This is a genomic window from Micromonospora sp. NPDC050686 (assembly GCF_040654475.1).
Lineage (GTDB): Bacteria > Actinomycetota > Actinomycetes > Mycobacteriales > Micromonosporaceae > Micromonospora.
The window spans coordinates 1-55,879 of record NZ_JBFAID010000010.1; the positions used below are offsets into that span (position 1 = coordinate 1).

A 55,879-nucleotide genomic window follows, 5' to 3' on the forward strand; every position below is an offset into this window, starting at 1 on the left:
AGGACTCAAGATCCAGGAGGGACGAGTGCTCACCCACCGGCGGCTACCACCGGACGAGTCTGCCTGAGGCCGACCCGCAACACTCATTAGGAGGGGCCCCCGCTTGACGCATTGTGCATAGGCGGGGGTCCCTGTTAACAACCGTTCCGGCGGATCTTCTGTCGGGTATCCGCAGTGGACCGTCAACTGGGCGACGCTGCACTGCCGAACGTCCGACCCGATCCGTACTCTTCGGGCCCATGACTCCGGATCATGAACGTTCGCGCAGCCCCGCCGGAGCGACCCGGTTGCCGGAGTTGTTGCGGGGGCACCGGCGCACGGCCGGCCTCACCCAGGCCGAGTTGGCGGCCCGCGCCGCGGTGGGCGTACGGACCGTTCGTGATCTCGAACGAGGCCGCTCGGCCCGCCCGCAGCGGACCACCGTCGAGCTGCTCGCCGACGCGCTCGGCCTGGCCGGCGCGGCCCGGACCGACTTCCTCGCGGCCGCCCGCCGGCCCGCGCCCGCCGAGCCGCCGTCCCCGCCGGCCGCACCCCCGCCGGTCGACCGGGGTACGGCTGTCGCCCTGCCCCCGCCCATCGAGCTGATCGGCCGGGAGCGGGAGGTCGCCGAACTCGGCGCGCTGCTGACCGACGGCCGGCCGGCGCCGGTGGTGAGTCTGGTGGGGCTGGCCGGCGTCGGCAAGACCGCACTGGCCCTGGCGGTGGCGCACGCGGTCGCCGGGCACCATCCGGGCGGCGTGGCCGGGGTGCTGATCAGTGCGGGTGCGGACGCGACCGTAGTGCTGTCCGTGTCCGCGGCGGTGTTCGACGCCTCGCGGGTGTCGGACCTCGGCGCCCGGGTGGCTGACCGTCCCGCGCTGCTGCTGCTGGACGCGGTCGAGCGGTCGCCGGAGGCGGTGGCCGAGGCGGTGCACCGGCTCGCCGCCGCCGCGCCGACGCTGCGGGTGCTGGTCACCGGGCGGCACCCGGTGGGCCTGCCGGGCGAGCTGGTCTGGCCGGTCTCGCCGCTGGAGGTGCCGCCGGCGGCGGTCGACCACGCCGGTGCCGAGGCACTCGCCCGCTTCCCGGCGGTCACCCTGTTCACCGCCCGGCTCGCCCAGGTGCGCCGGGAGCCACCCGGCGTGGCCGAGCTGCCGGCCCTGGCCGCGCTGGTCCGCCGGCTCGGCGGCCTCCCGCTGGCCATCGAGCTGATGGCGGCGCGGGGTCGGGTGCTCGACCTCCCCGAGTTGCTCGACCGGTACGGCGACCGGGTCCTGGACCTGGCCGCGCCGTCGGTTGCCGCGGTGGGCGCCGGCTGGGAGGAGGTGGACCCGGGACGGGCGGAGGCGGTCCGGGTCACCGGCGCGGTGACGTTGCGCGAGGCGGTCGCCGCGAGCTACCGGTTGCTCGACGACGAGGAGCGGACGGCGCTGCGCCGGCTCTCCGCGTTCTGGAACCGTTGGTCGGTGGAGCTGGCCGAGGAACTCCTGGCCGGTCCGGGGCCGGCCGGCGACCCGCACCCGGACCCGGTGGCGCTGCTGGACCGCCTGCTCGAACTGGGCCTGATCAGTGTGCGGGGCGCCGGCCCGTTCCGGTTCCGGCTGCTGGACGCGGTACGCGACTTCGCCGCCGAGCAGGCGGCCGGGGCCGGCGAGTCGGCCGCCGTTCGCCGCCGGCACGCGGAGGTGTTCAGCCGCCTGGTGGCGCGCACCGCGCCGGAACTGGCCGGGCCGGAGCTGACCGACGCGGTGCACCGGTTGGACGAGGTGACCGGTGATCTGGGGGCGGCGCTGGCGCACGCCGCGGTCGACGACCCGGTCACCGCGTTGCGGCTGGCCACCGGCCTGTCCCGCTGGTGGCTGTTGCGGGGGCGGGACGTCTCCGGGCGGCAGTGGCTGCGCCGGCTGCTGGCCGACCCGCGTACCGCCGGAGCGGACCCACTGCTGCGGGCGTGGGCGCAGCTCGAGGCGGCCCGGTTGGCGACCGCGCACGGCGCGGCGGCGGAGGAGCTGACCGCCGCCCGCCGGGCGCTCGCGGTGTTCCGCGAGGCGGGCGACGTCACCGGCGAGTTGGCGGCCCGGGCGGTGCTCGGCGTGCTGCTGCCGGCCACCGGTGGGCAGGACGAGGCACGGGAGCAGGGGGAGGCGACGCTGGCACTGGCCGTCCGGCACGGCCGTATCCGGGACCTGGCGGTGGCGCAGCACAACCTCGCCTGGCACGACATCCGGCTGGGCGACCTGGCCGGGGCCCGGCGCCGGCTGGCGGTGCTGGATCGGTTGGCCGCCCAACTGGCGGACCGGCGGTTGCGGGGGCTGGCCCGGGCCGACCTGGCCGAGGTGGCCCGCCTCGAGGGCCGGTACGCGGATGCGGTGGAGCAGGGGCGGCGGGCCGCCACCGCGCTGGTCGGGCTGGGGGATCCGGCCGATCGGCGCCGGGTGCTGGGGACGATCGGCCTGGCGCTGGTCCGGGCCGGTCGGCCGGCGGAGGCGTCGGACGTGGTCGCCGAGCTGCGTACGGCCGCGGCGGGCCCGGAGCCCCGACCGGAGGATGCGGTCTGCGCGCTCGTCGAGGGGCACCTGGCGCTCTCCCGGGGGGACCGGGAGCTGGCGGCGGAGTGGTTTGCCGCGGCAGCCGACGCGGCGGGCGGGCAGGACCGGCGGGACCTGGTGGAGGCGCTGGTCGGGCTGACGGTCAGCACGGCGGACCCGGACGTGCGGAAGCGGCTGGACGCGGTGTGCCGGGAGAGTGGGACCTGCCTGCTGCCGCAGGAGGAGGCGTTGCTGTCCGGCCCCGGTGGGCGGTGAGGGGGTGCGGAGGTGGCGCGAGCGATCAAGCCCCCTGTAGCCCCTCGCCCGTCGCTCGCGCCGTGCACCCCCCGGTGCGTCCCCCGCTGCCGGAACACTAGCCGTCATCTTGGGAGTGATAATCCGGTTTGGTGCGGTTGCGTCCGTCGCCGGTGAAGTTCTGCCGGTCTTTCTGCCGGTGCGCGGGTCAGCCCTGGGCGGCGGCCGTATCGTCGACCGGCGCCGGGTCGGTGCTGCCGGCGGTCGCGCCCGGGTGCACCGCGTCCCGCACCCGGCGCAGGCCGTCGAGCGTGGCCCGCAGCGCGTCCGGTTCGAGCTGGCCGGTGAACCACTCCTCGATGATCCGCAGGTGGCCGGGGAGGACGGCGTCGAGGCGGTCCAGCCCGGCGCGGGTGACCGCCGCGTACGAGCTGCGCCGGTCGGACGGGCAGGCGCGGCGGCAGAGCAGTCCGTCGCGTTCCATCCGGTCCACCACCCGGGTCACCCCGCTGGTGGAGAGGGAGGTCTGCGCGGCGAGATCGGTCATCCGCAGTTGGTTGCCCGGTGAGCGGGCGAGGCGCATGAGCACCTCGAACTCGACGGGCGAGAGGTCGTGCTCGTCGTACTGGGCGGCGAACCGGGCCGACAGCCCGGCGTACGCCTCGACGAGCAGGCCGACGGCGGTGATCCGGGGGTCGTCGAACACGTTCTGGTCCACGTCGCCATCCTACCAGTCCTTGACACACGGAATATTGTTGCCGCTATAGTTGCTCCGTCAGTCGTTGGGCATCTAAACAAACTTCCCTCTGGAGGACAGCACCATGACGAGCAGCACCGAAGCGGTTACCCGCGAGTGGGACGGGCTCACCATCCCGGCGGCCGGCAGCTACCTGCTGGACGCGGCGCACAAGCGCGTCGGGTTCGTCGCCCGACACATGATGGTCAGCAAGGTACGCGGTGAGTTCGCCGACGCCACCGCCACGATCACCATCGCGGAAGACCCGCTGCAGTCCTCGGTGACCGCCACCATCCAGGCCACCAGCATCAACACCGCCCAGGCCGACCGCGACGCGCACCTGCGCAGCCCGGAGTTCCTGGACGTCGAGCAGTTCCCGACGCTGGAGTTCCGCAGCACCGGCGTGAAGTCCCACGACGGCGACGAGTTCGTCCTCTCCGGTGAGCTGACCGTCAAGGGCGTCACCCGCCCGGTCGAGCTGGAGGTCGAGTTCGAGGGCGTCGGCCGCAGCCCGTTCGGCCAGGACATCTTCGGCTTCTCCGCCAGCACCGAGATCGACCGTGAGGACTTCGGCCTCACCTGGAACGTCGCCCTGGAGACCGGCGGCGTCCTGGTCGGCAAGAAGGTCAAGATCGAGATCGAGGGCGAGGCCGTCCGCCAGGCCTGAGCCCCCGACGGCGACGACGCTCGGGCCCGCACCGCCACCGGCGGTGCGGGCCCGCCGTCGTACCCGGGGACGAGTTCGGGCGGGCCACCCGGCGTGTGCGAATTGTCACCTGTGGTGTGCTGTGCCGACCCGCCGAGCTGGGTAGAGACCGAGGCCAGGAGCGGGTACCGGCCGGCCTGGTCGTCCGGGCCCGGCGACCGGCCTCTGGCCCGGGCGCCGTTCGCGCTCTTAACGTTGATGGTTCACAATGCGCAGCGGGACGGCACCGTCTCCGCAGCGCCGGGGCGCCGGGAGGACACATGGGCAGGGACGTCTCGCAGGGCGCCTTCTCCGGGGAGGACCGGGCCCGCTACCGGCAGAAGGTCCGGCGGTGCCTGGACGTCTTCGCGCTGATGCTGGACGACTTCGGGTTCGACGCCGACCGGCCGACGACCGGCCTGGAGATCGAACTCAACCTGATGGACCCGCGGGCCGAGCCGGCGATGCGCAACGACGAGATCCTGGTCGACATCGCCGACCCGCTCTTCCAGACCGAGCTGGGCCAGTTCAACCTCGAACTGAACGCGCTGCCCCGACTGATCGAGGGCGCCGGTTTCGCCGAGTACGAACAGGACCTGCGCAGCAGCCTCACCCGGGCGGACGAGCGGGCGGCGAAGTCCGACGCCCGGATCGTCCTGGTGGGCATCCTGCCCACCCTCACCGAGCGGCACCTGGTGGCGGACAATCTCTCCACCAACGAGCGCTACCGGGTGCTCAACGACCAGATCGTCGGCGCCCGGGGCGAGGACATCGAGCTGGACATCCGGGGCGTCGAGCGGTTGCAGACGGCAACCGACTCGATCGCCCCCGAGGCCGCCTGCACCAGCCTCCAGTTCCACCTCCAGGTGTCACCGGACAGCTTCGCCGACTACTGGAACGCCTCGCAGGCGATCGCCGGGGCCCAGGTGGCGGTCGGCGCCAACTCGCCCTTCCTGTACGGCCGGCAGCTCTGGGCGGAGACCCGGATCGCCCTGTTCCAGCAGGCCACCGACACCCGCCCGGACGAGCTGAAGACCCAGGGCGTACGCCCCCGGGTCTGGTTCGGCGAGCGGTGGATCACCTCGATCTTCGACCTGTTCGAGGAGAACGTCCGCTACTTCCCGCCCCTGCTGCCGATCTGCGAGGACGAGGACCCGGTCGAGGTGCTGCACGCCGGTGGGGTGCCGAAGCTGTCCGAGTTGCGGCTGCACAACGGGACCGTCTACCGCTGGAACCGCCCCGTCTACGACATCATGGACGGTCGTCCGCACCTGCGGGTCGAGAACCGGGTGCTGCCGGCCGGGCCCACCGTGGTCGACATGCTGGCCAACGCGGCCTTCTACTTCGGGCTGGCCCGGGGGCTGGCCGAGGCCGACCGGCCGATCTGGAGCCAGCTCACCTTCAGCGCGGCCGAGGAGAACTTCCACGCCGCCGCCCGGCGCGGCATGGACGCGGTCCTGCACTGGCCCCGGCTCGGTGAGGTGCCGGTGACCAAGCTGGTGCTGGACGTGCTGCTGCCCAAGGCGGCGACCGGGCTCGACCGGTTCGGGGTGAGCCCGGCCGAACGGGACCGCCTGCTCGGCATCATCGAGCAGCGCTGCCGTACCGGCCGCAACGGGGCGGTCTGGCAGACCGAGACGGTCTGGGCGGCCGAGCGGCACCGGGGAATGGACCGGGACGCCGCCCTGCGCCACATGGCGCAGCGGTACGCCGAACTCCAGCGCGGCAACGAACCGGTGCACACCTGGCCGGTCGACTAGGTCCTGGGCCGCGGCTCAGCGGCTGCGCCGCCCCGCCCGGTTCTTCGGCGTCGCCGGCTGACCGGTGGCGCCGGTCGCCGAACCGGCGTCGTCGGCGCCCCCGACAGCGGCACCGTCCGTGGCGTCCACCGGGTTCGGAGCGCCGGCCGGGACCGCAGCGCTCGCGGGGTCGGTCGGGCTCGCCGGCCCGCCGCGCGCGTCGGTGCCACCGAACCGGGGCGGGGTGGCCCGGGGTGAGCTGCCCCGGGTGGCGTCCTCGGTACGCGATTCGCCGCCCACGGTCCCGTCCGCGCCGGCCGGCTCCGCGGTGGCGACCGCCGTGCGGCCCCGCCGCCCGGCCGGCCGGCTGGGCGCGACGGCCGGGGAGCCCACCGGCCGGTCGGCGGCCGGCGAGGGCCGGTCCACCGGCGCGAGCGGGTCGACCGTACCGCCCGCCGGCGTCGCCGACCCGCCGCCGTCGGCCGGTTCCGCCGGTGCGCCGGCGCCCACCGGTTCGTCGCCGGTGCGTTGCCGGGGAATGACCGCGGAGCCGGCGGTGGCGGACCGGTGCTCCGCCCGCTGGGCGAGCGAGGCCACCAGGACCGAACCGGCCAGGCCGGCGATCACCGCGTACGGGGCGGTGAGGTGCGCCGACACCTGCTCCCGGCCGATCGTGGTCAACCTCGGCACGGCCAGGAAGTACGCCACCGCCACCAGCAGCGGGCCGGCCGCCCCGGACACCGCGGTCCCGACCCGCCGATCGGCTCGCCGGGCGCCGCCCCGGGCGGCCAGCATGCCGATCGCCAGTGCCGCGACCATCGCGAGCAGCGCCCCCGGCCAGTAGAAGTACTCCCGGATCCAGAAGTCGGCCCGGTCCGCGCTGAACTGCCAGATACCGAGTTGCGCGGTGGTCAGGCCGCGACCGGCGAGCACCCCGTCCACCACGGATGCCACCGCGAGCAGCCAGAGCCAGCCTGCCGTGGCGAGCACGTTCGTGGCGGCGGCGCGGGTGTGCAGCAGCCACGCCGCGGTCAGCAGGCCGACCAGCACGCCGAGTCCGGCATAGCCGGCGGCGATGGTCTGCGGGGAGGAGGAGTCGGCCACCGAGGCGTCCCGCGCCGGCACCGCCACCAGCAGCACGGTGATCAGCGAGCCCAGCGCGCCGGCCGTGGCCAGCGTCCAGTGCCGGAGTGTGCCGCCGGTCGCCCGGTCGGCACCGTCGTCGGTGGACAGTCGTTGGCCGCAGACCGCGCCGGCGATCACCGAGCTGGCCGCGATCCAGGTCGCCCAGATCAGGCTGGCGACCCAGGCCGCCTCCCGCGCGCCGGCGTCCTGCGGCGGCGACCAGTTGATGATGCCCAGGCCGTAGCCGAAGCCCAGTTGCGCCGCGCCCGCGCCGGCCGCCACCCCGATCGACGTGGCGACCGCTCCCGTCCAGCCCTGTCTGGCCATGCGGGGCAGCGTAGCGGCCCGGCACCGGCGCGGCGAGTCGTGGCGGTCGACTGTCACGCCCGGTGAGGAGGCCGGACCGGTCCCGCTACGTCGGCCGGGACGGGATCGCCTCGGGGCGTGCGGGCAGGTCGCCGCGCGCTGATCCCTGCCGATACGGATCGGGACGGCTACGTTGGATCAACGGGCGCCCGCCCCGGTGGGAAAGGACGTGCGATGAGCGACCGCCGTGACCAGCCATCCGCCGGGGACGCCGACGACAGCACCCGGCCGCTGCCCCGGCCGGGCGGCGAGCGGGCCTCCGCCGACGACACCCGGTTGCTGCCCGGCGGCGCGGAGGCCGGGGAACCGCTCGACCGGACCCGGGCGCTGCCGCCCGTCGAGGGGCGCTCGACCGGGCAGGCGCCGGCCGGGGCGGCGGCGTCTCCCGGGAGCACCGCGCCGCTGCCACCGGAACCGGCCGTCTGGTCCGGCCGGGCCGAGGTGCCGGTGACCCGGCCGGGGGATTACCGCGAGCCGGCCACCGAGTGGTACGCCCCGGAACCCGGCGGGCGGCGCTGGTGGACGCCGATCCTGGTGGGCATCCTCGCCCTGCTGCTGCTCGCCCTGATCGGGGCGGGGGTGTGGCTGCTGCTGCGGGGGCAGCAGGCCGGCCCGGAACGGTCCCCCGCCCCGCTGCCCACCGCCGCGCCGACGACCGCGGCCCCGACGGCGACCGCGCCGAGTACCCGGCCGGCGAGCACCCCGCCGAGCACCGCCACGTCCAGCGCCACCGACCGGATACTGGTGCCGCCCATGGTCGGGCTGCCGCAGGAGACCGCCGAGCGGCTGCTCGACCGGATCGGCCTGGAGCACCGGACGCGGACCCGGGAGTCGGACCGCCCGCCGGGCACGGTGCTCGAGACCGACCCGGAGGCGGGTGAGCGGGTGCCGGCCGACAGCGAGGTGACGCTGGTGGTGGCCGAGCCGCGGCCGCAGCCGGCGACCACCGCCCCCACCACCGGCGCACCGGCGTCACCGGAGGCCACCGCCACCCGGTGACCAGTCACCGGCCGGCAACCGGGCCACCGGTCACCAGGCCGCCACCGGGCCACCGGTCACCAGCCCCGGCGTCGGGTCCCCACCAGGCCCAGGCCGGCCAGCGAGATGGCCAGGCCGAGGACGCCGGACCAGAACAGGGAGCGGCGGGCCACGCCCGGATCGTCCGCCGTACCGCTCGGGTGTCCCCGCGCCTTGGTCAGCGTGCCGTCCGGCGGCCCGGCCGCCGGGACGTCGGGCGGCCGGGCCCCGTCCTCACCGGCGGCCTGCGCTTCCCACGGGCCGCCGACCCAGCCGGGGTCCGCCCCCGGCGACCCCTCCTCGCCGGGGACGGTGATCTCGGGCGCCGGTACCGGGGCGCTCAACCGGGTCGCCGACTCGGCGGGGTACCGCACCACCATCACGAGGGTGGCGACGGCGCCGACCAGAGCCAGCAGTCCGAATGCGTAGGCGATACGGGACCTGTGGTGCCGCCGCGCGGCGGGCAGGTTTGCCATGGCCATCCCAGGTTCAGGGTCCGGGACGCGCGCGGGGTGGTTGTTCGCCGGGGTGGCGTACCGATTCTATGGCGGCGGCACGCCCCCCGACCTGGTAACGGGCGGCTCAGCCCACCCGGACCGGGGTCCGGGAGACCGGCCGGCGCTGCCGTACGGTGTGCGGACGGTTCACCGGGGCGGACTGGAGCTGGCGCAGACCGGCCGCCTGGACGTAGATCGACCGTCGGTTGACCGCGTCCCCCGAAGCGTTCAACTCGTAGCCGTCGAGCCACACCCAGCCGTCGTAGGTCGGCCAGTCGTGCACCCGGATCACCCGGAACATGATCGGTTTGAGGAACTGGACACTGGCTGTTCGCGTCACGTGCAGTACGTCACCGGCGCGGGGAAGCACATGGGCTCCTGGGAAGGATCGGCCGGCGGTCGAGCCGGCAAGAGCTGGATCGGGGGAGGTCTCACTTCGGGCCCGGCGCCCGGGGTCGTGCCTCCAGCACCGGCTGGGTGGTTGGCGGTGGTCGGGCCGTACGCGCTGGTGGCGCGCCGCCACCCGACCATCACCCGGCTGCTCCCGGTGCCGCTCCCGCCGCCGCAGTCAACTGGCATGCAGCGGCGGGGTCTCTTCGCCCGGAGCAGGTCTGCTCGGTGGTGCCGTGTCTCGGGGCCGCACCGGCGCCGTCCCGTGGGGGCGGGGCGGCACTCCTCCGGCTGCCGACCGGAACGGTGAGTGACCTGAGGCATACGGACAGATTGCATCAGCGCCGTGCGACATGCAAGTTGCACGTCGACTTTTGCCGATACGTGAGCCGAGCACGCGAAACGATGCTTGAAGACGTGGACCTTGGGACGGCACACTGGATGCCGGTTTCGCCCGTCGCGGCCGGTCGATGACCGGCACCACCCCTGCCGCGAACGATCGCCCGCCGCTCGACGGTCGCGCCTTGGCGGGCGTGACCGTCCGCGCGACCGACCGGAGGTGCCCGGTGAGCGGGAGGAACCAGCGGCCCGGATCGACGGCCCGTGGGGTGGCCCGGTGAGCGAGCGGCGAAGTCCCACCATCCGTCGCCGCCGGCTCGGCGCCGAACTACGCCGGCAGCGGGAATCGGCCGGCATCACCATAGAGGTGGTCGCCGAGCAGTTGGAGTGCTCCGCCTCGAAGATCTCCCGGATCGAGACCGGCCACACCACGGCCACGCCCCGGGACGTACGGGACATGCTCCGGATCTACGGGGTGGTCGGCGCCGAGAGTGACGAGCTGGTGCAGATCGCCCGGGAGGCACGGCAGAAGGGCTGGTGGCACCCGTACAGCACGGTGCTGGTCGGGGCGTACGTCGGGCTGGAGGCGGCGGCCAGCTCGGTCCGGGCGTACGAACACCAGGTGGTGCCGGGCCTGCTGCAGACCGAGGCGTACGCGGGCGCGATGATCCGGGCCGCCCGGCCGGACTTCAGCACGGATCAAGTCGCACAACGTGTGCGGGTCCGCCTCGGTCGACAGTCGTTGTTAACGCAGGACGATCCGGTCGATCTGTGGGTGGTGCTCGATGAGGCGGTGCTGAGCCGGCCGGTGGGCGGCGACGCGGTGATGCGTGGTCAGCTCCAACGCCTGGTGGAAGCGGCCGAACTGCCGAACGTGACGCTCCAGATCCTGCCTTTCGAGGCGGGGGCGCACGCCGGCATGGACGGCACGTTCACCATTCTCAGCTTCCCCGAGCCGGGTGATCCCGATGTCGTGTACGCGGAGAACGCCACGGGCGGGCTCTTCCTCGAGAAGAGTGACGAACTACAGAAGTACAACTTCATCTTCGATCACATTCGAGCGGCAGCGATTCGCCCGGAGGAATCTGTCACACACATCGCGAAACTGGTGAAGGAGCCGTTGTGGAAATGGCGACCATGGGGCTCTCCGTGACTTTGGCGGAGGCGAGCTGGTTCAAGAGTTCGAAGAGCGGGCCGAACTGCGACAACTGCGTGGAGGTCGCGTACGTGCCCGGGGTGGTCGGGGTCCGGGACTCCAAGGACCGGCGCGGCCCTGCCCTGGTCTTCGCGCCGGGCGACTGGCATGCCTTCGTCGCCGGGGCGCGGAGCGGCGGGTTCGCCCGGGACTGACCGGGCGATCGGGTGTCGGGGGCGCGCCCCGGGGCCGGCGGCGTGGCCGGCCCCCGGGGCGTGCCTCTGTCTCGTCGGCCGGTGGCCGGGTGGTCGGTCCGGCCGGCCGTCGCCACTTCCGCCCCGTCTCGTTGTACCCCTCGGTACGGTGCCGGTCGATCCGACGCCGCGATCCACAACCGAGCGAGGCAGGCGAGACGCATGACGACGATCGGATCGGACAATCTCACCGGCGGGCCGGGCAAGCCGGAACGGTTCGGTGGCAAGTACCGCGGCGCCCGTCGGGACACCGTGCTCACCGAGGTGGTCTCCACCGAGACGGAGACCGGCGGCCGGGAGGCCGCCACCACGGATCAGGGGGCACCGCTCTCCCTGCCGTCGCTGGACCCGAACCCGCTCACCGAGCCGTCCTTCCCGCCGGGTGGCTGGCCGTTGGAGTCGCCGGACGCGCTCGCCGACCATCCGTTGCTGCGCGGGTTGCTGCTGGAGCTGCCGCCCCGGGGGAGCGTGCCGCCGCCCGGCTGGCTGGACCGCTGGTTCGAGGCGACCCGGGCGATCCTGGAGCTGCTATACGTGCAGGGGGCTGGCCGCCCGCGCTGAGGTCGACTCCGCCGGCGCCACCCGCTCGGCGAGCCGGCTGTGCCGCAGCGCGTGCCGCACTCCGATGGCGAGCGCGCCGAGCACGCCGACGGTGACCGCCGCGCCGGTCACGCCGGACCCGGTGAACAGGTCGAGGCCGCTGGCCGAGAGCACGGCCGGCACCGTGGCCAGGGCGGTGAGCTGCACCGGCAGCACGATCAGCGGATGCGCCGCGGCGGCCCGCAGGCCGTGCGGGGCGGGGGTGCCGGGTGCGCCGGCGAGGGCGCCGGCGCCGGCCCGCAGCCGGCGTACCCGGCGGACGGTGCAGACCGCGACCGCCAGCGCCGGCAGCACCGCCAGCGCCAGCCCGGGGGTGGCCCGGTCGTACGGTGTCCCGCCCGGGCTCTGCAGGCCGGCGGCGAGGACCGCCGCGGTCAGCCCGAGGCCGATCAGCGTCAGGCCGAGTAACCAACCGGTACGCTGGCGCAGGACCCGGGCCAGGTCCGGGGTCGGCAGGCGCTCCGCCACCACCCCGGCGGCCACCCAGGCGCCGGCGATCGGCAGCAGTACGGCGAGATGCTCAGGCATGAGTTCAGCCTTGCCCATCTCGATGTTCACCGAATCCGGCAGGAACCCCGGTTCTTCCCCGCCGGCCCCGTAGGGGGCCATAACGCCGGGGTGATGGAAGTTTCGGCATGTGTAACAGGGGCGACCGCTGATCTAGCCTCACCTCGATTGGTCAGCGTCGATCCATCGCTCTCCGCGGTGAAGGACGGCGCACCGGTCGGAGGGAGGTAGGGAGATGGGACTCCCACGCAGGTCCGTTCTCGTCGGAATAGCCACGTTGTCGATGATCGCGGTGGGCACGCCCGCGATGGCCGGCGAACCGGTCGGCACCATCCGGGCCGCCGGCGGCCCGAACGCGGTGGCGGACAGCTACATCGTGGTCCTCAGGGACGCCACCCTCGCGCCCGCAAAGGTGGCCGACACCGCCCGCCAGGTGACCGGCCGGCACGGCGGCGCCGTGGCCCGCACCTGGGGTGCCGCGCTGCGCGGCTTCGAGGTCCGGGTCGACGCCCGGGCCGCCGCCCGGATCGCCGCCGACCCGGCCGTGGCGTACGTCGAGCAGAACCACACCGTCTCGATCGCCGCCACCCAGACCAACCCGCCGTCCTGGGGGCTGGACCGGATCGACCAGCGCAACCTGCCGCTGAACAACTCCTACACCTACCCGAACACCGCCTCCAACGTGCGGGCGTACATCATCGACACCGGGATCCGGACCACGCACGGTGACTTCGGCGGCCGGGCGACCTGGGGCACCAACACCGCCGACAGCAACAACACCGACTGCAACGGCCACGGCACCCACGTCGCCGGCACCGTCGGCGGCTCGGCGTACGGCGTGGCCAAGGGTGTCCGGCTGGTCGCGGTGAAGGTGCTGAACTGCCAGGGCAGCGGCACCAACGCCGGGGTCATCTCCGGCGTCGACTGGGTGACCGCCAACGCGGTGAAGCCGGCCGTGGCGAACATGAGCCTCGGCGGCGGCGCGAACAGCACCCTGGACACCGCGGTCCGCAACTCGATCAACTCCGGCGTCACCTACGGCCTGGCCGCCGGCAACGACTCGGGCGCCAACGCCTGCAACACCTCGCCGGCCCGTACCGCCGAGGCGATCACCGTCGGCTCGACGACCAACACCGACGCCCGGTCGTCCTTCTCCAACATCGGCACCTGCCTGGACATCTTCGCGCCCGGCTCGTCGATCACCTCGGCCTGGAACAGCAGCGACACCGCCACCAACACGATCAGCGGCACGTCCATGGCCACCCCGCACGTGGTGGGGGCGGCGGCCCTGGTCGCCTCCGCCAACCCCTCCTGGACCCCGCAGCAGGTGCGGGACTACCTGGTGAACAATGCCACCAGCAACGTGGTCACCAACCCGGGGACCGGTTCGCCGAACAAGCTGCTCTACGTGGTCAACGACGGCACCCCGCCGCCGACCAACGACTTCTCGGTCTCGGTGTCGCCGACCGCCGGCTCCACGGTGGCGGGTGGCTCGGTGACCGCCACGGTCGCCACCGCCACCACCAACGGGTCGGCCCAGTCGGTCAGCCTCGCCGCCAGCGGCCTGCCGAGCGGCGCGAGCGCCTCGTTCAACCCGGCCACGGTCACCTCCGGCGGCTCGTCTACGATGACCGTCACCACCTCCACCAGCACGCCGGCCGGCACGTACACCGTGACGGTCACCGGCACGGCGGCGTCCGGCTCGCGGACGGCGACGTACACGCTGACCGTCACCAGCTCCGGCGGCGGCTGCACCGGGGCCGGCCAGAAGCTGGCCAACCCGGGCTTCGAGTCCGGCAACACCGGGTGGAGCGCCAGTTCCGGCGTGATCGGGCAGTGGGCTTCGTCCGGCCAGCCGACCCGCTCGGGCAGCTGGAACGCCTGGCTGAACGGCTACGGCACCTCCAGCACGAACACCCTGTCCCAGTCGGTGTCGCTGCCGGCCGGCTGCACCTCGTACGGCCTGTCCTTCTGGCTGCACATCGACACCGCCGAGACGACCACCACCACCGCGTACGACACCCTGCGGGTGCAGGTGCTCAACAGCGGCGGCACGGTGCTGGCCACCCTGGCGACCTACTCGAACCTGAACAAGAACACCGGCTACGCGCAGCGCAGCTTCGACCTGGGCGGCTACGCGGGCCAGACCGTGCAGATCCGGTTCACCGGCGTGGAGGACCTGTACCTGCAGACGTCGTTCGTCATCGACGACACGGCGTTGAACATCTCCTGAGCCAACCTTCCCACCGGCGTCCGGCGGTCACCTCCTGGTGGCCGCCGGACGTCGTCCCGGGGTCAGACCGCGAAGCTGGGCGGTCGCTCGGTCGCCGGCGGCGCCGGGGCCGCCTTCCACAGGCCGATCTTCTGAGCCATCAGCCGGCCCAGGTAGGCGGGGTTGAGGATGATGTACCGCCGCCAGAGCCGCTTCGGCTCCAGGCCGAGCCGCCACAGCCACTCCAGCCCGGCCCGCTGCATCCACGGCGGCGGGTTGCGGAGCAGGCCGGCGTGGTAGTCGAAGGCGGCGCCGACCGCCATCAGCGGCATGTCCAGCAGCGGCCGCATGGCGTACGCGAAGACCTCCTGGCGCGGGCAGCCCAGCCCGACCAGGACGAGCCGGGCCCCGCTGGTCCGGATCCGCTCGGCGATCTCGGCATCCTCGCCCGGCCGCACGCCGCGGAACTTCGACGGCTCGACCCCGGCGATCTTCAGCGCCGGGAACATCTGCTCCAGCGCCGGGATCAGCCGGGCCAGGGTCTCCTCGGTCGAGCCGTACAGGTAGACCGGCAGGCCCTCCTCGGCGAAGCGGCGCAGCACGTGCAGGGTGAGGGTCGGGCCGTAGACCCGGTCGGTCAGGCCGGCGTGGTGCAGCAGGTTGAGCGCCCAACGGACCGGCTGGCCGTCCGGGGTGACCACGTCGAAGGAGTTGAGCCGGGCGTTGTGGGCCGGGTCGAGCACCCCGGTCATCACGCCGTGCACCGCCAGCGCGGTCAGCGCCAGCGGTCGGCGGTCCCGGGCCGCGGCCACCACCTGCTCGGTCGCCGTCGCGTAGTCGGTGGCGTCGACCAGGACGCCGAGGACGTTCCGCTTGCCGCCGCCGGTCATGCCCCGGGCACCCACTTGTCGACGTTGGCCTCGTAGATCTCCCGCAGGATCATCGGCACGTCGTAGGTGATCTTCCAGTCCGGATAGTGCTCCTCGAACCGGGCCATGCTGCTCACGTACCACTGGTGATCGCCGGTCCGGTTCCGCTCGACATAGTTGACCTTCGCCTCCCGGCCGGTGATCTCCTCGGCGATCCGGAACGCCTCGATGTGCGAGGTGTTGGAGTGCCGGCCACCACCCAGGTTGTAGACCTCCGCCGAGCGCGGCGCCCGGAAGAACGCCTCGAAGGCGGTCAGCACGTCGTGCGAGTGGATCGCGTCGCGGACCATCTTGCCCTTGTAGCCGAAGAGGTTGTACGTGCGGCCCTCCATCACGCAGCGCATCAGATACGCCAGGAAGCCGTGCAGCTCGGCCGCCGAGTGCGCCGGGCCGGTCAGCGTGCCACCCCGGAAGCAGGCCGTCCGCATGTCGAAGTACCGGCCGTACTCCTGCACCATCACGTCGGCGGCCACCTTCGAAGCGCCGAAGACCGAGTGCAGCGAGGCGTCGATCGACATCTCCTCGGTGATGCCCGCGTGGAACGGATGACCGGCGGGCAGTTCGTAGCGGGTCTCCAGCTCCACCAGGGGGAGGCTGTTCGGCCGGTCGCCGTAGACCTTGTTGGTCGAGCAGTGGATGAAGGGCGCCTCGGGCGCGTGCCGCCGGGTGTTCTCCAGCAGATTCAGCGTGCCGCCCGCGTTCACGTCGAAGTCGGTGAACGGTTCCTTGGCCGCCCAGTCGTGACTGGGCTGGGCCGCGCTGTGGATCACCACGGCGATGTCCGAGCCGTACTTCTTGAAGACCTGCTCCAGGCCGTCCCGATCCCGGATGTCCACCGCGAAATGGGTGTACGCGTCGCCGAGGTCGGCGGAGAGCCGGTCCAGGCTCCACGCGGTCGAGCCGTCCGCGCCGAAGAAGTACCGGCGCATGTCGTTGTCGATGCCGACCACGTCGAGACCGAGCCCGGCGAAGTGCCGGACCGCCTCGGAGCCGATGAGACCGCCGGATCCGGTCACCAACGCGACAGTCACACGCCACTCCTGCGGATGTCGGAGGCAGGGAACCATCGGAGCATAGCGTGAGATCCGATACGCCCCGATATGCCGCAAGGGCCCCGCAACCGCTGCGGAGCCCTTGTCTCTGGTGGGGAAGGGGGGAGTTGAACCCCCACGCCCTTTCGGGCACACGGACCTGAACCGTGCGCGTCTGCCATTCCGCCACTTCCCCGTGGCCTGACCTGGATCAACTGTACCGGCTTCGGTCCCGCCGTCTCTGGCGGGGGCCCGGACATATTACGCTGTCCCAGGTCGCGCCACGACCGGTCACCGTTCGTGGCGGTCGAAAGAGTAGCACGAGGATGAGGGCGCCACCGAACAGGCCGGCGCCGGGCGGCCGAGCGGCGTGTGAGCTGCGCGCGCGCCGGCCGGATAGCATCATGTCCTCGGGACCCGAGGAGGAGCCGGTGAGCGTGCTGCAACGCTTCGAGAAGCGTCTGGAAGGCCTGGTTGAGGGGGCCTTCGCCAAGGTCTTCAAAGGGGTGGTGCACCCCGTGGAGATCCTCAACGCCATGCAGCGGGAGGCCGAGGCGCACAAGGCCATCCTGGCTGGTGGGCGCACGTTGGTGCCGAACCGCTACGTGATCGATCTCTCGCCGTACGACCACAGTCGGCTGGCGCCGTACGCCGCCGCGCTGGCCCAGGAGCTGGCCCAGTCGCAGGCGGAGTTCATCGGTGAGCAGGCCTGGACGGTCTACGGCGACGTGATCGTCGAGATCGAGCGCGGCGAAGGGCTGGACACCGGCATGTTCCGGGTCACCGCCGAGGTCTACACCGGCGGGGAAGTCGCCCCGGTCTCCGCGCCGGGCTACGACGCCGGCCCGCCGGCGTACCCCACCTACGACCAGGGGGGCGGCTACGGCCCGCCGCCCGGCCACGGTGGCGCGCGCAACGTCCGGCTGGTCTCCGGCGACGGCCGGACCTACCCACTGCAGATGGGCTCGACCGTCATCGGTCGCGGTGACCAGGCCAACCTGCGCCTGCCCGACGTGGGCATCTCGCGCCGACACGCCCGGCTGGATTTCGACGGCGGCCAGGTCGTGCTGACCGACCTGGGGTCCACCAACGGCACGATGGTCAACGGCCAGCGGGTCTCGGCCGTCGCGCTCAACCCCGGCGACATGATCCAGCTCGGTACGACGACGCTGACCTTCCGCGTGGACGGCTGAGCCGTCTTGCCGGAACTCGTCATCACCGTCGCCCGGTTCGGGTTCCTCATCCTGCTGTGGATCTTCGTGTTCACGGTGGTCGGCGTCATCCGCCGGGACCTCTTCGCGGGTGCCCGGTCGAGCCGGCTCGTGGCCGCGCCACGCGCCGTGGGCGCCCCGACCGGCCCGGCGGCCAAGCCGGCCAAGGTGAAGCGGGGCAGGGCCGCCCATCAGCTGGTGGTCACCGCCGGTCAGCTGGCCGGCACCCGGATCACGTTGGGCGAGGCGCAGATCACCATCGGTCGCGCGGAGGACTCCACCCTGGTCATCACCGACGACTACGCCTCCGCGCGGCATGCCCGGCTGGTGCCCCGGGACGGGCAGTGGTTCGTCGAGGACCTCGGCTCGACTAACGGCACGTATCTGGATCGCGCTAAGGTCACCGGACCGACCCCCGTCCCCCTCGGCGTGCCGATCCGGATCGGCCGCACTTCCCTCGAATTACGGCCATGACTCTGACCCTGCGCTATGCGGCCCACAGCGACCGCGGTCTGATCCGAGACGGTAACCAGGATTCCGTCTACGCCGGACCGCGGCTTCTCGCCGTCGCCGACGGCATGGGCGGCATGGCCGCCGGTGACGTCGCCAGCAACATCGTCATCGGTGCCATGGCACCGCTCGACGAGGACGTCCCCGGTGACGCCCTCGTCGACGCGCTGCGTTCGGCCGTGGGCACCGCCAACCAACAACTCCGCGACACCGTGGACGCCAACCCGCAGCTGGAGGGGATGGGCACCACGCTGACCGCGACGCTCTTCTCCGGCACCAAGCTGGGCATGGTCCACATCGGCGACTCGCGCGCCTACCTGCTCCGCAACGGCGAGTTCGCGCAGATCACCAAGGACGACACCTACGTCCAGATGCTGGTCGACGAGGGCCGGATCAGCGCCGAGGAGGCGAGCAGCCACCCGCAGCGGTCGCTGCTCACCCGAGCGCTGGACGGCCGCGACATCGACCCGGAGTACAGCGTCCGCCAGGTGCTGCCCGGCGACCGTTACCTGATCTGCAGCGACGGCCTCTCCGGCGTGGTCAGCGCGGACACCATCGGCGAGACGATGCGCGAATACCCGGACCCGCAGCAGTGTGTGGAACGGCTGGTCCAGCTGGCCCTGCGCGGCGGTGGACCGGACAACATCACCGTGATCATCGCGGACGCCACCGACCACGACATCGTCGAGGCGAGTCCCATCGTCGGCGGCGCCGCCGCACGCGACCGCGGCATGGCCACCTCGGCCGACGTCTCGACCCCGGCGGCCCGCGCCTCGGCGTTGCAGGCACCTCGGCCAGCGGCGCCGGAGGAGGAGCCCGCCGGCGGGCGGGACGAGGAACCGGAGCGGCCCCGCCGCCGTCCGGTGCGTACCGCCGCGATGCTGGCCGCCCTGCTGGTGATCCTCGGCGGCGGGCTCTTCGCCGGCTGGAGCTACACCCAGCGGCAGTACTACGTCGGCGCGACGGAGGACGGCTACCTCGCGGTCTTCCGCGGGGTGCCCGGCCAGATCGCCGGGCTCGACCTGTCCAACGTCGACTCGGTCAGCCCGGCCCGGCTGGACGACCTCACCCTGGCCGCGCAGGAGCAGGTCAAGCAGGGTATCCAGGCCAGGAGTGAGGCGGATGCGCTGCGCCGGCTGGCGGACCTGACCGTCGACGACCCGGCGAACCCGAACCTGAAGCCGATCTGCCCGCCCAGCCCGACGGCCACGGCGGTCACCGCTCCCCCGGCGCCGACGGTGTCGCCGGTGGCGCCGGCCCCACCGGCGAGCCCGGTGGCGCCGACCCGCACCGTCAGCGCGCCGGCGGTCACGCCCACGCCGGCACCCACCACGCCCGACGCTCCGCCGTCCGACGCCGTGCCGCCGGTCAACGACCCGGCCGGCTGCCGGTCGCCCGAGTGAGCGTCGGCACGAACTCGAGGACCGTTCCGTGACCGCAGCGGCCACCCCGGCGACCTCGCCCGCCACAGCGGGCGAGCAGCTCGGCGTACGCCTGGCCCGGTCCCGGCGCAACTCCGAGCTGTCCCTGCTGCTGCTGGCGATGGTGCTGGTGGCGGCGTACGGGGCGACCGTCGAGGCGAACGTGCTCGACACCGTCACCCCCGACTTCTGGATCCCGGCCGCCGCGCTGGCGCTGGTCTTCGTCGGCCTGCACCTGGTGATCCGATGGCTGGCGCCGTTCGCCGACCCGGCCCTGCTGCCCGCGGTGGCCCTGCTCAACGGCATCGGCGTCGGTTTCCTCCGCCGGTACGACCTGGCCCGGGCCACCCCCGCCGAGCGCGAGGACCTGGCGATCTTCGCCGGCACCGGCGGGCGCCAGCTCGCCTGGACGCTCGCCTCGGTGATCCTGGCCGCCGGGCTGCTGGCGCTGATGCGGGACCACCGCTCGGTGTCCCGGTACGCGTACACCCTGGGGCTCGCCGGCATCGTGCTGGTGATGATCCCGGCGGTGCTGCCCGGCCGGTTCTCGGAGATCAACGGTGCGAAGCTGTGGATCCGGGTCGGCGACTTCTCCATTCAGCCCGGTGAGTTCGCCAAGCTGGCCCTGCTGGCCTTCTTCGCCTACTACCTGGTGCGCAAGCGGGAGGTCCTCTCGCTGGCCAGCCGGCGGGTGCTGGGCATCGACTTCCCGCGCGGCCGGGACCTCGGGCCGGTGCTCGGGGTCTGGATGATCAGCCTCCTGGTCCTGATCTTCGAGAAGGACCTGGGCACCTCGCTGCTCTACTTCGGCATGTTCGTGGTGACGCTCTACATCGCCACCGAGCGGGTCAGCTGGCTGCTCATCGGTTTGCTGCTGTTCTTCGGCGGGGCCTACCTGGCATACCTGCTCGGCGCCACCGTCGGCGGCCCGTTCGCCAACTTCTACGACCGGGCGCAGATCTGGCTGGACCCGTTCGCCGAGCCGTACGACCGGGGCTACCAGCTGGTCCAGGGCCTGCTCACGTTGGGCACCGGCGGCCTGTTCGGGGCCGGACCCGGCGGTGGCCAGCCGACCCTGCTGCCCGAGGTGCAGACCGACTTCATCTTCGCCGGCATCGGTGAGGAGATCGGCCTGTTCGGCCTCTCCGCGCTGCTGGTCACCTACCTGCTGATCGTGGAGCGGGGCCTGCGGGCGGGGCTGGAGGTGCGTGACTCCTTCGGCAAGCTGCTCGCCGGCGGCCTGGCCTTCACCCTCGGCCTCCAGGTCTTCGTGATCATCGGTGGGATCAGCAAGCTCATTCCGCTGACCGGCCAGACCACCCCGTTCCTCTCCGCCGGTGGCTCGTCGCTGATGGCCAACTGGCTGCTCATCGCGGTGCTGCTGCGGGTCTCCGACGGTGCGCGCCGGCCGGTGAGCGCGGGTGGTGTGGCGGCCCGGCCGTCCGGCACCCCGCCGGAGCAGTTGCACGGTGCGCCCACGGAGGTGATCCGCCCGTGAACGCGCCACTGCGCCGCGTCGGCGTCGTCGTCATGATCCTGTTCGGGCTGCTCTTCGCCAACCTGAACTGGATCCAGGCCTACAAGGCGGACGAATACCGCAACAGCGACTACAACGGCCGGGTGCAGGTCGCCGAGTACAAGCGCAAGCGCGGCAACATCGAGGCCGGCGGCACCGCGTTCGCGGTCAGCAAGGAGACCGGCGGCCGGCTGCGGTTCCTGCGCACCTACCCGGGCAAGGACAAGTACGCGCACGTGCTGGGCTACAAGCCGGTCAACATCGGTGACACCGGCATCGAGCGCAGCGAGAACGACTTCCTCGCCGGGACCAGCGACCAGTTGATCGCCAACCGGGTGAAGGACATGTTCACCGGCGAGGAGACCGGCGGCGGGAACGTGCTGCTCACCCTCTCCAAGCGCGCGCAGGACGTGGCGTACAACCAGCTGCGCGGCAACGAGGTGGGCGCCAAGCGGGGCGCGGCCATCGCGGTCGACCCGCGTACCGGTGCCGTCCAGTCGCTGGTCTCCATGCCCAGCTTCGACCCGAACCCGCTGGCCAGCCACGACCGCTCGGCAGCCTCGGCGGCGTACAACGAGCTGAAGGACGACCCCCAGCGGCCGCTGGCCAACCGGGCCCTGGCGGAGACCCTGCCGCCCGGCTCGACCTTCAAGGTGGTGGTGGCCGCGGCGGCGCTGGAGAACGGGATCACCAAGGAGACGATGATCCCGGCCGGCTCGCTCTACACCCCGCCGACGTCGGGCAGCCCGATCAAGAACGCCGCCCCGTCGATCTGCCCGGAAAGCCAGGTCACCCTGAAGGAGGCGGTCCAGGAGTCGTGCAACACCGGCTTCGCCAAGCTCGGGGTGAGGCTGGGCGCCGACAAGATCAAGGAGAAGGCCCGGCAGTTCGGCTTCGAGCAGGAGGACCTCACCGTCGGCCAGCTCGGCAAGGGCGGCCACCAGGTGGCGGCGAGCCGGACCGGCACGATCTCCGACAGCAACGGCAACCCGGACCCGGCCGCGCTGGCGCAGTCCTCGATCGGCCAGCGCGACGTGCGGATGACTCCGCTGGAGGGGGCGCTGATCGCGGCGGCGGTCGCCAACGACGGCAAGCAGATGCGGCCGTACCTGGTCAAGCAGTTGCTGGCGCCAGACCGCACCACCAGCTACTACAGCGCCCAGCCGCGCGAGCTGCGCCAGCCGGTCAGCTCCCCGGTCGCCGCCGACCTGCGGGAGATGATGCAGAGCGTGGTCACCGGTGGCACCGGCCGCAAGGCCGCCATCGACGGCTACACCGTCGGCGGCAAGACCGGCACCGCCCAGTCCGGCCCGAACGACCCGGACCACGGCTGGTTCATCGGCTTCGCCCTGGATCGCAACGGCACCCCGGTCTCGGCGGTCTGCGTGATGCTGGAGAACGCCGGCAAGGGCGGCAGCACCGAGGCCGCCCGGATCGGCGGGCAGATCATGAAGGCGGCCATCGCCGACGGTGGGGGCCGCTGATGCTCAGCCCCGGCGTCCTGCTCGGCAACCGCTACCGTCTCGACGAGCGGATCGCCAGCGGCGGCATGGGCGACGTCTGGCGCGCCACCGACCAGGTGCTCGGGCGTACGGTCGCGGTGAAGACGCTGCTGCCGGCCCTGCTGGACGAGCCCGGCTTCGCCGAGCGGTTCCGCGGCGAGGCCCGGACCATGGCCACCGTCAACCACCCCGGTGTGGTGGACATCTACGACTACGGCAGCGACCAGCAGATGGCCTTCCTGGTCATGGAGTACGTGGAGGGTGACGCGCTCTCCTCGACCCTGAGCCGGGTGGGCCGGCTGACCCCGGCCCGGACCATGGCGCTGGTCGCCCAGGCCGCCGACGCGTTGCACGCCGCGCACACCAAGGGCATCGTGCACCGGGACGTGAAGCCGGGAAACCTGTTGGTCCGGCCGAACGGCACGCTGGTGCTGACCGACTTCGGCATCGCCCGCTCCGACCTGGTGGGGCAGTTGACCGCCGCGGGGTCGGTGCTCGGCACCGCCTCGTACATCTCCCCCGAGCAGGCGACGGGGGCGGTGGCGACCCCGGCGTCGGACGTGTACGCCCTGGGCGTGGTCGCCTACCAGTGCCTGGCCGGCCGCCGCCCCTTCGAGGGGGACAACCCGCTCGAAATCGCCATGAAGCACGTGCGGGAAGCTCCCCGGCCGCTGCCCGGCGACATCCCGCCGCAGGTGCGGTCGATCGTGGAGCGGGCGCTGGCCAAGGACCCGACCGGCCGCTGGCCGAGCGCCGCCGCGCTGGGTGGGGTTGCCCGCCAGGCCAAGGCCGCGCTGTCCCAGCAGACCCGCGCCGCCGGGCACGCCCGGCCGGTCTCGGCCGCGCCGTCCTCGCCGGCCGCGCCGCAGGCCCGGGCGCAGGTGCCGCCGCCCCGGCAGCAGCACCGGCCGGCCGCGCCGGTGTCGCCGGCCCAGCCCCGCCCGCCGGCCACCGCCGTACCGCCGGCGCAGCCCCGCCCACCGGTCGTGACGCGGCCCGCCCCACCGCGTCCGCCGGCATCGCAGCCGGCGTACCCGCGGGGTGCGGCGACCGTGCCGCCGCCGGCGCCGGCCCGTCCCGACCGGGCCCTCGGGTACGCCCGGCAGCCCGTCCCGGCCCCGGCCGCGCGCCGGTCCGGCTCGGGACGGGTGGTGCTCGTCATCCTCGTGGCCACGCTGGTCCTACTTTGCTCCGGCGTGGTTTCCTACAAGCTGCGCAACAGTGCGCTGCCCGGCCTGTCCGGTCCACCCGCTGGGTCGACCGTGCTGTCCGGCGCGCGGAACGACGACGGAGCCGACGATCCGTTTCGGACGTCGTACCGTCGGGTGGAACGGACCCGGCCGGGTGGCGGCGAGACGACGAGCGAAGGACGACACACGCGATGACAGCGCAGGCCCGCCTGCTCGGTGGCCGGTACCAGGTCGGCGAGTTGCTCGGCTACGGCGGCATGGCGGAGGTGCACCGGGGTCGTGACCTCCGGCTGGGCCGGGACGTCGCGATCAAGATGCTCCGCGCCGACCTCGCCCGGGACGCCACCTTCCAGATGCGGTTCCGCCGCGAGGCGCAGAACGCCGCGTCGCTGAACCACCCCGCGATCGTCGCCGTGTACGACACCGGCGAGGAGACCGGCCCCACCGGTGAGACGCTGCCGTTCATCGTGATGGAGTTCGTCAACGGGCGGACCCTCAAGGAGGTCCTCGGTGCCGAGGGCCGGCTGCAGCCGCGCCGGGCGCTGGAGATCTGCGCCGACATGTGCGCGGCGCTGGAGTTCAGCCACCGGCACGGCATCATCCACCGGGACATCAAGCCGGGCAACGTGATGCTCACCCAGACCGGCCAGGTCAAGGTGATGGACTTCGGCATCGCCCGGGCGCTGGCCAGCGGTGCCACCACGATGACCCAGACCAGCGCGGTCATCGGCACCGCACAGTATCTTTCGCCCGAGCAGGCCCGCGGCGAGGCGGTCGACGCCCGCTCCGACGTGTACGCGGCCGGCTGCGTGCTGTTCGAGCTGCTCTGCGGGCACCCGCCGTTCGTCGGCGACAGCCCGGTCAGCGTCGCGTACCAGCACGTGCGGGAGGCCCCGCCGACGCCGAGCGACATCAACCCGGACGTCAACCCGGCGGTCGACGCGATCGTGCTGAAGGCGCTGTCGAAGAACGCGCTGAACCGCTACCAGAGCGCCGGCGAGATGCGGGCGGACCTGCTCCGCGCCGCCGCCGGCCGGCCGGTGATGGCCACCCCGGTCATGCCGCACCAGGACGAGACCACCCAACTCGCGCCGGCCGGCGCGGCGGCCGGTTACCCGGCCGGTGCGGCGACCCGGCAGATCCCGGCCCGGGTGGGCGACCCGCGCAAGCGGCAGTCGTCCTCCTGGGTGATCGCGGTCTTCGCCGCGCTGGGCGTGCTCGCGGTGATCGCGCTTGTCGCCGCGCTGCTCTGGCCGAAGGGCGACGACAAGCCCGAGCTGGCCACCGTGCCCAAGGTGGTCGGCAAGCCGCAGGCAGCGGCCGTAGCGGAGATCGAGGCCGTCAAGCTGACCCCGAAGATCAGCGAGGACCCGGTCCGCAACACCCAGTGCCAGAAGGGCGCGGTGGTCAGCCAGGAGCCGACCGGCGGGCAGCTCGAACCCGGCCGGGACGTGACCCTCAAGATCTGCGGCGGCCCGGCCGAGGTCCGCGTCCCGCCGCTCAAGGGCTCCACCTGGGAGAACGCCGAGCAGCAGCTCAAGGCCCTGGGTCTGACGCCGAAGCGGAGGGACGTGAGCAGCGCCGAGCGGGAGGGGCAGGTCGTCGACGTGTCGCCGGAGGCCGGCAGCACGGTGACCGAGGGCCGCGAGGTGACCGTCGAGGTGTCCAAGGGCAACATCGTGAAGGTGCCCGACGTCGTGGGCCTGACCGAGGAGCAGGCGAAGCGCCGGCTGCGCGAGGCCGGCTTCACCAACATCGACGTGGAGCTCGGCAAGAACGTCCCGGCGGACCAGGCCGGCAAGGTGACCGAACAGAGCCCGGACGCGAACGACCGCAAGACGGTGAACACCCGGATCACCATCACGGTGTCCCAGCCGGAGCCGACCACCGAACCCACCGCGACCGACGAGCCCACCGGCACCCCGGATCCGACCCCGACCGAGACGGGCGGTGGCGGCGGCTTCCCGCTGCCGACCACCGCACCGGCCCGGATGCCCGAATAGCGGCGGGTGCGGCCCGCCGCCGGGCGGTGCCCCACCAGGCGCAGGCGGCGTGGCGGCGGACTCAGGTGGGGGCGAAGGCGGACCGCCGGCGGGCATCAACCTCGGCGGCCAGCGCCGGGGCGCGCTCCAGCGCCTCCGGGTGACCGCACGCGGCGAGCCAGTTCGCCAGCATCAGGTGGCCGCCCTCGGTGAGCACCGACTCCGGGTGGAACTGCACGCCCTCGATGGGCAGCGTCCGGTGCCGCATCGCCATCACCACGCCGGAGCCGGTCCAGCCGGTCACCTCGATCTCGTCGGGCAGCGTCTCGGGCAGTACGGCCAGGGAGTGGTACCGGGTGGCGGTGAACGGGTCGGGCAGTCCGGCGAGCACGCCCACCGACTCGTGCCGCACCTCGGAGGTCTTGCCGTGCAGCAGCTCCGGTGCCCGGGTGACGGTCCCCCCGAACGCCTCTCCGATCGCCTGGTGACCGAGGCAGACGCCGAAGATGGGCACGCTGCCGCCGTACTCCCGGATCACGTCGAGGCAGATCCCGGCGCGGTCCGGGCTGCCCGGCCCGGGCGAGAGCAGCACGCCGGCCGCACCGACCCGGCCAACCTCGGCCAGGTCGATCTCGTCGTTGCGGCGGACCTCGCACTCGGCGCCGAGCTGCCCGAGGTACTGCACGATGTTGAAGACGAACGAGTCGTAGTTGTCGATCACCAGGACGCGCATCGACTCACCTGCGGGGAGAGGGGGGCGGGGTGTTGTTCTGGTCGGTGTCGTACGGCAGGTCGTGCCCGTCGTCCGGGTCGCCGGTCTCGGTGGTCACCCCGGAGTCACCACCGCCATCCGGTACGCCCGAGTCCTGGGTGACCTGCACGTCGTCGAACGGCAGCAGGGGCTCCGCCCACGGGAAGACCACGAACCAGAGCAGGGCCAACGCGGCCGCGGCGAGCAGCACCGAGCCGGCCAGCTTGCCGGCGAGCCCGAAGGGCAGTTTGCGCCAGATCCAGCCGTACATGGTCAGCTCCCCAGCTCAGGCGGTCGCCCGGCCGACTTGGGCACGTCGTGGTCCAGCTTCGCGTGGACGATCAGCCGCTGGTAGTTGTCGAACTTCGGGTTGCAGGTGGTCAGGGTGAGCAGCTTCTCCTTGGGCTTGGTGCCGGGTTCCATCGGCACCGGCGCCACCACCGCGACCTGATCCGGCCGGACGATCCTGGTCTTGTAGACCTTGTAGACGTACCAGCTGTCCTTGCTCTCGACGACGATGTCGTCGCCCGGGTTCAGCTCGTCCAGCCGCCAGAAGGTGGCCCGGTTGCGGTGCCCGGCGACCGAGAAGTTGCCCAGTTCGCCCGGCATCGCGCTCTTCGGGTAGTGGCCCGGGGCGTACCGGATGTCCTTCTGCTCGACGCCCTCCACCACCACCCAGTGCTTGTCGAGACTGGGGATGTAGAGCCCGGCGATCGGCTTGCCCTGCACCGCCGGGGCGGGCTTCGGCGTGGGCCCGCGGCTGGGGGCGACGGTCGGGTCGCCGCTCGGCCCCCAGGCCTCGGCGAGTTCGCTGCTCAGATCCTGCTGGTGGGCGTCGACGATGACCGACTTGCCCCAGATCTCGTACCCCGCGAAGAGCAGCACCACCAGGCCGAAGGTGATCAGCAGCTCTCCGGTGACCCGGACCCCGGTCCGCAGCCGGGACGCGAACGACGGGCGGGTCAGCTCCGAGTAGACGCTCTTGTAGCCCTCGCCGGTCTGCTGCGCGCGGAGTTGGACCACCTGCTCGCCGCGCCGGGGGCGGGGCGGCTCGGCGTGCGGGTCGCCGCCGGTCGGGTCGTCCCGGGCCGGCGGGCGGGGCACCGCGCCCATCAGCGCGGTGGAGTCCAGCCCCGGCGTGCCCGCCGGAGGGCGCGCGGTCACCGCCGGGATCACCGCGGTGGCGCCCGGGTCGGCCGGCTCGGGGCGGCCGTCGCTCCACGGAAGCCCGCCCGGCGCGGGTGGGCGGAGGGCGGGGTCGGGGTGGCCGGCGGACGGCGCGCCGGCCGGGGCGCGGCGCGAGTCGATCTTGGGGAGGAAGGCGGTCGGCGCGTCGGCCGGCTCGGCTGGGCCGCCCGGGGAGCCGGCAGCGCGGCCGGGTACGCCGCTCGGGGCGGCGGACGCGGTGCGGTCGGACCAGCCGTCAACGGCGGGTGCGGCCGTCCCGGGCACCGCCGCGGCTGCTGTCCCGTTCGCGGGCCCTCCGTTCGCGGGCGCGGCGGTCGGTTCCGGCGGGCGGTGGGCCGTCCAGGGCTGGCCCCCGGACCGGTCCGGTCGCGGGTCGGTGTGCTCGCGCCCGGTCCCAGGGCGCTGCCAGGCGGCGTGGCGCGAGTCGTCGGCCGGCGAGCCGGCGCGGGGCGGCCCCCCGACGGCCGGTCCGGCATGGGGTGGCCCACCGGTGGCCGGCCCGGCGTGCGGTGGCCCACTGGCGGTCGGCCTGGCGGGGGCGGGCCCGGCGGAAGGCGCGTGCCGTGACGCGTCCGGTGCCGGGGCGGGCCGGTGCTCCGGCTCGCCCGGCCAGGCCGGGGGCGCCGGCGGGCGGCCGGGTGACGGGCCGGCGGCGGGGGTGGGGCCGGGTCGCCCCGGGCGGCGGTCGCCACCCGGGGAGCGGTCCGGTCCGGGCACGGGGGCGGCCGGGCGGGGCGTGAGCTTCCGGTCCGGCCAGGGCAGTTCGACCCGGGGCGGGTCGGCCGGCGGGGCGGGTCGGTCGATCTTGGGGATGAAGGCCGTCGGATCGTCGCTCGGGTCGCGGTGTCGACCGTCGCGCCGCTCGTCCGGGCCCTGGTTCACCGGGGCACCTTGGCCGAGCGGAGCGCGGTGGAGTCCTCGAACGCCGGCACGGTGACCGTGGACACGTCTTCCTTGTAGCCCAGGTGGTAGGCGTCAACCGCGTCCATGAACCAACGGACTCCCTTGGAGCTGGCGAGGGACTGCTGCAGGGCAGCGGGATCGCCGATTGCTACGATCTTGAACGGTGGCGAGTACACCCGGCCGTGCAGCAGCAGGGTGTTACCGACGCAGCGTACCGCGCTGGTGCTGAGCACGCGGACGTTCATGATTGACATGGCCTCCGCGCCACCCGCCCAGAGCGCGTTGACCACCGCCTGGACGTCACCCTGGTGGATGACCAGGTCGTCGTAGCTCACCCCTTTGGGTAGGGGCTGCCCGCCCAGCGGCGGCGCGTCGTTCAGCTCGATCGTGATCCCCGGGCCGGTGAGCGCGGTGAAGCCGGCGGCCTGCTCGCTCGCCTTCGCCCGGTCCTGCTGCGTCCGGATCGGCACGTCGGTGTCCGCCAGGACGGCGGTCTCGCTCTCCACCTCCGCGCGCAGCCGCGCGGCCCGGCGCTCGTTCCCCTCGACCTGGGTGCGTCGCTCCTCGATGAGCTGGTTGAGCTCCGGCCGGCGGTCCTCGCGCAGGGCGGTCCCCCCGGCGGTGGTGGCGGTCGTGGTGAAGAGCAACCCGGCGGCGGCGGCGATCAACGGGACGCCGACGGACCAACCGGGGCGGCGCTGGCGCCTTCGCCGGGGCAGCAGGCCGGCGACCGCCCGTCGGAGGACCTTCTGCCAGGAGGCGGCGCCGGACGTGTACTCCACCGGGGCGTTCCTTCCGCGTCGTCTGATGTCGGTCTGCCACGTCGCGGACCGGTGCGTCGGCCCGCGACAGTTCCGCCCTTTTCGGTCACTCCGTGCACTGGCCTGACCCCATTCGTGGCCTGAGCGGGCCTTCGGGACTACGCTAGCTGTCGAACATTATTGGCCATGGACCGTCGCCCCCGCGCCCGGTTGTCAGGCCGGACGAGGTCGTCACCCCTCTGGAGAGCGTCGTGCCCAAGTCTCAGGTCCGCAAGAAGAAGGTGTACACCCCGCCGACGGACGTTCGTCCCACGGCGACGGCGGCGACGCGCAAGCCTAGCCCGGTCTGGCTGCCCGCCACCGCGGTCGCGCTGATCGTCGCCGGCATCGGCTGGCTGGTGGTGTACTACCTCTCCGAGCAGGAGTACCCGGTGATGTCGTGGGGTTACTGGAACCTCGCGGTCGGGTTCGGAGCGATGGTCGCCTCGCTGATCCTGCTTTCCCGCTGGCGCTGATCCGCTGACCGGCCGCTCCGGCGGCCCTCGCGTCGCGCCGTACCCGTGCCGTCGCGGCCCGGTCCCGACCCGGGGCCGGGCCGCGGGCCGTGCCTCCGCTCGGACCACCCACCCCGGTGCGACGGTGGACGAGGTCACGCCACGCCGCCCCAGCCCGGCGCGCCGGGCCCGGTGCCCCTAAGGTGTGCGCAGGGCGGCGTGGCCGGTGCGAGAAGACTCACGTTACTGCTGGGTAACCTTCCGCGTAGGCTGCACTGACAGGCAGCAGACCGGGAGGCCAACTCGATGGGCAGCGTCCAGATCGTCACCACGATCCTCGCGGCCGCCATCACCGCGGTGGCGGTGGGGCTTGCGGTACGCGCGGTCATGAAGATGACGGCCGTGATCAGGCTCGGGCAGCCGGCGCCGGAGCGGTTCGGCGAGAAAAGCGCCCGGACGAGGACCATGCTGGTGGAGACCGCCGGTCACACCCGCATGCTCAAGTGGAGCCTGGTCGGCGCCGCGCACTGGTTCGTGATGGTCGCGTTCATCGTGCTGTCCCTGCTGGTGCTCGAGGCGTACTTCGAGGTGGTCAGCACCGGCGGCGGGCTGCCGGTGATCGGGCACTGGACGATCTTCGGCCTGGTCACCGAGTGGATCGGCATTCTCGGCTTCGTCGGCATCCTGGTGCTGATGGCGATCCGGCTGCGCAACCGGCCGACCCGGCCCGGTGGCCGCTCCCGGTTCACCGGCTCGACCATGTGGCAGGGCTACTTCGTCGAGTGGGTCGTGCTGCTGGTCCTGATCTTCGGCTTCCTGATCCGTGGCTTCAAGGTCGCCACCGGGCACTTCGAGTACCCGGCCTGGGCCGCCCCGGTCAGCCACGCCGTCGGCAACGCGCTGCCCGCCTGGGAGGCCGGCGTCAGCGTGGCCGCGCTCATCAAGATCGTAATCTCGATGACCTGGCTCATCGTGATCTCGCTGAACGTCACCATGGGCGTCGCCTGGCACCGCTTCCTGGCGTTCCCCAACATCTTCTTCAAGCGGGAGCCGGCGAAGCCGGCCGGCTCCGGCCTCGGCCCGCTGCGCCCGATGACGAGCCAGGGCAAGCCGCTCGACTTCGAGGAGGCCGACCCGGAAAAGGACCAGTTCGGGGTCGCCCAGGTGGAGCAGTTCACCTGGAAGGGCCTGCTGGACTTCAGCACCTGCACCGAGTGCGGTCGCTGCCAGTCGCAGTGCCCGGCCTGGAACACCGGCAAGCCGCTGTCGCCGAAGCTGCTGGTGCTGAGCCTGCGCGACCACGCGTACGCCAAGGCGCCCTACCTGCTGGCCGGCGGCGGCAAGGACCTGACCGGCGAGGAGAAGGCCACCCAGGAGCAGTTGGCCGGCGTGGACGTGCTGGCCATGGCCGAGGCCGAGAAGCCGCTGATCGGCACCGCCGAGGAAGGCGGCGTGATCGACCCGGACGTGCTCTGGTCCTGCACCACCTGCGGCGCCTGCGTCGAGCAGTGCCCGGTGGACATCGAGCACGTGGACCACATCGTCGACATGCGCCGCTACCAGGTGCTGATCGAGTCGAGCTTCCCGTCCGAGGCCGGCGTGATGCTGCGCAACCTGGAAAACAAGGGCAACCCGTGGGGCGCCCCGCCGAACACCCGCGAGGACTGGACCAAGGGCCTGGAATTCGAGGTGCCGCGGGTCGGCGAGGTGGACGACTTCGAGTACCTGTTCTGGGTCGGTTGCGCCGGCGCCTTCGAGGACCGGGCCAAGAAGACCACCCGCGCGGTAGCCACCCTGCTGCACGAGGCCGGCGTGAAGTTCGCCATCCTCGGCGAGGGCGAGACCTGCTCCGGTGACCCGGCCCGGCGGATCGGCAACGAGTTCGTCTTCCAGATGCTCGCCCAGCAGAACGTGGAGACCCTCAACGAGGCGTTCGAGGGCCGGGAGAAGGCCAAGCGCAAGATCGTGGCCACCTGCCCGCACTGCTTCAACACGCTGGGCAACGAGTACGGCCAGCTCGGCGGCGAGTTCGAGGTGGTGCACCACACCCAGCTCCTGGCACACCTGGTCAGCACCGGCAAGCTCACCCCGGTGCAGCCGGTCGACGGTGGCGTCACCTACCACGACCCCTGCTACCTGGGCCGGCACAACCGGGTCTTTGCCCCGCCGCGCGAGGTGCTGGGCAGCGCCATCGGAGGCGGAGCCGGAGATGGCCGGGGTGGCGCAGCCATCGGTTCCGGCGCAGGCCGCGACAGCGGCCTCATCGAGATGCCGCGCAACAGCGAGCGCTCCTTCTGCTGCGGCGCCGGCGGTGCCCGGATGTGGATGGAGGAGAAGATCGGCAAGCGGATCAACGTGGACCGGGTCGAGGAGGCCATGGCCACCGGGGCGAAGACGGTCGCCGTCGGCTGCCCGTTCTGCTCGACGATGCTGAACGACGGGGTCAACGGCAAGGGCGCCGGTGAGCAGGTCGAGGTCGTCGACGTGGCGAGCGTGCTGCTCCGCTCGGTCCGACCCGCGGGGGCCCCGGGCGACGAGAAGGAGAGCGAGCCGGTCGCCGGCTGAGGCCGTACCCCCGAGACAGCGCAACCGACGACGGCGGCGGCACCCGGCAGGTGCCGCCGCCGTCCTCGCGTCGGGTCATCCAGCAGGAACAGTTCCCCGGCGAGGGGTTTGGCGTCCCATCGGCCCACGGCAGTCCGAGCAAGTATTCATTTCCATCGCTGGCCAATAAATGAATACCGTTTGTGTGCAAGTCGTTGCGTAACGCTGACACCGTAATATCTCGTCTTGATTCCGACCGTCCCCTTCCCTAATGTTGGGCACCGACCGCTGCGGTAGTCGGCCTCGATCCCCACCCGCGCGAGGCGCCCGGCGGAGTTCGTCAAAAGGAGTCGGTGCCGGTGGCGACCATGCCCCCTCATCGTCACGCGCCCGTCCGCCCCGGCGGTCCCGGTCGCGCGCGACGTGTCACACACCGTCTATTCGTGCTGCTCGCGGCGGTGCTGGTCGGCGCCGGGGCGCTGACCGCGCCCGCATACGCCGAGCCCTCGGTGGACGAGATCGAGGCCGCGATCGACAAGCAGTGGGAGCAGCTCGAACCGACCATCGAGAAGTACAACGAGGTTCGGTCCAAGCTGCGGGTCAACCGCAAGAAGTCGGCGGACCTGGCGAAGAAGATCCAGCCGCTGGCGCTGGAATCCGAGCTGGCGATGGGTCGGGTCGGCCAGCTGGCCTCCCGGCACTACATGTCCGGCCCGGCGACGGACATCGGCGCCCTGCTGGTGGACACCCGGCCTGGTCAGCTCGCCGAGCAGCTCACCATGCTCGACCGGCTCGCCGCCCACGAGCGCAAGCAGATCGAGGGCGTGCTCGCCGTCCGCGACAAGTACAACGCGCAGAAGCAGAAGCTGGACACGCTGATCGCGTCGCAGGTCGAGCAGGAGGCCGAGCTGGCCGCCCGCAAGAAGAAGATCGACGCCGAGATCAAGCGGCTCAAGGCGTCGATGCCGAAGACCACGGTCAGCGTCTCGGGCTGCCCCACCATCAACGGGGTGGTCTCCGCGGCGGCCCGCACCGCGATCCGAGTGGCCTGCCAACAGGTCGGCGACCCGTACGTCTGGGGGGCCACCGGCCCGAACTCCTTCGACTGCTCGGGCCTGACCCAGTACGCGTACAAGGCGGCGGGCATCCGCCTGACCCACTTCACCGGGGCGCAGTGGAACGAGGGCCGTTCGGTGTCCCGCTCCGAGGCCCGCCCGGGCGATCTGGTCTTCTTCTACAGTGACCTGCACCACGTCGGGCTCTATCTGGGCAACGGCACCATGGTGCACGCGCCACGCACCGGGAAACCGGTCCAGGTCAGCAGCATCAACAACCAGCCGATCGCCGGCTTCCGCCGGGTCACCTGAGTAGTCCGCGACATCCGAAGGGCCCCGACGCGTTGTCGGGGCCCTTCGTCGTTGCCGCGTTCTACTGCGGCGCGCCGACCGCGGCCGGCAGGATCTGCACGTCGGCCAGGTCGGCGTACATCACCCGGTGGCCGAACTGGAGCTGGACGTACCGGTTGGCGCCCCGGACCACGGTCCGGTCGCCGGGTGCCGAGCCGTCGAACGAGACCGCCCGGTAGTACTCGCCCGGCAGCACCCCGCCGAGCGCGTACCGCTGGCCGGCCGCGAACGTGTACTGCAACGGCGTGACGGCCTGGTACGGGATGGTGGCGGGGTACGCCGCCCGCTCCGGGTAGGCCCGCCCGTACACCGGGATGGTGGCCTTCCCCGGCCGGGGGGTGACCACGAAGCCGTTCGCCCACTTCGCCGTCGGCGCCGAGGCCGGGTTGTGGAACCAGGCCTGCTGGCCGAGATACCAGATCGCCGTCCAGTCACCCTGGATCCCCGCGAGGGCGTACGTCTGGCCGGCCGAGGCGCGGGCGCCGTGGTCGGAGACGTACATGGTGTTCGGGGTGCCGTCCGGGCGCAGCCCGAGGTCGTTGACCAGCGGCGCGTCCGCCCTCGGCGCGGTGCGCAGGAGGACCGAGGAGGAGCCGCGCAGCGGGCACGGCTCGGCCGGCGGCGGCGGATCCGGGACGCCCGGGGGCTGCTGGTTGCAGCCGGTGAACGCCGGCCGGTTGGTGGCGTGGTCCGGGTCGATGGTGACCAGGCCGGTGCGCGGTGTGCCGGTGCCCTGGAACGGCGCCTTCATCAGGTCGAAGTAGTGCGACCAGTCCCAGTACGGGCCCGGGTCCCAGTGCATGTCGGCGACGTTGCCGGGAAGGATGCCGGGGACGTTGTCGTGGCCGAGGATGTGCTGGCGGTCCAGCGGGATCTGGAACCGCAGCGCCAGGTGCCGGACTAGCTTGGCCGAGCTCCGGTACATCGCCTCGGTGTACCAGGTGCCGTGGCCGGCGAAGCCCTCGTGCTCGATGCCGATGGACTTGGCGTTGACGTACCAGTTGCCGGCCTGCCAGCCGACGTCCTTGGCCTTGATGTGCTGGGCGACGTAGCCGTCCACCGAGCGCAGCGTGTAGTGCCAGCCCAGGTAGTCGGCCCGCTTGACCAGCCCGACGCTGGGACCGAAGTAGCCCTCGGTGTCGTGGATGATGATGTATTCGATCTTCTGCTGGGCCGGCCGGTTGCCGAGGTCGTGGTTGCCGTAGTCGATGTTGCCGTTCTTGTCGACGTACTCGGCGTACGGGGCGGGGATCCACTCGCAGGCGAGCCGGACCGGGCACTCCAGCCCGTCCGGCCGCTCGGCGCGGCGCAGGCCGAGCCGGTGCAGCCCGGACTGGTCCGGCGCCACCGCCGTGGCGGCGAGGGTCACCCGCTGGCCGTCGTCGGTGGTCCGGCTGGCACCCTGACCTAGCTGGTCGTACACCTCGTCGGCGAAGGCCGCCGCCGCGTCCTCGGTGTCCGCGCCGGAGTACCGGGCCACCGCGCCGTACCAGGCCGCCGGGTCGCTGCCGGCCCCGACCGGCCCGCCCAGTTCCTGCTGGTACGAGGCGAGCAGCGCCGCGCCGCCCCGGATGTTCGCGGCGGCATCGGTCCGCAGCGTCTGCACCGGGATGCCGGTGAGCGTGGCGGCGGCGTCGACGGTCTGCAGGGCGGCCCGGGGCAGCACGTCGCCGGCGGGTGCGGCGGCGACGGCCGGATCCAGGGTGAGCGGGCGGGACTCGTCGCCACGCGGGTCCTCGTCGGAGTCGACGTGCGCGCTGGACGGGGTCGAGGCGACCTGCTCGGCGTCGGTCAGGTGCATCGGCCCGTAGCCGCCGCTGGTGCTGGGCATGCCCGCGTTGGTGTCCCAGCGGGACTCCAGGTAGGAGACGCCGAGCAGGACGCTGCGCGGCACGCCGTACTCGTCGGCCGCGGCGGCGTACTGCTGCTGCCGGTCGGCGGGGTCGGCGCGGGACGGCTCGGCGGCGACCGGGCCGGTGGTGGCGAACGCGGTGGCCGTCGCGACGGCGGCGGCCAGCAGTATCCGTCTGCCCGACGGCGGGGGTGTGCGGTGCATCGAACCTCCAGACAGGGATGGGGGTCACTGCGTTTCCACCCTCACTCCCGGCGCGGCCTGCGGTCAATAGCTTTCCGCAAGGTATTCGGATACGAAAAAAACCTTCACCGTCCCACGGTCGCGGTGGCCGATTCGGGTACGGAGTGTCACGGCCGGGTGAGTTGCGTCGCGGTGACGGCGATCCCTACTCTGGTGAATCGTCGACCGGTAGGTGCACCACCCAACCCGGGAGGTGACGGTCGGACACCGCCGAGTCGCCTCCGGGCGAGCCGGGGACCCAGGTACGCCGGGGTGAATCCGCAGCCACTGCGGTAGGGCGACCCCTTCCCGCCCGAACCCGTCAGCTAACCCGGTAGGCGGTCGACGTGAAGGAGTACGGAGCCCCGGTGGCACGCCATGCCCCGCGGCCGCTGTCGGTCCGGCCGGTTCCCGGCCAGCCGACGGGCGCGCCGCGTACACACTGGTCCCGCTTCACCACCGCAGTCGCCGCCCTGGTCGGCGTCGCCGCAGTCCTGACCGGTGGCGCCACGGCGGCCCACGCCGAGCCCTCCGTGACCGAGATCGAAGGCCGGATCGACCGGGACTGGAACCGGCTCGAACCGATCATCGAACAGCACAACGCCACCCGCGTCGGCCTGGCCGGCAAGCGCCGTCAGGCGCAGGCGCTCGGCAAGCGGATCGAACCCCTCCAGCTCCAGGTCGATCTGGCGATGGACCAGGTCAGCGGGCTGGCCGCCGAGGCGTACAAGGGCGACAACGTCGCCACCGTCAACGCGCTGCTGGGCAGCCGATCACCGAGCGAACTGGTCGACGGCCTGGAACTGCTCGACCGGTTCGCCGACCGGCAGCAGCGGCAGATCCGCGGCGTGGCGGAGCTGCGGGACAGGCTGGCCGCGCAGAAACGGTCGCTGGACGAGCTGATCGTCCAGCTGAGCCGCACCGAAGCCCAGCTCGCCGCGAAGAAGCGGCAGATCAACGCCGAGATCGACCGGCTGCAGAAGCTGCGCCTGCAGGTGTACGGCAACGGCGGCGGCGGCCCGCTGCGTCCCGCCCCCTGCCCGGCCGCCTGGCCCGGCGGCGACGCCGGCGCCGTGGTGAAGTTCGCCTGCGCGCAGATCGGCAAGCCGTACGTCTGGGGCGCCGAGGGGCCCAACTCGTACGACTGCTCGGGGCTGATGCTCGCCGCGTGGGCGAAGGCCGGCGTGTCCCTGCCGCACAACGCCCGCCAGCAGCGCCGGGTCACCGCCCGGGTCAGTCGCGCCGACCTGCGCCCCGGTGACCTGGTCTTCTACTACGCCGACCTGCACCACGTGGGAATGTACGTCGGCGGCGGCTGGGTGGTGCACGCCTCCCAGGCCGGCATGCCGATCAAGATGAAGCGCGTCGACGACGGCCCCGTCAACAGCTTCGGCCGGGTGTAAGGCGGGGCCCCTGCTTAACGCATTCGGTATAGGAAGGGGCGCCGCTTGACACCTCGCCGAGGCGAGTGAGCGGGTCAGCGGGTGGGCCAGGTGCGCCACTGCTGCCAGGAGCGGCTCGGTGTGGGGCCGCGTTGGCCCTGGTAGCGCGAGCCGTACACCTCCGAGCCGTACGGGTGCTCGGCCGGTGACGAGAGCCGGAAGATGCACAGCTGGCCGATCTTCATGCCGGGCCAGAGAGTGATCGGCAGGTTGGCCACGTTGGAGAGTTCCAGCGTGACGTGGCCGGAGAAGCCGGGGTCGATGAACCCGGCGGTGGAGTGGGTGAGCAGGCCGAGCCGGCCCAGGCTCGACTTGCCCTCCAGCCGGCCGGCGAGCTGGTCGCCGAGGGTGACCACCTCCAGCGTGGAGGCGAGCACGAACTCGCCCGGGTGCAGCACGTACGGCTCGCCGTCCGGCACCTCCACCGCGGAGGTCAGGTCGTCCTGCCGCATCGACGGGTCGATGTGGGTGTACAGGTGGTTGTTGAAGACCCGGAAGAGCCGGTCCAGGCGTACGTCGATGCTGGACGGTTGCACCAGTGTGGGCTCGAACGGATCCAGCGCGAGCGTGCCCGCCTTGATCTCGCTGACCAGGTCGCGGTCGGAGAGCAGCATCGCACCACCATAGCGATCGGTGCCGGCGACCTGCGTGTCGGACTGCGCGTTAGCACATCTGTTCGATAGAATGTCGGCATGGCTTCCTGGTCCGAATTCGCCACTGACGAGCCCCGCCTCGCCGACGGGATCCGCCGTCTCTTTCAGCAGTACGGGTCGGGCTTCGGCTACCTGGCCACCGTCCGCGCCGACGGCGGGCCCCGCGTCCACCCGGTCGCCCCGGTCATCACCGACGAGGGGCTGTTCTGCTTCGTCATCAACTCGCCGAAGCGGCGTGACCTCGAACGCGACGGCCGCTACGCACTGCACTCGTTCCCGCCCGAGGAGACCGACGACGAGGCGTACGTGGCGGGTCGGGCCCGCTCGGTGACCGATCCGGGCCGGGTGGCCCGGGTGGCGCTGGCCGGCCGGGCCGCCGCCCAGGTGGACTGGCGGCTCTTCGAGTTCACCGTCGACGTCGCGATGCTCACCCGGCGGGACCAGGCTGCGTCGGCGGCCGGCCGTCCCGCGGTCCAGGTGTGGCTCGACCCGTACGCCACGGTCGGTCAACCGGCCTACCGCCCGGTCGTGACGGAGGGTCGCCGCGGTGGGCGGCACGGGTTCGACACCCGCCGGTCGGCGGCCTGACCCGGCGTACGTGAAAAGGTGCCGGCTCCGTCGACGGAGCCGGCACCTTTCCTGGCGCTCGGGGGGTTACGCCGCGCGGTAGGCGTTCCACGCGGTCAGCATGCGGTCCGCCTGACCGGGGGTGAACTGGTACATGCACGAGTCGTAGGTGTAGTCCATGAAGTTGGTGATCGGGTCCAGGCCGGGGGCGGAGCAGGTGTCCCGCCCGGTCGGGCACTGGTACGCCGGCGACGACTCCGCCGGGGTGTCACTGACGCTGTCGCCGGAGCCGGAGCAGCCGCCCTGGAAGGTGTGGTAGAGGTTCAGCCAGTGGCCGATCTCGTGGGTGCCGGTGTCGCCCTGGTTGTAGTTGGTCGCGGTGCCGCCCGGCAGCGACTCGTTCAGCACGACCACGCCGTCCATGCTGTCGAGGGTGCGCTTCGGGAAGGTGGCCCAGCCGAGCAGGTTGTTGCTCAACTGGCCCAGGTACATGTTGAGGGTGTTCTTGCCGCCGGTGCGGAGGCTGGTCTTCATCTGCCGCTCGGCCGAGGAGCCCTGCGTGATCTGGTACCACGACGAGTTGGTGACGCGGTTGACCTTCTGGAGCTGGAAGCTGAACGCGGTGGTCGCGCCGCCGGTGGCGCCGCTGTACGCCTGGTTCAGCACGCTGATCTGCGAGGTGATCATCGAGTCGGGAATGTTGCCGCCGGCCCGGGTGCTGTCTCGCTGGATCACGTGCACCACGACCGGGACGGTCACGGTGGCGAGTGGGGCGACGGCGTTCGCGCCGGTGCGGGTGTTGGCCCGCTCGCGCAGCGCGGCGGCGAGGTCGGCCTCGCGGTCACGGAGCTGCGCGGCGGTCAGCTCGTTGGGGTCGAGCTTGGCCGAACCGCCCTTCTTGACCCGGGCGTCGGCGTGGCCCGAGTGCTCGCCCGCGGGCTCCGCGCACGCGTTGTCGGGAGCGGCCGAGAAGGCCGAAGCAGCGGGGACGACGCCCACCGCGGCGGTGCTGAGCAGCAGCGCCAGGGTCGTCGTCGCGACACCGGCGGCACGCCGGGTCAACAGGTTGGGACGCAGTCCCATGGGCCCACCTCTTTCTGGCGGCGCGACCGGGGGTGTGTCACGCCGTGGCCGAAACGTGGGGGAGACGTTACAACCGATCGAACGATTTGAGAATGGCTATATGTTGCCGGGAGGGAAACTTTTCGGCGGCGCGGACCGGCCGTCGGGTTCAAGATCGGGGTCGACGTGTCGGGGGTGCCTGGGTGCACGGGGGTGACGACCTCAGGTACAGTGGTGCCGCCTGCGGGTGTAGTTCAATGGCAGAACATCAGCTTCCCAAGCTGACAGTGCGGGTTCGATTCCCGTCACCCGCTCCAGCGCGAGGCCCCAGCTCAGGACAGGTTTCCTGGCTGGGGCCTCATTCGTTGCTACCGCTTCTTGCGCTGGCCGTGCCCGTTACGTGCCCGATCCCTGCTCTGCTTGATCTGCGAGCTGAGCGCGTCAGCGATGTGCTCGTCGCGCTCCCGGGCGGTGTGCTGGTAGATCATCGCGGCGCGGGTCGAGGCGTGGCCCATTCGGGCCATCAGGTCGGCCAGGCTCGCGCCGGTCCGCGACGCCAGGGGGTTGCCGGTGTGCCGCAGGTCGTGGAAGTGGAAGCCGGGCAGGCCGGCCGCAGCCGCAGACTCGCGCCACTTGCAGGCGGTCTGGAAGTTGGAGCGGCGCAGGATGGCACCCTTCGCGCCGGTGAAGACGAGCGCCTCCTGGCCCTCGTCGACGAAGTCGTCCAGGTGGGCGCGGATGTCGCGGCGGATCGCGTCGGGAATGGTGACGGTTCGGATATCGGCATCGGTCTTGGGTGGCCCGAAGGTGAGGCTTCCGTCTGAGCGCTCGACCAAGGTCGCGCGGACGGTGAGGGTCCGACAGCGGGGGTCGAAGTCGCGGCGGCGAAGGGCGGCCAGCTCGCCGTAGCGGAGGCTCGCGAAGGCGGCGAGCAGGATCAGGGCACGGAAGCGGCCGGGCACAACGTCGGCGAGATGGAAGACCTGGGCCACTGTGGCAGTAGGTCGCTCAGCCGCGCGCTCAAGGCCAGCACCCTTGATCCGGCAAGGATTGCGCCGGATGAGTTCATCATCAACGGCGGTGTTGAGGGCAGCGCGCAGCAGACGGTACGCCTTGGCGACCATCGTCAGGCTGACGCCTTCCGCCAGGAGGTCGGCTCGCCATGCACGGACGATGCCGGGAGTGATGTCGCTTAACGCGCGATCACGCAACGTGGGTTCGATGTACTTACGGTGCAGCCAGCGGTAGAGATCGAGGGTCCTCGGGCGCAGCCCGGGACGGTGATCGATCCACTCGGCCAGGTACGAGCCGAGAGCGATTCGGCCGAGGTCAGGGTCACGCCAGGACCCTTTGAGGATGTCGGCCTCAACGGCGGCAAGCCAGCGCTCAGCGTCGGTCTTGCGGATGAAGGTGTGCGGTGCCGGCCGGTCAGTGCCGTCCGGGCCAGGGTAGCGGGCCTGATACCTGCCGGAAGGCAGCTTGCGGATACGGCCGAAGCGGCGCTTGTCAGCCATAGACGTGTTCTCCCTTCCGGTAGCGCAGGACAGGCCGGATGGCGTCAATGCGGCCTTGACAGATGTAGTCGGTGAGGTCGTCGGGGTGGAACCGGACGTACTTGCCGACTTTGTAGAAGCGGATGCGGCGTTCAGCGACGATGCGGCGCACGAAGCGGACTCCGGTGCCGAGGCGCTGGGCGGCTTGTTCGACGGTGAGCATGTCGACATCGCGGGGTTCGTTCAGAGCGGTGCTCCTCTCGTGAAGACGGTCAGGTCGGGTGTCAGGCGGCAGCGGTCATCTCCTCTCGTGCGATCTCGTGCCTCTCGCGGGCCATGGCGGCGGAGGTGTTGGCCAGGAGGGCGTCTCCGGTGGTGCGCCAGCCGGAGCCGGCGTAGGACAGCAGGCCGACGACAAGGGTGGTGTCGTCGTCGGGTTGGTCGGCCCATTCGTGGCCGGCTTCGGTGCGTCGCCAGATGACGCGGGCGTCGCGGAGGATGCGGAAGGTGACGGAGTAGCGGCGGCTTTTGGTGAGGAAGTGGCCGCCGAAGCCGAGCATGTGCGCCCAGCGTCGAAGCTGTTGCCAGTCGCGGTGGCCGCCGAGGGTCCAGCAGGCGTCGATGAGCCGTTCCGGGTGGGTGCCGTGCTCGTTCGCATAGAGGTCGATGACTTCGCCGTTGAGGCGGCGGGAGACGTGCCCGGTGGTTTCGGTGCTCTTGGTGGCGTACTTGGCCAGGTAGCCGGCGACCTTCCCGTCGGTGATGTCGCCGTCGGCGTTGACCGGCCGCACGTCGAGGCCCTTGCCGGGGTCGCCCCAGGTGATGTGCCAGCCGGCGGGCTGGACGGGGTGGGTGCGGGTGGTGAAGCCAACGGTGGCGGCGTGGGTGACGGCGGCGACCAGGTCGTCGACGCCGAGGGCGGCCGGCGGCGGGATCACGGCGTTCGGGTCGTCCGGGTCGACGCCGTCGAGGCGGATGACGGCGTGGTAGTGCACGACGCCCCGGCGCTGCATCTCGGCGACCTTGCCGAAGGACACCTTGACAGGCGGCACCCGGCGGACCCTGCCCGACTCGGTGACCTGGTGCACCCAGGGCAGGCCGAGGGCACGTGCGCGGGCGTGGACGTGGCGGGTGATCGCGATGGTCGTGCGGCGCCACAACTCCGGCGCGGAGTGGTTCCACACCACCTGCCCGTCATAGTCGTAGCAGTCCAGACAAAGCGGCGTGCCGAGCACAGGATCGTCGTCGGCGTGCCGGTGGTGGCAGCGCATGTCGACGCCGTGCGGGCACGGCTGCGGGTCGCGGCGGGGCCGGCAGGGGATCGGCCGGCCGTGCTGGTCGGTGCGTTGGGTGTGCACCGGGCCGAACGACGAGGCGGTGAACGTGCCGAACACCGCCGGATGCTGCGCCACCGTGGCGGGGATGCCCTTGCCGCCGGCGAGGCCAGCGCGGACGAGTTGGTAGGCGTCACGCTGGTAGGTGCGGGCGCAGGACGGGCAGACGGCATGGCGGCGGTTGCCGCACGGCTTATAGATCTCCCCGTCCGGCAGGTCCGCCGTCGAAACCGAGCCCAGGAGCCGGCCGGTGGCCCGGTCGAGGGTGGCGACCTCGCCCGAGAGGCGGATGGGGTGGGAGCAGCCCGCGGCTGCCTTCACGTGGTCGAGCCAGTCGAACACCTGGGGGTCGCAGGCCCGGTGGAAGGCGGACTCGTCACGGCCGACGAACGCGCCGGGCGAGCCCGCGTCGGGGGTAGGCCGGTGCCCCGGACCAGCAGTGATGTGCTGGCCCGGGACAACGGTGGTGACGTCAGCGGCCACGGGTGCGGACCGCCTTCATCGGTAGGTGGGAGATGGGGCCTGTGCCGAACGAGTTCGGGCTGTCGAAGATCCGGCCCAGCAGGGAGGCCACGTGCGCGGGCAGGTCGGCCCGGTGGTGCTCCCAAAGGTAGATGTCGCGGATGAGTTGGTAGGTCTTCGGCAGCTCGATCCCGTCGCGGTCGGCGAGGATCTTCATGCGGCCGATGAGCTGGACGGGTTCCCAGCCCCGGGCAAGCCGGGGTTGACGCCAGCGGTACGAGGGGGCAGCGGTGGTGGTGGTCCATGGGGCCACCTCGATCAGCGCCGCCAGATCGACACCCAGGACGCGGGCGAGGTCCCGCAGGACCGACAGTCGATCCACGGGGATGCGGTCGTGTTCGACCTTGGCCAGCCAGGTTTCCGACCGGCCAACCAGGTTGGCGCAGACGACTTGCGACAAGCCGCGACGGCGGCGCAGCCGCGCGACGGTTGCCCCGAAGGTGGTGGGGCGGTTGCCGGTTACCGGGCGGACGAGGGTAGTGGTCATCAGGCCACCGCCCCGGCCGGGTAGTTGGTGTCGACCGTCGCCCAGTTGGGCAGGCCGAACAGATGGCCCAGCAGCTTCTCGTAAAACGGGGACACGGTGACGATGCCGCTCTCCCAGCGGCACAGGTTGCGTTTGAAGGTGGGCCATTCCGGCAGTCGCACGCCCTCAGCGGCGGCGACCTCGTTCAGCCGGCGGAACACCTCCAACTGCGACCAGCCACGAGACTGGCGCAGCTTCTTCCACGGCCAGACCACAGGTGCAGGAGCGGTAGGGGTGGTGGCGTTCGTGCACAGCACGGACAGGACATCCAGCAGCGCGGTGCGATCGAGCACCGCAGGCAGGTTCAGCGCCTTCCCAGGGGCCAGCGCGTCCCGAAGCGTCGCCAGAGCGGACAGCAGGCGAGCATCAGACAGCGCCGAAGAATTGCCCGAGGCGCGATGAGCAGGGTGAACGGTAGGCTGGACAGGCATCGTTGTTCCTTTCGCAGAGGGCCGATGCACCGGGCCTCGACGGGCCGCAATCCCGTCGGGGCCTTTCTCTCTTTGCGCTCCCCGTATCCCCTGTAAAGGGGGGTTGCGCATCGATGTCTGGTGACCTTACGCAAGCCCCCTTGCGGCGGTCAAGCCCCGTTCTGGGGTAAGGTGCGTCAGACTTAGCGCACCAGCCGGGAGGGGCCGTGGAGATCGCTCCGCAGGGCTTGGCCGAGATCCAGGACCCGGGAGAACGGGCACGCAGAGCCAGTGACCTGATCGACGAGCATCAGGCGGCGGTCAACGAGCTGTCCCGGCTGCGCCGGGAGGCGCTGGACGAGATGGTGTCGCAGGGCATGACCCACGCGCAGATCGCTCAGGTCGTCGGCATGACCCGCGCCCGAGTCGGTCAACTCCTGTCGTCGGGTCCTCGGCCCGAAAGGGCGATGCTCGGCACCGGCCCGCTCACCGTGGCGGTGGGTGGCAAGTTCGAGGCGGACAAGAAGGACCCGTACGCGGTCGTCTCCGCCGAGATGCTGGCCGCCTACGAGAAGGTGTCCAACCTCGCCCGTGGGCTCGGCTTGAAGACCGCGTACGAGGTGGTGCCACCACCCGGCATGGTCGACCTGAACCGCACCAACCTGATCGTCGTCGGCAGCCCTCGCATCCTGCCGTTCGTCGGGCAGGTGCTCGCCTCTGACCCGAAGCTGGGTTTCGGCAAGGACGACGGCGGCCTGCATCTGGTAAACCACCAGACCGGCGAGGAGTTCCATTCGCCGTCGGATACCGGTGAGCCGGTCGACTACGGGTACCTCGGCCGGCTTCCCCGGCCCGACGGTCGAGGCAGCTTCCTGTACCTCGCCGGCATCCACGCGATGGGCACCATCGGCGTCGCCCAGTACCTCGAAGACCACTTGGACGAGCTGTACCGCGAGGTGAAGAACCGTCGGTTCTCCCTGCTGGTGTCCTGCACCTACGACCCGGCAACGCGCGCGATCAAGAAGGTGGACGCCCTGACGCCGATCTATCGCAGCGAGGGCGTGGCCTGATGCGCGTCTCGACCGCCTCCGAGGCCGGCAACCCCAATTCGTCCAACGAGGATTGGGCTATGGCCAGCGAGAGCCTGATCGTGGTTCTCGACGGTGCCACCGCCCGCACCGGTACCGGATGTGTCCACGGCATCGCCTGGTACGCCGCCAAGCTCGGCTCGTCCCTCGCCGGACTGGCCGCCGACCGCGACTCCGAGCTGGCCAACGCGCTCATGTACGGCATTCGGTTCACCGCCGACCAGCACCGCGACACCTGCGACCTCAGCCATCCCGGCACACCGTCGGCGGCAACGGCCATGCTGCGGCTCAAAGACAGGGCGCTGGAGTACCTGGTGCTTGGCGACGTCACGGTACTCATCGACACCGCCGACGGCATCCAGGTCATCACCGACGACCGGGTGGACAAGACCGCCCGCGCCGAACGCGAGGAGGCCGACCGTCATCCGTTCGGGTCGGCTGAGAAGCAGGCGGCGCTCCTGCGGATGAAGCACGCCGAGTTGGCCGCCCGTAACCAGCCCGGCGGCTACTGGGTGGCAGCCGCGGACCCGTTCGCCGCCCAGCACGCCATCACCGGTGAAGTCCCGCTCGACAGCGTCCGACGAGTCGCCGTGCTCACCGACGGAGCCGCCCGCCTGGTAGCCCTGTTCGGCCTGCTCGACTGGCCCGACGTGCTCAACGTCCTAGAGCAGAACGGCCCTACCGAGCTGATCCGCCGGGTACGCGCCATCGAGGCCGCCGACCCGTCCTGCATGAAGTGGGCACGCAACAAGCGCAGCGACGACGCGACTGCGGTCTATGCGGCCTAATTGATCTCTGGCATGCTACCCCGGTGAGTAGAACCGGCCTGAGTCGTCCCAGCACCTACGGGGTCTGGTTTGGCGCTGCGCTCGTCGTCATCGGCGCCGTTGGCTACACCTGGCCTCGATTGAGTTCAGGATCGGTTCGGGCAGGTTTCGACGTCCTTACCGGTCACTGGCATGTCTCCCTGGTCGTTGTTGGCATCCTAGGGATGATCTTCTCCTTAGGAAAGCAAATAGCTTCAGGTCTTAAGAGGCTCTTGCGGCCTGCCCTCTCATTGCTGCGGCTTTTGGTTCGCTCTATTCAGGCCAGGTCCGTATCTCTGATGCTCGGGGTGCTGATTGTTGTCGTGATCGGTCTGGCTGTTGACAAGACACATCGGTTCGAGTTCTATAAGTCACTTGTTTGGCCCGCGATTGTTCTTACTATCGTGCTTATCTTCCGCTCATCCCTAACGAATTTGATTGATCAGATCGATCAAGGCGAAGGTTGGGGACTCCGGTTTTCACGCAGGATCGGTGAGGCGCGCCGGAGGTCGGAGGAGTTCTCATCCTTCGATCGCCCTGAGAGCCAGCCAAGTGCGAACGATGCGGAGACTGATGGACGCGCCGAGCCCTCATCCGAGGAGCAAACTAGCCCGCAGGGGAATAATGTAGGCCCGGGCGATGACGAGGCGACCTATGACCCTCTTTTCGGAGCGGATGCAGATGACTTACATCCTGCACTAGTCGTTATTTCGCGCTGGGAAGCAATTCGCCGGGAAGCGCAATCAATTGCAGAGGAGTTTCCGGAGGTATTTGGCCCTAAGAATACGCGTTCTTACGCGAATCCTTCTTTCGTCGCCAGGAGATTAGCTAAGGCAAACCTAGTGTCTAGGGATCTGCCTGAGGTTCTCGATGCGCTGCGTGCATTTCGCAATAGTGTGGCCCACGCCAATCGTCTCGACATAGAGCACGAACTGGCGTTGGATTATGACGCCAGCGCACGGAACATCGTGGCTGCCCTTCAACAGGCTAAGAAGCGTCTCATTGCTCAGACGCCAGGCTGAATCATGCCGGACTTGTCCTTTCGATTACCTCGGCGCATGGACTGAGTCCATGACCAGGGGCCAAGCCTGACCACGTCCTTGCCGCCGCCGTCCATGGCGCGGCCGACCAATGTCGGGTCTCAGGACGTGCGTGACATATCAGTCTCGGGACGTGGGTGACACGTCCGGCTAGACGATCTTTTACGGCTCAGGCTACAGGTCCTGGCGAATGCCCTGTGGGGGCTAGATTCCGACTGTTATGGAGCCGCTTGGTCAGGTGGTGCGCCGGTCGGCGTGGGGTGGATGCCGAACTTTTCGATCATGAACCGCCAGAACAGGGCGACTCCTTCCTGCGCGGGTCTTTGTATCCGGTCGTTTCGGCCGGTGTGAGTGATGTGCTCGATGGTGATCCAGCCGTTGGTCGAGCGGACCCTGACGACGTCGACGGGTGGTGATGTGACGGGTTTCGGCGTGACGATGAGGTCGAACATTGAGGTCGTGCCGGCCAGCAGGGCTTCGGCTTCGAATGCGATGACGCTGTCGACGATGTCCAGCAATGGTTCGTAGGTGGCACTGTCGTCGAGGACGCCGTGTAGGCGTGCCGCGATCGTGGGCCATGGCTGTTCGCGGAACTCAGCAGACGACCCAGGGTGCGCATTCGTTCAGCGTGTCAGACGGCGGGGGGTTGTGGCTTCGCGGTTGGAGCCGTCGGTCGCGGAGGTTCGGGTTTGCGGACCTTGTACCGGGCGATCGGTTTGACGGTGGTGCGGGCGACCTCGGTGACGAGCTGGTCGCGGTCGTGGACGCGGAAGGTGGTGTCGGCGGCTTCGACGGTGAGGGTGCGGCCGGCGTGGGCGATACCGACGTGGATGCGTTGGCCCGCGATGACCAGGGCTCCTCGGCAGCTGACGCGGCGTTCGACCCGCACGGGTTCCGGGTTCGGTGTTGGTGGTGGTCCAGCGGGGCGGGCGTCGCGGATGCTGGCGGCCTGGGCTGGTGTCAGGGGGTTGGGCAGGCTGCGCAGCAGGACGCCGTCGGCGGTGATCTGCAGGAGGCCGCGGTCGAGTCGGACGGTGACGCGGCGGCCGGCGAAGTGGTAGCCGACGGGGTGTTGTCGGCCGGCGAGGCTGATCAGGCCGGTGGCGTTGACGAGCCGTTCGACCTCGATGGGGGCGCCGGCTAAGACGGTGCCTGTGGTGATCGGTGGTGGCCCGGCGGATTGGCCGTCGTCGGCGAGGAGTTGCCGCAGGTGGGTGGGGGTGAGCCGGGACGGGACGGTCTTGAGTCGGACGCCGCCGATGAGCACGTGAACGACGGTGGTGTCGGCCCACAGGGTGACCCGAAGTCCGGCGCGGGTGGGGCTGAGCCAGAACTGCTGCCCGCAGACGGTGAGGTTGCCTGAGGCGGGAACGAGGCGGGTGACCTCCGCGGCCAGGCCGACCTCGTCGCCGCTGGTGCCTGGCGCTGCCGTGACGGCGGGCTGCCCGTCGGATGGTGCAGGTGCCGGTGGTGCTGGCAGCGGCTGGCGGGGGGCGGGGATGGTGGCGGCCAGCGTTGACGGCAGCCGCAGCGGGATCTGCTCCTCGGCGGGCTGGGCGGTGAACCGGTCGGCCGGGAACGCCATCCCGAGGGACTGGTGGGGTCGTTCGCTGTTGTATTCCTGCCGGAACACGTCGATCGCTGCTTGAGCCTCCTCCGGGTCGGCCCAGACCTCGACGTCGTCGAGGAGTTCGCGTTGCAGGGTCTGGTGGAACCGTTCGACCTTGCCCGTGGTGGTCGGTGAGCGGGGCTTGGTCAGCCGGTGGGTGATGCCGTTCTCCCGGCAGATCCGGTCGAACATCACCTCGCCGCCACCGCGGCCGAACCGGGCGGTGAACTGCTTGCCGTTGTCCGTGAGCACCTCCTCGGGCACCCCGAACCGTTGCAGGGCCTCGGCGAAGGCGAGACACACGGCCCGGCCGGTGGCCCGACGGACCACGGCAGCGATAACGCAGAACCGGGAGTGGTCGTCGACGCCGGTGACGACCTTCGCCTCACCACCGTCAGCGAGCTGGATGCCACCGACGATGTCCATTTGCCACAGCTCCATCGGCCGGCCCCGCTCCCACCTCCGGTAGTCCTCCCGGCGCCGACGGCGGGGTGTCGGATCGACCAGGCCGTGTCGGACCAGCACCCGATGAACCGTGATCCGCGACGGGATCGGGCCGGGACAGTCACGTCGGCCGAGCTCATAGACGAGGCGACGGGCGCCCCAACGGGGATGATTCCGGCGCAGCTCACAGATCAGCGCCTCCACCTCAGGCGACGTCTGCCCCGGTGAGGAGCGCGGCCGGCTGGATCGGTCGGCCAGCCCTTCCAGGCCCTCGTCTTGATACCAGACCAGCCAGCGATGCACCGCTTGGCGGGAGACCCCGAATCGTTCGGCGACGTCCGTGACCGTGGATCCGGCAAGCACGTCCTGGACGGCTCGATACCGCTGTTCCATCACGCTCATCTCCACCAACACTCAGCGGAGTGTCACGCAGGTCCTGATACCGATGTGTCACGGAGGTCCCGAGACCCGACAGCGCGGCCGACCAAGGGCGTGAGAACTTTCTGTACGTCTTCAAGGCGGCCCGCAACGGGCCGCACGCGCCGCCGCCCGGGCGCGCGCTGGCCGCTGCCGCTGTCGCTCTGCGGCCGTCACGCCTGACGCCCGGCGGCTGGCGCGGACAGCGGGAAGCCCAGCGGGCTGCCACAGAACGACAGACCGTTGACCGGGGAACTGGTGGCCGGCAGCCGGCCGGGGCGCGGCGGCCGCCGCCGCGCCGTAGGGCGGGTCACCGCCGGCCGTGGTGGGGATGCGGCGCGGAGGATGCGGGGCCGCCCCTCCGACCTCAAGGGTGCTTCGCATCGCTGCGCGACGGCCCTGCGGGCCGCCCTTGACCTCGGAGCCTCTGCGACCCCTCGGGCCGGCGTTGCCGGCAGGCCAGGGGCCTGCCCGGGGTACACGCGCCGCATCCCCACCACGGCCTCCCAGGTGGCCTACCGTCCCGCCACCAGCACAAGGCTATTCAGCTCTTCGGCTTTGGAGTTGGAGGCTCCTTCTCCAAGAAAACCTCGTAAAGCCACTTGGTTCGCTCATAGCCTTTAGCAAGCCGCCAAGCAAGAGATCTCTCGCTCTTAGCTTGAGGTAGTTTGAAGACAAAGATCCCAGAAGGGGCGCTCGGCACAAAAACCCCCAAACGCTTGCGCCAATCATTGGCGGATTCGCCGCCGCGAACGATCCACAAATCCAGCGATTCGTGCCACCAATCCTCCGCCTCAGTGCGAATCATATGCTGGATAAGGTTGCGTTGCGTTGCGTCGATTTGTTCCGCAACGACGAGAAAGAAGTTATCGCTTTTGGTCACTCTTCTTCCTCCTGGTCTCCGGCTTCGAGTTCTCGGACCGGCTCACTTGCAACCAAGCCCTGCACTTCGTCTGTGGGTAGCGCGGACGCCGAGGCCCGAATCAGCTCGATCCTCTCGCCCGTGGTGCTACTACCCAAAACGGCCTGCCGGATGTATGCGTACTCAGTACCGCTGATCTGACCGAGCATCAACTTGGAGGGGTCAACCATTGTTAGAACAAACACCGCAACAAGTAGTAGTATCAACAAGGCTCCGCCGAACACAACGATCCATGGAATAAGATATGTAGCAGTGTCGGTGGCGGCGAGGACTCCTGTCGCACCAACTACGGCCGTCAGCGCAAGCCCGAGTACGGTGGCATAGAAGCCCAAAACGGTTCGCGGATTGACCGTTTTTCGGCCGCCGACCGCCTCGGTAATCTGCTGAAACAAGCTGACTCCTCTACCGCGCCGACGTTGGCATGGTGCGAAGCGCCTGTCCGCAGTTGGTTGATGATTGCTGCGGCCAGCTCGGGCGCTCCTAGCCGGAAACGGTACCTGTGACACCCTCACGACAGCAACGAGGCAAAAGGGCGCAAATGCCACGACGGCTGGCCGTGCCCGTAGCGCGACGGCTGGCGGTTCCTTCGGGACGAAGGGGTCAAGCTCCGCCGGCGACACGGTAGCCGACGGAGCTTGACATCAATAGGAGCGTCCGGATGGCGGCGGCTAGCGGAGCGGAATGACGTTCTTCGGGGTGGAGACCCTTTGGGGCGTTGGTGCTAGCGATCTCAGAATGACAGGGCCGAGGCCGAGCCGATCCGAAACCTGATTCATTCGAAGTGGCTCTCCGAACCTGACGGTAAGCAATCTTGCGAAGAGTGCCGGTTCTTCCGGAACCACCCTTACAGGTTCATTCTTCCGCCACCCTCGCGCCGAAAGTTGCTTAAAGAGGGACGTCTTCCTCTGCTCATCAATCAGGCCGAGGTGTGCGCCTCTCATAATCAATGCTTGGATCGAAATTCCCCACTTGGACTTCTGTAGGGCCAGGTCGCGAAGAGTGATCCCGCTGGACAGTACGTCCTGAGCGCGACTTTTCGGCATCAAGAGCGCGCCCGCGAACCGGTTAGCCTCGCCCTCAGCGTCAGCGACATTTCGTCGCCTCGTATGCAGTACGAGATGCCCGACCTCGTGGGCGAGGGTGTAGCGAAGTCGATCACCGGAGCCGCTTGAGAAGTAGCCCACGAGGGCGGGATCCGACTTGCCTGGCCAAAAGGAAACGCCGAAGTGCCCAATTGCTTCCTCCTCGGCGTTGTGCTCGCCTGGCAGGGTCAGGGGAACTACCACCACACCGGCCCGCTCACATGCACGGGTGAGGTGCCTGATCGGGCCATCGCCCCCAAGCTGTAAAGCTTCTCTTGTCTCGGCCGCTAGCTTCTCGATGTCGTCGTGGCCGATCTCGCCTTGTGCAATCGGCAAATCGGGTAGCGGTAGCCCAGTCTCAATGGCGAGGTCGAAGACGATCCGATAGGCCTCATCGAAAAGAGCCTTGACTCGCTTTGTGTCCCCCTGTTTGGCGGACGAAAGCTTTCGGAAGCGAAGGGTGCCGAGGGGTACGTCGGGCGGGGCTACCTCGAAGAATGAGCGAGGCATGCCGGTGGCAGAGGCAATGCTTTCAAGGACTTCGTCCGTTGCCTCCTTGGTGCCATTCTCTATTTGGGAGACAAGTGATTGGCTGATGTTTGCAGCCTTCGACAAGTCAACCTGAGACACGCCAAGCAGATGACGTACCGATCGGATACGCTCACCAGCTAGCGGCGTCGCCATTTCCTTCCTCCTCGATGTCGATTTCAAAGGGCAGCTCGAAGGCCGAATCGTCCGGGGTGAACTCAAGAGACATCAGGTCCTCGTCGGCCCGAGGGAGGAGGAAGTCGATGTCGCCCTTGTGATTCTGTGTGAATTTCCAGATGTCAGTCGGACGAACGACCCGAACCGAGGCTTCCCCGGTCTCTAGGTCGACATGCCACAGCGCCAGCAGGTTGCTTGCCTGCACTCCGTACAAGTCCATGTCCGGGTTGCGATAGTACGCAACCCTGGCACCGTTTGTACCCGGCGGGGGGACGGCGTGCTCGGGCGCGATGTGGAGGAGCTTGGCTCGCAGGAGGGCGCGTCGGAGCAGAACCTGGCCGTTCCGCCGCTCAGTCGCGATCTCCCAGCCGCCGAGGTCCATGCCAGACAGGATGCGCCGGATGTGGCCACGGGTCAGGTCCGTTCGCTCGCGCTGGTAGACGCTGCCCGTCATCCCCCACTCGGTGAAATGAGCGTCAGCGACCTCCGCCGCAGTCTCCACCGCCTGGTGTAGCGGGGCGCACAGCGAGCCGAAGGCGTCCTTGATGTATGCAAGATCATCAGGTGTGGCCATGGCGGTGATATTATCACCCCGGTTTTCACACCGGAAGTAGCGACTGCTGGCGGTTCGGTGAGCGTCGCGTTCGTGAGCCCGTCTCTGCAGAGGTGCAGCCGGTGCGTAACCGTCCGTAGCATCTACTGAGGACCTCCGAAGTAACCCAGGGAGCTGACATGCCGCACCAGGACTGTGAGATCTGCCAGAGCAACACCGCCACGCACGGCGGTCGGAAGGGGCGAGGCGGCGAGCTCTTGCTCTGCGAGGGTTGCGCGGAAGGCATGCGCGCGAGCGAAGGTTGGACGATCTGGAAGCTCTAATGCGCGAGTCGGCTTCGGGCGCCTGCGGACGTGCCCGATGCGTGCCCGATGCAGCGGTCAACAGCGGCCCGTAAGGGCGACCCGGGTGCGGGCAGCATGAGCCGCAAGGGTTCATCCGCGGTCCTATCCGTTCGTGGTGGCGTGGACCAACCCGATTCCCAAGCTGACAGTGCGGGTTCGATTCCCGTCACCCGCTCCAACGCGAAGGCCCTGATCAGGACGACAGTCCCGGTCAGGGCCTTCGATGTTCCAAGGTCAACGATCATGCGGCGTGCCGTTAGCGTGCCATTAGCCCTGCCCGCCGCTGGCTTCGTCCCGGTCGGCCGACCGCTTCTTGCCCTTCTTGCCGCCGGACTTCTTGCCGTGCTTGTCCTTGCCGCCGCCAGCCGCGGCCAGCTCGACCGGCTGCAACCGTCGCCAGCGTTCCGAACATCCGGTTCGGCATCCTGCCGCTCGGCGTCCCGCTCGCCACCACCCCGCAGAACTCCTTCCAGATGTACGACGACGTCGCCATCGTGGAAACCTTCGTCGGCGAGACCACCTACCGCGACGAGGAAGCAGCCACCTACACCAGAGCCATCGAACGACTCTGGGAGGAGGCTGTCACCGGCGAAGACGCCCGCCGGCTGATCGTCCGCGCCGCCGAGGAGCTCCAGAGCTAGGCACGTCTGGCGGCACGGACCGCGTTGTGATCCGACCACAGATCCGCGACACGCGTCCGCCAATTGAGGTGCGACAGATCTAGCGACCTAGCCCGTGTTCATAAGACGCGGAGCCATTGGTTGATGATGGCGATGGTGACGGTGGCTTCGAAGCGGACGGCGAGTCGTAACGGGTGAGCCGGCACGCTGGTGCGAACGCTGCCGGGTGCTTGGGGCAATAACAGGTATGACAGTGATCTGGAACGAGCCGCCCCGCGACGGTCCACCGGAGCGGCCGGCGTGCACCGACGCGGAATTGATCGCAGGCTCAGGTGACCTGCCCGAGGCGTTCGCAGTCCTGTTCGACCGGCACGCGGCCGCGTTGCACCGGTACCTCGCCCGGCGAGCCGGTGGCCTCATCGCCGAAGACCTCGTCGCGCAGGCCTTTCTCGTCGCGTTCGAGCAGCGCGCCCGGTACGACGTGCGCCGCCCCGACGCGCGCGCCTGGCTCTACGGCATCGCGACGAACCTGCTGCGGCGGCACCACCGGGACGAGGAGCGGCTGCTCCGCGCCCTCGCCCGCACTGGCGTCGACACCACGTCGGCGCATCCCTGCCCGGCCGACCAGATCGCGGACCGGCTCGACGCGAACGCGATGTCCCAGCGGCTGGCCGCCGCGATCGCCGGACTTCCGGCGGTGGAACGCGACGTCCTGCTGCTGCACGCCTGGGCCGAGCTTGACCTCGAAGAGGTCGGCCGGGCCCTGGGCATCCCGTCAGGCACGGTGCGCTCGCGGCTGCACCGGGCTCGCAAACGGCTGCGGCCCCTGGCCAGCCTCATGAGCGGAGCCGCGAACGACCACGCATTCACAAAGGAGGAACTTCGGTATGGATGACATCACGCTGGTGCGCCAACTCCGCGCAGAGGTCACCGAGCCCGACTCGGCGACGCTGCACCGCATCCGAAACAACGTTGTCGCGGGCCTCCGCGACGGAAGTTCCAGCCGGCCGGCCCGGGCCCGGCTGGGCGTCCGGCTGCTGGCCGCCTTCCGCCATCGTCGTCCCGCCGTCCGATTCGGGCTGGTGGCGGCGGCGGTCGCGGCGGTCGTCGCGAGCACGATCGTGGTGGACGCCGTGACGACGCCCGGCGGCCGCCCGGTCGTGGGCCACGCGGCTGCCGCAGCCGAACTCCGGCGGGCAGCCGCCGCGGCGATCCGGGCCAGCGACCAACCCCTGCAGCCCGGCCAGTTCTACTACCTCCGCACGGTCGCGGTGGCTGGCAACAGTATCGGCGGCGGTCCCTGCGGGGGGCTGTTCTACCTGCGCAAGGACGTCTACGAGACCTGGGTTCCGAAGGCTTGGGAGGAGCAGTGGATGCAAAGGCGGGTCGACGAGACGGAGCGGCAGTTCTTCCGGCCGTCCGACGAGGCCAGGGCGAACCAGTGCCAGCTCCATCCCCTGTCCGCCAGCACTGAGGTACGTAAGGCCCCGGCCGGTCTCTTCTACCCCGAAGGTCTCCAACGGCCGGCGAAAGAGCCGCAGGACGGCACGGGCGCGGTCGTCTACGACCTGAGCCCGGAGGAGGTCACCCGGCGCCTCGCCGCCGGCAACTGGCAGTCGCCGACCCCACAGTTCATGGCCGGCCTGCCGCGCGACCCGAAGCAGCTGCTCGAGCGCATCTACCGCGACTCGAAGGGCCAGTGGGACAGCCACGACGACGAGGCATTCCTCTTCGTCCGGGACGTCCTGCGCTCGGGCGTCGTACCGGCCGACCTGCGGGCGGCCCTGTTCAGTGCCGCCGCGCTGATCCCCGGGGTGCGCCTGGTTAGCGACTCGGTCAACCTGGAAGGGCGCCACGGCGTGGCGGTCGCCATGTCCGACGAGGGCAAGACACGTGTCGAGATGATCTTCGACCCGGAGACCGGTGACGTGATCGGCGAGCGTGAAGTGCTGCTGACTCCGAACTACATCGAGGGGGTTTCGGCGGGCACCGCAGTCGCGTACACCGCGGTGAGCCGGCAGGTCGTTGGCGCGATGGGGGCGACGGCCAAGAACTAGTTCCACCGGATGCTCGACGTGTCAAGCATCAGCCGTGACGGGACACGTCGATTGAATGCCGATTGAATGCCCGATTGAATGCCCGCACCGCCGAATTGCGCTCTATCACATCAAGGCGGCCCGCAAGCGGGCCGCGCCGGCCGCGCTCGGCCTGCTGGCGGCGCAAGCGCCGGCATCGGCCGGGCCGGCCGGCCAGGATTGAGAGTCACAGGATCGGAAGACCTCGCGGCTCCGCCCCGAACCCCGACCCTCCTCAGAGATCCGCCAGCATGTTAGTTGCGCGTGTGACTAGTCGCGCGTGAGTCCTGGCGGAAGGGCGTCTTCGTCGGTCCGGACCCGGCGAGCGTTGACCAGCGGATTGTCGTGCAGGGCGGTGATCAGTGTGGTGGTCCCGCCGATGTCGGTC

General features: G+C 70.8%; 53 protein-coding genes, 2 tRNA genes and 1 riboswitch (1 of these 56 cut by a window edge). Of the genes, 27 read left to right on the top strand and 28 right to left on the bottom strand.

Translation table 11 applies throughout. The features are described 5' to 3' along the window. Positions 1-239 precede the first annotated feature (239 nt). Entirely contained in the window at positions 240-2,783 is a 2,544-nt protein-coding gene (locus AB0H57_RS10205) for a helix-turn-helix domain-containing protein (protein WP_357504707.1), read from the top strand. 187 nt (positions 2,784-2,970) lie between these two features. Here the strand turns inward: AB0H57_RS10205 and AB0H57_RS10210 are convergent, their stop codons facing one another. Then, positions 2,971-3,480 (bottom strand): MarR family transcriptional regulator, encoded by a 510-nt coding sequence (locus AB0H57_RS10210; RefSeq protein ID WP_357504709.1) that lies wholly within the window; start codon positions 3,478-3,480, stop codon positions 2,971-2,973. 103 nt (positions 3,481-3,583) lie between these two features. On the opposite strand from AB0H57_RS10210, the gene AB0H57_RS10215 reads away from it, so the two are divergent. Both AB0H57_RS10215 and AB0H57_RS10220 read left to right on the top strand, forming a co-directional pair. Beyond that, on the top strand, positions 3,584-4,165 hold the full coding sequence (locus AB0H57_RS10215; protein WP_357504711.1) for a YceI family protein: 582 nt from the start codon (positions 3,584-3,586) through the stop codon (positions 4,163-4,165). A gap of 299 nt (positions 4,166-4,464) precedes the next feature. Beyond that, positions 4,465-5,943 (top strand): glutamate--cysteine ligase, encoded by a 1,479-nt coding sequence (locus AB0H57_RS10220; RefSeq protein ID WP_357504713.1) that lies wholly within the window; start codon positions 4,465-4,467, stop codon positions 5,941-5,943. Positions 5,944-5,958: 15 nt separating this feature from the next. Here AB0H57_RS10220 and AB0H57_RS10225 read toward each other — a convergent pair whose 3' ends face one another. After that, complete coding sequence (locus AB0H57_RS10225; protein WP_357504715.1) at positions 5,959-7,374, bottom strand: hypothetical protein; 1,416 nt, start codon at positions 7,372-7,374, stop codon at positions 5,959-5,961. A gap of 213 nt (positions 7,375-7,587) precedes the next feature. On the opposite strand from AB0H57_RS10225, the gene AB0H57_RS10230 reads away from it, so the two are divergent. Then, positions 7,588-8,412, top strand: coding sequence for a PASTA domain-containing protein (locus tag AB0H57_RS10230; protein ID WP_357504717.1), 825 nt, complete (start codon positions 7,588-7,590; stop codon positions 8,410-8,412). 56 nt (positions 8,413-8,468) lie between these two features. On the opposite strand, the gene AB0H57_RS10235 is transcribed toward AB0H57_RS10230, so the two are convergent. Continuing rightward, a complete protein-coding gene (locus tag AB0H57_RS10235) occupies positions 8,469-8,912 on the bottom strand; it encodes a hypothetical protein (protein WP_357504719.1) in 444 nt (147 codons plus the stop codon). A gap of 100 nt (positions 8,913-9,012) precedes the next feature. Further along, positions 9,013-9,297, bottom strand: coding sequence for a hypothetical protein (locus tag AB0H57_RS10240; protein ID WP_357504721.1), 285 nt, complete (start codon positions 9,295-9,297; stop codon positions 9,013-9,015). Positions 9,298-9,933: 636 nt separating this feature from the next. Between AB0H57_RS10240 and AB0H57_RS10245 the strand changes: the two genes are divergently transcribed. The 3 genes from AB0H57_RS10245 (at position 9,934) to AB0H57_RS10255 (ending at position 11,606) form a co-directional block, all read left to right on the top strand. Continuing rightward, complete coding sequence (locus AB0H57_RS10245; RefSeq protein WP_357504723.1) at positions 9,934-10,809, top strand: helix-turn-helix transcriptional regulator; 876 nt, start codon at positions 9,934-9,936, stop codon at positions 10,807-10,809. Continuing rightward, positions 10,785-11,006, top strand: coding sequence for a DUF397 domain-containing protein (locus AB0H57_RS10250; RefSeq protein ID WP_357504725.1), 222 nt, complete (start codon positions 10,785-10,787; stop codon positions 11,004-11,006). Before AB0H57_RS10245 ends, AB0H57_RS10250 begins: the two co-directional genes overlap by 25 nt. Before the next feature lie 201 nt (positions 11,007-11,207). Then, entirely contained in the window at positions 11,208-11,606 is a 399-nt protein-coding gene (locus AB0H57_RS10255) for a hypothetical protein (RefSeq protein WP_357504728.1), read from the top strand. Here AB0H57_RS10255 and AB0H57_RS10260 read toward each other — a convergent pair. Continuing rightward, a complete protein-coding gene (locus tag AB0H57_RS10260; protein ID WP_357504730.1) occupies positions 11,574-12,173 on the bottom strand; it encodes a hypothetical protein in 600 nt (199 codons plus the stop codon). The two genes, AB0H57_RS10255 and AB0H57_RS10260, sit on opposite strands and share 33 nt — an antisense overlap. Before the next feature lie 214 nt (positions 12,174-12,387). Here AB0H57_RS10260 and AB0H57_RS10265 point away from each other — a divergent pair, with 214 nt between their 5' ends. Continuing rightward, positions 12,388-14,385 carry a S8 family peptidase gene (locus AB0H57_RS10265; RefSeq protein ID WP_357504732.1) on the top strand — a complete coding sequence of 666 codons (1,998 nt, stop codon included), beginning with the start codon at positions 12,388-12,390 and terminating at the stop codon, positions 14,383-14,385. Between the two features lie 62 nt (positions 14,386-14,447). Here AB0H57_RS10265 and AB0H57_RS10270 read toward each other — a convergent pair whose 3' ends face one another. From AB0H57_RS10270 to AB0H57_RS10280, 3 genes are all read right to left on the bottom strand, one after another. Beyond that, the gene (locus tag AB0H57_RS10270; protein ID WP_357504930.1) at positions 14,448-15,254 is read right to left on the bottom strand and encodes a WecB/TagA/CpsF family glycosyltransferase; all 807 of its coding nucleotides are present in this window, start codon (positions 15,252-15,254) and stop codon (positions 14,448-14,450) included. After that, a complete protein-coding gene (locus AB0H57_RS10275) occupies positions 15,251-16,324 on the bottom strand; it encodes an NAD-dependent epimerase/dehydratase family protein (protein ID WP_357504734.1) in 1,074 nt (357 codons plus the stop codon). Before AB0H57_RS10275 ends, AB0H57_RS10270 begins: the two co-directional genes overlap by 4 nt. A gap of 110 nt (positions 16,325-16,434) precedes the next feature. Then, positions 16,435-16,520, bottom strand: a tRNA-Leu gene (locus tag AB0H57_RS10280). Between the two features lie 208 nt (positions 16,521-16,728). On the opposite strand from AB0H57_RS10280, the gene AB0H57_RS10285 reads away from it, so the two are divergent. Genes AB0H57_RS10285 through pknB form a run of 7 tightly spaced genes read left to right on the top strand, consistent with a single transcriptional unit; the run spans position 16,729 to position 25,677 of the window. Further along, a complete protein-coding gene (locus AB0H57_RS10285) occupies positions 16,729-17,517 on the top strand; it encodes a DUF3662 and FHA domain-containing protein (RefSeq protein WP_222957806.1) in 789 nt (262 codons plus the stop codon). Between the two features lie 6 nt (positions 17,518-17,523). After that, positions 17,524-18,009 (top strand): FHA domain-containing protein, encoded by a 486-nt coding sequence (locus tag AB0H57_RS10290; protein WP_357504737.1) that lies wholly within the window; start codon positions 17,524-17,526, stop codon positions 18,007-18,009. Continuing rightward, on the top strand, positions 18,006-19,448 hold the full coding sequence (locus tag AB0H57_RS10295) for a PP2C family serine/threonine-protein phosphatase (protein ID WP_357504739.1): 1,443 nt from the start codon (positions 18,006-18,008) through the stop codon (positions 19,446-19,448). Before AB0H57_RS10290 ends, AB0H57_RS10295 begins: the two co-directional genes overlap by 4 nt. A gap of 28 nt (positions 19,449-19,476) precedes the next feature. After that, entirely contained in the window at positions 19,477-20,964 is a 1,488-nt protein-coding gene (locus AB0H57_RS10300; RefSeq protein WP_357504741.1) for an FtsW/RodA/SpoVE family cell cycle protein, read from the top strand. Continuing rightward, positions 20,961-22,466 (top strand): penicillin-binding protein 2, encoded by a 1,506-nt coding sequence (locus AB0H57_RS10305; protein ID WP_357504743.1) that lies wholly within the window; start codon positions 20,961-20,963, stop codon positions 22,464-22,466. The genes AB0H57_RS10300 and AB0H57_RS10305 overlap by 4 nt, the downstream gene beginning before the upstream one ends. Beyond that, the gene (locus tag AB0H57_RS10310) at positions 22,466-23,869 is read left to right on the top strand and encodes a protein kinase (RefSeq protein ID WP_357504745.1); all 1,404 of its coding nucleotides are present in this window, start codon (positions 22,466-22,468) and stop codon (positions 23,867-23,869) included. The genes AB0H57_RS10305 and AB0H57_RS10310 overlap by 1 nt, the downstream gene beginning before the upstream one ends. After that, positions 23,866-25,677 carry a Stk1 family PASTA domain-containing Ser/Thr kinase gene (pknB, locus tag AB0H57_RS10315; protein WP_357504747.1) on the top strand — a complete coding sequence of 604 codons (1,812 nt, stop codon included), beginning with the start codon at positions 23,866-23,868 and terminating at the stop codon, positions 25,675-25,677. The genes AB0H57_RS10310 and pknB overlap by 4 nt, the downstream gene beginning before the upstream one ends. A gap of 61 nt (positions 25,678-25,738) precedes the next feature. On the opposite strand, the gene AB0H57_RS10320 is transcribed toward pknB, so the two are convergent. From AB0H57_RS10320 to AB0H57_RS10335, 4 genes are all read right to left on the bottom strand, one after another. Further along, positions 25,739-26,389 (bottom strand): aminodeoxychorismate/anthranilate synthase component II, encoded by a 651-nt coding sequence (locus AB0H57_RS10320; RefSeq protein WP_357504748.1) that lies wholly within the window; start codon positions 26,387-26,389, stop codon positions 25,739-25,741. 4 nt (positions 26,390-26,393) lie between these two features. Further along, on the bottom strand, positions 26,394-26,678 hold the full coding sequence (locus AB0H57_RS10325) for a hypothetical protein (RefSeq protein ID WP_357504750.1): 285 nt from the start codon (positions 26,676-26,678) through the stop codon (positions 26,394-26,396). 2 nt (positions 26,679-26,680) lie between these two features. After that, complete coding sequence (locus AB0H57_RS10330; RefSeq protein WP_357504752.1) at positions 26,681-27,859, bottom strand: class E sortase; 1,179 nt, start codon at positions 27,857-27,859, stop codon at positions 26,681-26,683. Positions 27,860-28,473: 614 nt separating this feature from the next. Then, a complete protein-coding gene (locus AB0H57_RS10335; RefSeq protein WP_357504754.1) occupies positions 28,474-29,280 on the bottom strand; it encodes a DUF881 domain-containing protein in 807 nt (268 codons plus the stop codon). 230 nt (positions 29,281-29,510) lie between these two features. Here AB0H57_RS10335 and AB0H57_RS10340 point away from each other — a divergent pair, with 230 nt between their 5' ends. The 3 genes from AB0H57_RS10340 (at position 29,511) to AB0H57_RS10350 (ending at position 33,664) form a co-directional block, all read left to right on the top strand. Further along, the gene (locus AB0H57_RS10340) at positions 29,511-29,774 is read left to right on the top strand and encodes a cell division protein CrgA (RefSeq protein WP_357504756.1); all 264 of its coding nucleotides are present in this window, start codon (positions 29,511-29,513) and stop codon (positions 29,772-29,774) included. Positions 29,775-30,059: 285 nt separating this feature from the next. Further along, positions 30,060-32,318: a (Fe-S)-binding protein gene (locus AB0H57_RS10345; protein ID WP_357504758.1), complete on the top strand. Its 2,259-nt coding sequence runs from the start codon at positions 30,060-30,062 to the stop codon at positions 32,316-32,318. A 332-nt stretch (positions 32,319-32,650) separates the two neighbouring features. Beyond that, a complete protein-coding gene (locus AB0H57_RS10350; protein ID WP_357504760.1) occupies positions 32,651-33,664 on the top strand; it encodes an NlpC/P60 family protein in 1,014 nt (337 codons plus the stop codon). 61 nt (positions 33,665-33,725) lie between these two features. On the opposite strand, the gene AB0H57_RS10355 is transcribed toward AB0H57_RS10350, so the two are convergent. Continuing rightward, a complete protein-coding gene (locus AB0H57_RS10355) occupies positions 33,726-35,759 on the bottom strand; it encodes an N-acetylmuramoyl-L-alanine amidase (RefSeq protein WP_357504762.1) in 2,034 nt (677 codons plus the stop codon). A gap of 237 nt (positions 35,760-35,996) precedes the next feature. Continuing rightward, a riboswitch (cyclic di-AMP (ydaO/yuaA leader) is annotated at positions 35,997-36,134 on the top strand. 11 nt (positions 36,135-36,145) lie between these two features. Between AB0H57_RS10355 and AB0H57_RS10360 the strand changes: the two genes are divergently transcribed. Continuing rightward, the gene (locus AB0H57_RS10360; RefSeq protein WP_357504764.1) at positions 36,146-37,180 is read left to right on the top strand and encodes an NlpC/P60 family protein; all 1,035 of its coding nucleotides are present in this window, start codon (positions 36,146-36,148) and stop codon (positions 37,178-37,180) included. A gap of 74 nt (positions 37,181-37,254) precedes the next feature. Here the strand turns inward: AB0H57_RS10360 and dcd are convergent, their stop codons facing one another. Beyond that, on the bottom strand, positions 37,255-37,833 hold the full coding sequence (gene dcd, locus AB0H57_RS10365; protein WP_357504766.1) for a dCTP deaminase: 579 nt from the start codon (positions 37,831-37,833) through the stop codon (positions 37,255-37,257). Between the two features lie 78 nt (positions 37,834-37,911). Between dcd and AB0H57_RS10370 the strand changes: the two genes are divergently transcribed. Beyond that, the gene (locus AB0H57_RS10370; RefSeq protein ID WP_357504768.1) at positions 37,912-38,460 is read left to right on the top strand and encodes a pyridoxamine 5'-phosphate oxidase family protein; all 549 of its coding nucleotides are present in this window, start codon (positions 37,912-37,914) and stop codon (positions 38,458-38,460) included. Between the two features lie 66 nt (positions 38,461-38,526). Here AB0H57_RS10370 and AB0H57_RS10375 read toward each other — a convergent pair whose 3' ends face one another. Further along, positions 38,527-39,522, bottom strand: coding sequence for a zinc metalloprotease (locus AB0H57_RS10375; RefSeq protein ID WP_357504770.1), 996 nt, complete (start codon positions 39,520-39,522; stop codon positions 38,527-38,529). 222 nt (positions 39,523-39,744) lie between these two features. On the opposite strand from AB0H57_RS10375, the gene AB0H57_RS10380 reads away from it, so the two are divergent. Continuing rightward, positions 39,745-39,818 (top strand) — tRNA-Gly (locus AB0H57_RS10380). Between the two features lie 51 nt (positions 39,819-39,869). Here the strand turns inward: AB0H57_RS10380 and AB0H57_RS10385 are convergent. The 5 genes from AB0H57_RS10385 to AB0H57_RS10405 form a co-directional block, all read right to left on the bottom strand. Further along, positions 39,870-41,015, bottom strand: a complete 1,146-nt coding sequence (locus AB0H57_RS10385) for a tyrosine-type recombinase/integrase (protein WP_357504772.1) — start codon at positions 41,013-41,015, stop codon at positions 39,870-39,872. After that, positions 41,008-41,217 carry a helix-turn-helix domain-containing protein gene (locus AB0H57_RS10390; protein ID WP_357504774.1) on the bottom strand — a complete coding sequence of 70 codons (210 nt, stop codon included), beginning with the start codon at positions 41,215-41,217 and terminating at the stop codon, positions 41,008-41,010. The genes AB0H57_RS10385 and AB0H57_RS10390 overlap by 8 nt, the downstream gene beginning before the upstream one ends. Before the next feature lie 61 nt (positions 41,218-41,278). Further along, positions 41,279-42,811, bottom strand: coding sequence for a replication initiator (locus tag AB0H57_RS10395; protein ID WP_357504775.1), 1,533 nt, complete (start codon positions 42,809-42,811; stop codon positions 41,279-41,281). Then, positions 42,801-43,337: a helix-turn-helix transcriptional regulator gene (locus AB0H57_RS10400; protein ID WP_357504777.1), complete on the bottom strand. Its 537-nt coding sequence runs from the start codon at positions 43,335-43,337 to the stop codon at positions 42,801-42,803. The genes AB0H57_RS10395 and AB0H57_RS10400 overlap by 11 nt, the downstream gene beginning before the upstream one ends. Continuing rightward, entirely contained in the window at positions 43,337-43,807 is a 471-nt protein-coding gene (locus tag AB0H57_RS10405; RefSeq protein ID WP_357504779.1) for an XRE family transcriptional regulator, read from the bottom strand. Before AB0H57_RS10405 ends, AB0H57_RS10400 begins: the two co-directional genes overlap by 1 nt. Before the next feature lie 206 nt (positions 43,808-44,013). Here AB0H57_RS10405 and AB0H57_RS10410 point away from each other — a divergent pair, with 206 nt between their 5' ends. The 3 genes from AB0H57_RS10410 to AB0H57_RS10420 are packed head-to-tail and all read left to right on the top strand — an operon-like array spanning position 44,014 to position 46,702. Continuing rightward, positions 44,014-44,856: a sigma-70 family RNA polymerase sigma factor gene (locus AB0H57_RS10410; RefSeq protein ID WP_357504781.1), complete on the top strand. Its 843-nt coding sequence runs from the start codon at positions 44,014-44,016 to the stop codon at positions 44,854-44,856. Between the two features lie 59 nt (positions 44,857-44,915). Beyond that, positions 44,916-45,662: a hypothetical protein gene (locus AB0H57_RS10415; RefSeq protein ID WP_357504783.1), complete on the top strand. Its 747-nt coding sequence runs from the start codon at positions 44,916-44,918 to the stop codon at positions 45,660-45,662. 23 nt (positions 45,663-45,685) lie between these two features. Next, the gene (locus AB0H57_RS10420) at positions 45,686-46,702 is read left to right on the top strand and encodes a hypothetical protein (protein ID WP_357504785.1); all 1,017 of its coding nucleotides are present in this window, start codon (positions 45,686-45,688) and stop codon (positions 46,700-46,702) included. Positions 46,703-46,938: 236 nt separating this feature from the next. Here the strand turns inward: AB0H57_RS10420 and AB0H57_RS10425 are convergent, their stop codons facing one another. The 7 genes from AB0H57_RS10425 to AB0H57_RS10455 all read right to left on the bottom strand — a co-directional run bounded on the left by AB0H57_RS10425 (position 46,939) and on the right by AB0H57_RS10455 (position 53,186). Beyond that, a complete protein-coding gene (locus AB0H57_RS10425; RefSeq protein WP_357504787.1) occupies positions 46,939-47,238 on the bottom strand; it encodes a hypothetical protein in 300 nt (99 codons plus the stop codon). A 113-nt stretch (positions 47,239-47,351) separates the two neighbouring features. Beyond that, complete coding sequence (locus tag AB0H57_RS10430; RefSeq protein ID WP_357504789.1) at positions 47,352-49,175, bottom strand: IS481 family transposase; 1,824 nt, start codon at positions 49,173-49,175, stop codon at positions 47,352-47,354. Positions 49,176-49,734: 559 nt separating this feature from the next. Beyond that, complete coding sequence (locus AB0H57_RS10435) at positions 49,735-50,073, bottom strand: hypothetical protein (protein WP_357504791.1); 339 nt, start codon at positions 50,071-50,073, stop codon at positions 49,735-49,737. Then, entirely contained in the window at positions 50,070-50,504 is a 435-nt protein-coding gene (locus AB0H57_RS10440; protein ID WP_357504793.1) for a hypothetical protein, read from the bottom strand. The genes AB0H57_RS10435 and AB0H57_RS10440 overlap by 4 nt, the downstream gene beginning before the upstream one ends. 276 nt (positions 50,505-50,780) lie before the next feature. Then, entirely contained in the window at positions 50,781-51,878 is a 1,098-nt protein-coding gene (locus AB0H57_RS10445; RefSeq protein WP_357504795.1) for an XRE family transcriptional regulator, read from the bottom strand. Next, entirely contained in the window at positions 51,856-52,473 is a 618-nt protein-coding gene (locus AB0H57_RS10450; protein WP_357504797.1) for a hypothetical protein, read from the bottom strand. Before AB0H57_RS10450 ends, AB0H57_RS10445 begins: the two co-directional genes overlap by 23 nt. Positions 52,474-53,063: 590 nt before the next feature. After that, positions 53,064-53,186 carry a hypothetical protein gene (locus AB0H57_RS10455; protein WP_357504798.1) on the bottom strand — a complete coding sequence of 41 codons (123 nt, stop codon included), beginning with the start codon at positions 53,184-53,186 and terminating at the stop codon, positions 53,064-53,066. A 35-nt stretch (positions 53,187-53,221) separates the two neighbouring features. On the opposite strand from AB0H57_RS10455, the gene AB0H57_RS10460 reads away from it, so the two are divergent. The 3 genes from AB0H57_RS10460 to AB0H57_RS10470 all read left to right on the top strand — a co-directional run bounded on the left by AB0H57_RS10460 (position 53,222) and on the right by AB0H57_RS10470 (position 55,473). Continuing rightward, positions 53,222-53,437 carry a Scr1 family TA system antitoxin-like transcriptional regulator gene (locus AB0H57_RS10460; protein WP_357504932.1) on the top strand — a complete coding sequence of 72 codons (216 nt, stop codon included), beginning with the start codon at positions 53,222-53,224 and terminating at the stop codon, positions 53,435-53,437. A 295-nt stretch (positions 53,438-53,732) separates the two neighbouring features. Further along, positions 53,733-54,311, top strand: a complete 579-nt coding sequence (locus AB0H57_RS10465) for a sigma-70 family RNA polymerase sigma factor (RefSeq protein WP_357504800.1) — start codon at positions 53,733-53,735, stop codon at positions 54,309-54,311. After that, positions 54,304-55,473, top strand: coding sequence for a CU044_5270 family protein (locus AB0H57_RS10470; protein ID WP_357504802.1), 1,170 nt, complete (start codon positions 54,304-54,306; stop codon positions 55,471-55,473). The genes AB0H57_RS10465 and AB0H57_RS10470 overlap by 8 nt, the downstream gene beginning before the upstream one ends. Positions 55,474-55,761: 288 nt before the next feature. Here AB0H57_RS10470 and AB0H57_RS10475 read toward each other — a convergent pair whose 3' ends face one another. Beyond that, on the bottom strand, positions 55,762-55,879 hold the end of the coding sequence (locus tag AB0H57_RS10475; protein WP_357504804.1) for a hypothetical protein. 524 nt of this gene lie beyond the right edge of the window; 118 of the gene's 642 nt are visible here — the last part of the coding sequence; the start codon falls outside the window, past its right edge; it ends in the stop codon at positions 55,762-55,764.

Bases quoted from the DNA above. Each gene is read 5' to 3' on its own strand.
- AB0H57_RS10450 (WP_357504797.1), bottom strand. From the start codon at position 52,473: ATGGCCACACCTGATGATCTTGCATACATCAAGGACGCCTTCGGCTCG.
- AB0H57_RS10370 (WP_357504768.1), top strand. From the start codon at position 37,912: ATGGCTTCCTGGTCCGAATTCGCCACTGACGAGCCCCGCCTCGCCGAC.
- AB0H57_RS10250 (WP_357504725.1), top strand. From the start codon at position 10,785: ATGGCGACCATGGGGCTCTCCGTGACTTTGGCGGAGGCGAGCTGGTTC.
- AB0H57_RS10405 (WP_357504779.1), bottom strand. From the start codon at position 43,807: ATGCCTGTCCAGCCTACCGTTCACCCTGCTCATCGCGCCTCGGGCAAT.
- AB0H57_RS10230 (WP_357504717.1), top strand. From the start codon at position 7,588: ATGAGCGACCGCCGTGACCAGCCATCCGCCGGGGACGCCGACGACAGC.
- AB0H57_RS10325 (WP_357504750.1), bottom strand. From the start codon at position 26,678: ATGTACGGCTGGATCTGGCGCAAACTGCCCTTCGGGCTCGCCGGCAAG.
- AB0H57_RS10225 (WP_357504715.1), bottom strand. From the start codon at position 7,374: ATGGCCAGACAGGGCTGGACGGGAGCGGTCGCCACGTCGATCGGGGTG.
- AB0H57_RS10295 (WP_357504739.1), top strand. From the start codon at position 18,006: ATGACTCTGACCCTGCGCTATGCGGCCCACAGCGACCGCGGTCTGATC.
- dcd (WP_357504766.1), bottom strand. From the start codon at position 37,833: ATGCTGCTCTCCGACCGCGACCTGGTCAGCGAGATCAAGGCGGGCACG.
- pknB (WP_357504747.1), top strand. From the start codon at position 23,866: ATGACAGCGCAGGCCCGCCTGCTCGGTGGCCGGTACCAGGTCGGCGAG.
- AB0H57_RS10470 (WP_357504802.1), top strand. From the start codon at position 54,304: ATGGATGACATCACGCTGGTGCGCCAACTCCGCGCAGAGGTCACCGAG.
- AB0H57_RS10255 (WP_357504728.1), top strand. From the start codon at position 11,208: ATGACGACGATCGGATCGGACAATCTCACCGGCGGGCCGGGCAAGCCG.
- AB0H57_RS10400 (WP_357504777.1), bottom strand. From the start codon at position 43,337: ATGACCACTACCCTCGTCCGCCCGGTAACCGGCAACCGCCCCACCACC.
- AB0H57_RS10345 (WP_357504758.1), top strand. From the start codon at position 30,060: ATGGGCAGCGTCCAGATCGTCACCACGATCCTCGCGGCCGCCATCACC.
- AB0H57_RS10265 (WP_357504732.1), top strand. From the start codon at position 12,388: ATGGGACTCCCACGCAGGTCCGTTCTCGTCGGAATAGCCACGTTGTCG.
- AB0H57_RS10260 (WP_357504730.1), bottom strand. From the start codon at position 12,173: ATGCCTGAGCATCTCGCCGTACTGCTGCCGATCGCCGGCGCCTGGGTG.
- AB0H57_RS10415 (WP_357504783.1), top strand. From the start codon at position 44,916: ATGGCCAGCGAGAGCCTGATCGTGGTTCTCGACGGTGCCACCGCCCGC.
- AB0H57_RS10205 (WP_357504707.1), top strand. From the start codon at position 240: ATGACTCCGGATCATGAACGTTCGCGCAGCCCCGCCGGAGCGACCCGG.
- AB0H57_RS10320 (WP_357504748.1), bottom strand. From the start codon at position 26,389: ATGCGCGTCCTGGTGATCGACAACTACGACTCGTTCGTCTTCAACATC.
- AB0H57_RS10270 (WP_357504930.1), bottom strand. From the start codon at position 15,254: ATGACCGGCGGCGGCAAGCGGAACGTCCTCGGCGTCCTGGTCGACGCC.
- AB0H57_RS10220 (WP_357504713.1), top strand. From the start codon at position 4,465: ATGGGCAGGGACGTCTCGCAGGGCGCCTTCTCCGGGGAGGACCGGGCC.
- AB0H57_RS10285 (WP_222957806.1), top strand. From the start codon at position 16,729: ATGTCCTCGGGACCCGAGGAGGAGCCGGTGAGCGTGCTGCAACGCTTC.
- AB0H57_RS10310 (WP_357504745.1), top strand. From the start codon at position 22,466: ATGCTCAGCCCCGGCGTCCTGCTCGGCAACCGCTACCGTCTCGACGAG.
- AB0H57_RS10355 (WP_357504762.1), bottom strand. From the start codon at position 35,759: ATGCACCGCACACCCCCGCCGTCGGGCAGACGGATACTGCTGGCCGCC.
- AB0H57_RS10390 (WP_357504774.1), bottom strand. From the start codon at position 41,217: ATGCTCACCGTCGAACAAGCCGCCCAGCGCCTCGGCACCGGAGTCCGC.
- AB0H57_RS10445 (WP_357504795.1), bottom strand. From the start codon at position 51,878: ATGGCGACGCCGCTAGCTGGTGAGCGTATCCGATCGGTACGTCATCTG.
- AB0H57_RS10430 (WP_357504789.1), bottom strand. From the start codon at position 49,175: ATGAGCGTGATGGAACAGCGGTATCGAGCCGTCCAGGACGTGCTTGCC.
- AB0H57_RS10385 (WP_357504772.1), bottom strand. From the start codon at position 41,015: ATGGCTGACAAGCGCCGCTTCGGCCGTATCCGCAAGCTGCCTTCCGGC.
- AB0H57_RS10235 (WP_357504719.1), bottom strand. From the start codon at position 8,912: ATGGCCATGGCAAACCTGCCCGCCGCGCGGCGGCACCACAGGTCCCGT.
- AB0H57_RS10215 (WP_357504711.1), top strand. From the start codon at position 3,584: ATGACGAGCAGCACCGAAGCGGTTACCCGCGAGTGGGACGGGCTCACC.
- AB0H57_RS10375 (WP_357504770.1), bottom strand. From the start codon at position 39,522: ATGGGACTGCGTCCCAACCTGTTGACCCGGCGTGCCGCCGGTGTCGCG.